This is a genomic window from Mycolicibacterium thermoresistibile (genome assembly GCF_900187065.1).
In the GTDB taxonomy this organism is placed as follows: Bacteria; Actinomycetota; Actinomycetes; order Mycobacteriales; family Mycobacteriaceae; genus Mycobacterium; species Mycobacterium thermoresistibile.
On record NZ_LT906483.1, the window covers coordinates 1,207,491 to 1,263,613 of the forward strand.

Here is a 56,123-nt window from a genome sequence, read left to right on the forward strand (position 1 = left end):
CCCGCCGGTGAACCCGGACGGGACGGTCCGGGCCGACGGCGGCGTGCCGGCCGGATCGGTCAGTGCGGTCGCATGCCGTGCCAGGTCGGTGTGCAGGTCGTCCACCACGCCGAGCGCCTCGGCCAGCGCCTGCCTGGCCTCGGCGATCAGTTCCGCGGCGACGCCCGGTTCGTCGAGGTGTGCTTCCAGGGCGCCGGCGCGGGCCTCGAACCGCTCGATGATCACCCGTAACCGGGCCGCGGCATCGGAGATCGCGACGGCGGCGGTGTCGGTGGTCGCGGCCAGCCGGGCGGCGGCGTCGGCCAGTGCGACCGCGATGCGGCCGGTGCCGGCCACGACGTCGGCCGCCTGCGCGGCGGCGGCGCCCTGCCAGTGCGGTTCGGTCTGCCGCCAGTCGGCCCGGACGGCGGCGGCCGTCTCGGTCAGCGCGTCCCGTGCGGCGGTGAGCACCGCAACCGGCGGCGAACCGGTTCCGCCCGGTCCGAGCAGCGTCTGCAGTTCCCGCAGCGGCGCCGTCAGCGCGGCGGTGAGCGGGCCCGGCATCCCGCTACCCCTCGAGGTCGGCCACCGGTGCGGTCAACCGGCGCCGGACGCGGATCTCGGCCCCGGTGTAGGCCCGGGCGGTGGTGTGCGCGGCGGCGGCGCCCGCGTCGACCCGCCGGGCGAGGACGGTCACGTCGGCCGCCTGCTGCGCCGCGGCGTCGGCCAGGGCCGCCAGAAACCTGGCGCCCACCGCGCCGAACACCGGTGCGGCGGCGGTCAGCGGCAGCATCGACACCGCCGCGGCGACGGCGTCGAGTTCGGCGGCCTGCCGGATACCGGCCCGGCCGAAGCGGTCGATGATCTGGGTGTCGGCGCGCATGCGAAGTACGACGGCGCGCCACGCGGATCGGTTCCCGGGAGGATCTGCGCCCGGCGGACGCCGCGGCTATAGGGTTTCGGCTCATGAAGGTGCGCATCGTCGATCACCCGCTCGCCGCGACCCGGTTGACCACCCTTCGCGACGCCCGGACCGACAACGCCACCTTCCGTGCCGCGTTGCGCGACCTCACCGTGATGCTGGTGTATGAAGCCACCCGCGACATCGCCACCGACACGATCCCGGTTCTCACCCCGCTCGCCGAGACGACCGGATGCCGATTGGCCAACCCGCCGCTGCTGGTCCCGGTGCTGCGCGCCGGGCTGGGCATGGTGGATCAGGCGCACGCCCTGATCCCGGAAGCCCAGGTCGGCTTCGTCGGGGTGGCGCGGGACGAGCAGACCCACCGGCCGGTGCCCTACCTGGAATCGCTTCCCGGGGATCTGAGCGACCGGCCGGTGTTGGTGCTCGACCCGATGCTGGCGACCGGCGGGTCCATGGTGCACACCCTCAAGCTGCTGCAGGAACGCAACGCCGTGGACATCACCGCGCTGTGCGTCGTCGCAGCGCCCGAGGGGTTGGCCGCGGTCGAGCAGGTCAGGCCGGATCTGCGGCTGTTCACCGCCGCCGTGGACGAGCGGCTCAACGAGATCGCGTTCATCGTGCCGGGTCTCGGCGACGCCGGTGATCGGCAGTTCGGGCCGCGTTAGGCGCCGAGACCGGCCCACCCGGCCCGGCTACCACTGATCGACGGTGGCGACCAGCTCGTCCTGCAACTCCCGGGCCCGGGCGCGGGCGATGTCGAGATCCTCGTCGTCATGGCAGGAGCGGCGAACCTCGAAGTAGAACTTCACCTTCGGCTCGGTGCCCGACGGCCGCACCACCACCCGCACCGCGGTGTCGGCGGTGCCGCCCTCGAAGATCAGCGCATCGGTGCGGCGGGCACCCTCGGCCCGTGCCAGATCGGTGACCGTCACCGGGAATCCGGTCAGTTCCGTCGGGGGCCGGCGGCGCAGCCGATCCAGCATCGCCGCGGCCTGATCCGGATCCTCGACCCGGCGGGACGACGCGGTCGTGGTGTGCACCCCGAACCGGCGGGCCAGGTCGTCGAGCGCATCGAGGACGGTGCGGCCCTGCGCGCGCAGCGCCGCCACCAGATCACAGCACAGCACCGCCGCGCTGATGCCGTCCTTGTCACGCACCGCCGACGGGTCCACACAGTGCCCGATCGCCTCCTCGTAGGCGTAGACCAGACTGCTGCCCGGCAGGTCGGCGTCGGCGCGGACCAGCCACTTGAACCCGGTCAGGGTCTCCACGTGCCGCGCTCCGTGCGCGTCGGCGATCGCGGCCAGCATCCGTGACGACACCACGGTGCTGGCCACCAAGGTCGATGTGGTCACCGGCCCGTCGTCGAGCTGCGCCAGGATGTAATCCCCGAGCAGCCAACCGGTTTCATCACCGGACAGCATCCGCCACCCGGTCGGGGTGGGAATGCCGACCGCGCACCGGTCGGCGTCCGGGTCCAGCGCGATGGCGATCTCGGCGTCCACCTCGGCGGCCAGTTTCAGCACCGCCTCGACGGCGGCCGGCTCCTCGGGGTTGGGGGACGGCACGGTCGGGAAGTCCGGGTCCGGGGCGAACTGGCTCTCCACCACGTGGACGTCGGTGCAGCCGGCCCGGACCAGCGCGTCCATCACGAACTCGCCACCCACCCCGTGCAGCGGTGTCAGCGCCACCCGCACCGGGTCGTGGGTGCGGCGCACGTGGGCCGCCCGCTCGACGTAGCGCTGAATCACGTCCACCCCCGACGGTTCGACCGGGCGGCGGGAGATCTCATCGGCATGCGGGGCGTCGGCCATCGCCTCCTCGATCTCCCGGTCGACCGGCGACACGATCGGCAGTCCGCCCTCGAAATAGACCTTGTAGCCGTTGTCGGTGGCCGGATTGTGCGAGGCGGTGATCTGGATGCCGGCCGCGGCGCGGTTGTGCCGCACCGCGAACGCCAACACCGGGGTGGGCACCGCGGTGAACATCAACGTCACCGAGAAACCTTCGGCAGCAAGCACTTCGGCTGCCGCCAGGGCGAACTCGTCGGAGTGGTGGCGGGCGTCGCGGCCGACGATCACCCCGGAGCCGGCGTGCCCGCGGGCCTTGAGCACCTGTGCCACCGCCCAGGTCGCCCGCAGCACCACCGCCAGGTTCATCCCGGCCGGGCCACCGCGCAGTGGGCCGCGCAACCCCGCGGTGCCGAACCGCAGCGGGCGGGCGAACCGCCGTTCGAGCTCCTCGGGGCTGCACGCCCGGAGCTCGGCGGCGGTCACGGGGTCGGGGTCGTGGGCGATCCAGTCCTGGACCGCCGATGACGTCCGCTGCGCAGTCATAGCGTCAGTGTGCCCGGTTTGACCCCGCCGTATGCCGATCCACCGGGTCACATCGCGGCGATCACCGTCGCCAGCAGGGCGCCCATCCGGGCGGCCGACTCGCGTCCGGCGGCGAGCACGTCGGCATGGCTCAGCGGCTCACCGGTCATCCCGGCGGCCAGGTTCGTCACCAGCGACAGGCCGAGCACCTGCGCCCCGGCGGCGCGCGCGGCGATGGTCTCGTGCACGGTCGACATGCCGACCAGGTCGGCGCCCAGCGTGCGCAGCATCCGGATCTCGGCGGGGGTCTCGTAGTGCGGTCCCGGCAGCCCGGCGTAGACCCCTTCGGCCAGCGACGGGTCGATGCCCAGCGCGATTCTGCGCAGCCGCGGCGAGTAGGCGTCGACCAGGTCGACGAACTGCGGGCCGACCAGCGGGGAGCGGGCGGTCAGGTTGAGGTGATCGCTGATCAGCACCGGTTGCCCGACGGTGAAGTCCTCCCGCAGTCCGCCGGCGGCGTTGGTGAGCACCACGGTGTGCACCCCGCTCGCGCAGGCGGCCCGCACCGGGTGCACGACATGGCTCAGGTCGTGCCCCTCGTAGGCATGGATCCGGCCGATCAGCACCAGCGCCCGGTGCTCGCCGATTCGCGTGCTCATCAGCTGTCCCCGGTGCCCGGCGGCGGTCGGTGGGGTGAAACCGGGCAGCTCGGCCATCGGCACCGTCGCGACCGGTTCGCCGAGCTCGGTGACGGCCGGCGCCCAGCCCGAGCCGAGCACCACCGCCACGTCGTGATGCGGCACCCCGGTGCGGTCCGCGATGGCGGCGGCGGCCTGTGTCGCCGCGGTGTCCGGATCGGTCACGGACGGCAGCCTAACCGGCAGTGAGATACTGCGGTAATGCCCACCGTCACCGCGTCCTCAGTTGTGGAAGACGCGGTCCGTCGGCGCCGGGGTGACCTGGTGGAACTGTCGCACGCCATCCATGCCGAACCGGAGCTGGCGTTCGCCGAACACCGCAGCTGCGCCAAGACGCAGGCGCTGGTCGCCGAGCGCGGGTTCGACATCACCGCCCGGGCCGGCGGGCTGGACACCGCATTCCGCGCCGATTACGGCAGCGGCGATCTGGTGGTGGGGATCTGCGCCGAATACGACGCCCTGCCCGGCATCGGGCACGCCTGCGGGCACAACATCATCGCCGCCTCCGCGGTCGGCGCCGCGTTGGCGTTGGCCGAGGTGGCCGAGGGTCTCGGGCTGACGGTGGCGCTGATCGGCACGCCGGCCGAGGAGGTCGGCGGCGGCAAGGCGCTGCTGCTGCGGGCCGGGGTGTTCGACGACGTCGCGGCCGCGGTGATGCTGCACCCCGGGCCGGTCGACATCGCCGCGGCCCGGTCGCTGGCGTTGTCGGAGGTCGCGGTCAGCTACACCGGCCGGGAGGCGCATGCCGCGGTCGCCCCGCACATGGGGGTGAACGCCGCGGACGCCGTCACCGTCGCGCAGGTCGCGATCGGCCTGCTGCGTCAGCACCTCGAGCCCGGACAGCAGGTGCACGGCATCGTCACCGACGGCGGGCAGGCGACCAATGTCATCCCCGCACATGCCGGAATGACCTACACGATGCGCGCCCCGCACGCGGCGGCACTGCGGGCTCTGGAACGGCGGATGGCCGACTGTTTCGCCGCCGGGGCGCTGGCCACCGGATGTTCGCACACGGTGACCGAGACGTCGCCGCCCTACGATGAGCTGGCGCCGGATCCGTGGCTGGCGGAGGTGTTCCGCACCGAGATGGTGCGGATGGGCCGGGCGCCGGTGCCCGCCGAGGTCGAGGCGACGATCCCGTTGGGCAGCACCGACATGGGCAATGTGACGCAGGTGATGCCCGGGATCCATCCGGTCGTCGGGATCGACTCCGGCGGCGCGGCCATCCATCAACCCGAATTCGCCGCGGCGGCGGTGAGCCCGAGCGCGGACCGGGCGGTGGTCGAGGGGGCGGTGATGCTGGCCCGCACGGTGGTGCGGTTGGCCGAGACCCCCGCCGAGCGGGACCGGGTGCTGCAGCGTCGGGAAGCGAGGCGGACGTCATGAGTGTGCTGCGGCATGCGGTGGCGCGCTGGCTGTCCCGGCATCAGGACGACCTGGTGGCGTGGCGCCGGCACATCCACGCCCACCCCGAGCTGGGCCGGCAGGAGTTCGCCACCACCCAGTTCGTCGCCGAACGGCTCGCCGACGCCGGGCTGAACCCCAAGGTGCTGCCCGGCGGCACCGGTCTGATCTGCGACCTCGGCCCCGACCACACCCCGCGGGTGGCGCTGCGCGCCGACATGGACGCGCTGCCGATGCCCGAACGCACCGGCGCACCGTATGCGTCGACGGTGCCCAACGTCGCCCACGCCTGCGGCCACGATGCGCACACCGCGATGCTGTTGGGCGCGGCGCTGGCGCTCAACACCGTGCCCGAACTCCCGATCGGGGTGCGGCTGATCTTCCAGGCCGCCGAGGAGCTCATGCCCGGCGGTGCGCTGGACGCGATCGCCGCCGGAGTGCTCAACGGGGTGTCGCGGATCTTCGCGCTGCACTGCGACCCCCGGCTGCAGGTCGGCCGGGTCGCCACCCGGCCCGGTCCGATCACCTCGGCCGCCGACCACGTCGAGGTCACGCTGCAGTCCAAGGGCGGCCACACCTCCCGCCCGCATCTGACCGGGGATCTGGTGTATGCGCTCGGCACGCTGATCACCGGTGTGCCCGGGGTGCTGTCGCGGCGGATCGATCCGCGCAACGGCACGGTGATGGTGTGGGGTGCGGTGAACGCGGGGGTGGCCGCCAACGCCATCCCGCAGACCGGCACCCTGGCCGGCACCATCCGCACCGCCAGCCGCAGCACCTGGTTGACGTTGGAAGCCATTGTCAGCGAGACGGTTTCGTCCCTGTTGGCGCCGTTGGGGGTGGAGCACAGCCTGCAGTACCGGCGTGGGGTCCCGCCGGTCGTCAACGAGGAACAGTCCACCCGGATTTTGACCCGCGCGATCGAGGCGGTCGGCCCGAACGTGCTCGCCGACACGCGGCAATCCGGTGGCGGGGAGGACTTCTCCTGGTACCTGGAGGAGGTCCCCGGCGCGATGGCCCGGCTCGGGGTGTGGAGTGGGCAGGGCCCGCAACTCGACCTGCATCAGCCGACGTTCGACCTCGACGAGCGGGCACTGCCGGTGGGGGTGCGGGTGTTCGTCAACCTCGTCGAACAGTGCGCCGCGTGACACCTGCGAGCGACCGTGTCTGCACTGCGACACGCCGCCATTGCCGGCATTTCGCGGTCGCTCGGCGAGGGGCACTGTCCCCAATCTGTGCTTCCTCCACAAAACGGCGTCCACCCGGTACCGGCCACCTGGGTCTGAACCGACGATGGCGGTCATGGCAGACGGCCTCGACGAGTTGTTCGACCGCCAGGGTGGAGTGGCCACCAGCGGGCAGATCCTCACCGTCATCACCAGGCGGGCCCTGGAATCCGCGGTCAACCGCGGTGCGCTGGAAAGGCTCTGGCACGGCATCTACTGCCGCGGCGAGGCCGACGACGGCTTGCGGCTGAGGGGGCTCGATCTGGCCTGCGGCCGGCCGGTGGCGGCCTGCCTGGGTACGGCCGCGGCGCTGCACGGGTTCGACACCGAGCAACCCGACGACCTGCACGTACTGAGTCCGCCCGGCAGTCGGCTGCGGTCGGCCGACGGGCTGGTGGTGCACCGCCGGGACGGGGCGCCGCTGACCATCGTGCGGGGCCGCCCGGCGACCACAGCGGCGTGGACGGCGGTGGAGGTGGCGCGCAGCCTGCGGCGCCCACGGGCGTTGGCGACCCTGGATGCCGCGTTGCGCAGCGGCACCTGCAGCCGTCCCGAGATCTGGCGGGCCGCGGTCGCGCAGGCCGGCCGACGCGGCATCGTCGCGGTCCGGGGTTTGATCGCGATCGCCGACGGGCGTGCCGAGTCGCCGATGGAGAGCGAGGCGCGGCTGGCCATGATCGACGGTGGCCTGCCGATCCCGGAGCTGCAGTACGAACTCCGCGACGGCGCCGGCCGGTTGCGGCGCGTGGACTTCGCCTGGCCGCGGCACCGGGTGGCCGTCGAGTACGACGGTGTGGACTGGCACAGCGGACCGGACGCGATGCGGCGGGACCGGGATCGCACCGCCGCGCTGATGGATGTCGGGTGGACCGTCATCGCCATCGTCCTCGAGGATGTGCGGTACCGCACGCGGGAGTTCGTCGGGCGTGTCGACGCGCAGTTGCGTCGCGCTCAAGCAGCGTGAGCGACCGCAAAATGCCGTAAGAGACGGCGTGTCGCCGTGCAGACACGGGCGCTCGCGGGGAGGAAACTAGGGACCGACGTTGCGGGACGGGCGGGTCCGCAGATCGTGGACGTATTCGGGTGGAGCACCGGCGATCTCGGCGGCGTCGGCCATCACCCCGAGATAGCGGGCCGACGGCAGCCCGCCCTCCCAGGCGTCGAGCACATACAGCCACGCCAGCACCGGACCGGTGTGGGTGTCCGACGAGATCGGGTGTATCCGGCATCGGATCTTCTTGTGGATCCCCAGTTCTGAACCCTCCCAGCGGTCCAGGTTCGCCTCGTCCTCCCTGGTGACGTCGTAGAGCACGACGAACACCCGCGAGGCGGGATCCTCCACCACGGTGGCGAGCGCGCCCTCCCAGCTGATGTCCTCGCCACCGAACGTCAACCGCCAGCCGTACAACCACCCGGTACCGGCCATCGGTGAATGTGGAGCACGTTGCAGCATCTGCTCCGGATGCATGTTCGACCCATAGGCGGCATAGAGCGGCACGGTTGAAAAGCCTAAGGCTTCGGGTGGTGGCTGGGCGGCCAACCTCCGCCTTGGATAGGTTTGAGGCGTGGCAACCCGCATCGTGATCATCGGCGGCGGGCCCGCCGGCTATGAGGCGGCGCTCGTCGCGGCCGCCAAAGGCACCGAGGTCGAGGTCACGATCGTCGACTCCGACGGCATCGGCGGGGCCTGTGTGCTGTGGGACTGTGTGCCGTCGAAGACGTTCATCGCCTCCACCGGGGTCCGCACCGAACTGCGCCGCGCCCCCAATCTCGGCTACCAGCTGGAGTTCGAGGACGCCAGGATCTCGCTGCGGCAGATCAACGAGCGGGTCAAGAGGCTCGCCAAGGCGCAGTCCGCCGACATCGCCGACCGGCTGCGCCGCGAAGGGGTGCGGCTGATCGCCGGTCGCGGGGAGCTGGTGGACGCGGCCAGGGGGATGGCCCAGCACCGGATCAAGGTCACCGGCAACGACGGTTCGGTCCGCGAACTGACCGCCGACGTGGTGCTCATCGCCACCGGCGGGACCCCGCGGGTGCTGCCCAACGCCGTCCCGGACGGCGAACGCATCCTGAACTGGCGCCAGCTTTACGACCTGGACACGCTGCCCGAACACCTGGTGGTGGTGGGGTCCGGGGTGACCGGCGCGGAGTTCGTCAACGCCTACACCGAACTCGGCGTCAAGGTCACGGTGGTGGCGAGCCGCGATCAGATCCTGCCCCACGAGGACTCCGACGCCGCCGCGGTGCTCGAGGACGTGTTCGCCGAGCGCGGCGTCACGCTGGTCAAGAACGCCCGGGCCGACTCGGTGAAACGGGAGAACGGTGGTGTCCGGGTCACCATGACCGACGGCCGGGAGGTCCAGGGCAGCCACGCCCTGATCACCGTCGGCTCGGTACCCAACACCGCCAACCTGGGATTGGAGCGGGTGGGCATCGAACTCGGGCCGGGCGGCTACCTGCCCGTCGACCGGGTGTCGCGCACCACCGTCCCCGGCATCTACGCGGCCGGTGACTGCACCGGCCTGCTGCCGCTGGCGTCGGTGGCGGCGATGCAGGGCCGCATCGCGATGTACCACGCGCTCGGTGAGGCGCTCAACCCGATCCGGCTGCGCACCGTCGCCGCCGCGGTGTTCACCCGCCCCGAGATCGCCGCGGTGGGGGTGCCGCAGGCCAAGATCGACGACGGCTCGGTCCCGGCGCGCACCATCATGTTGCCGCTGAACACCAACGCCCGGGCGAAGATGTCGAGCCTGCGGCGGGGCTTCGTCAAGATCTTCTGCCGCCCGATGACCGGGGTGGTCATCGGCGGTGTGGTGGTCGCCCCGATCGCCTCCGAGCTGATCCTGCCCATCGCGCTGGCGGTGCAGAACGGCAACACCGTCGCCGATCTGGCGCAGACGTTCTCGGTCTACCCGTCGCTGTCCGGGTCGATCACCGAGGCGGCCCGCCAACTGATCGCGCACGACGATCTGGACTAGCCCGGGTCCCGGCCAGCGCGGCGAGTCGGGAAATTTCACCGCACCGCACGTAGCCTGATAGCTGTGAGCCACCCGATCCTGAGGCCGGGCCACGGGCCGACGTTGTTGGGGCCGGAGCAGCGGCAGCGGGCGTGGGACCGTCTCGGCAGTGAGCAGTTCGACGTCGTCGTCATCGGCGGCGGGGTGGTCGGATCCGGCGCGGCCCTCGACGCCGCGACCCGCGGGCTGAAGGTCGCGCTGGTGGAGGCCCGTGATTTCGCCTCGGGAACCTCGAGCCGCAGTTCGAAGATGTTCCACGGCGGGTTGCGCTACCTCGAACAGCTGGAGTTCGGGCTGGTGCGCGAGGCGCTGCACGAGCGGGAGTTGTCGCTCACGACGCTGGCGCCCCACCTGGTCAAACCACTGCCGTTCCTGTATCCGCTGACCCGGCGGTGGTGGGAGCGGCCCTATGTGGCGCTCGGCATCTTCCTCTACGACCAGCTCGGCGGCGCCCGCTCGCTGCCGGCGCAGAAGCACCTGACCAAGGCCGGTGCGCTGCGGTTGGCGCCCGGGCTGCGGCGCGACTCGCTGATCGGCGGCATCCGCTACTACGACACCGTCGTCGACGACGCCCGCCACACCCTGACGGTGGCCCGCACCGCAGCCCACTACGGCGCGGTGATCAGATCGTCGACGCAGGTGGTGGCCCTGCTCCGGGAGGGGGACCGGGTCACCGGTGTGACGGTGCGGGATTCGGAGACCGGCGCCGTCACCGATGTGCACGGCCACGTGGTGGTCAACGCCACCGGGGTGTGGACCGACGAGATCCAGGCCCTGTCGAAACAGCGTGGCCGGTTCCGGGTGCGCGCCTCCAAGGGGGTGCACATCGTGGTGCCGCGGGACCGCATCGTCAGCGAGGTCGCGATCATCCTGCGCACCGAGAAGTCGGTGCTCTTCGTGATCCCGTGGGGCACGCACTGGATCATCGGCACCACCGACACCGACTGGAACCTGGATCTGGCGCATCCGGCGGCGACCAAGGCCGACATCGACTACATCCTGGGCCAGGTGAACCGGGCGCTGGCCACCCCGCTCACCCACGCCGACATCGACGGGGTGTACGCGGGGTTGCGGCCGCTGCTGGCCGGCGAGAGCGAGGAGACCTCCAAGCTGTCGCGCGAACACGCCGTCGCGGTGCCCGCCCCCGGATTGATCGCCATCGCGGGCGGCAAGTACACCACCTACCGGGTGATGGGCGAGGACGCCATCGACGCCGCCGCGGAGTTCATCCCGGCCCGGGTGGCGCCGTCGATCACCGAGAAGGTGCCGTTGCTCGGCGCCGACGGGTACTTCGCGCTGATCAACCAGACCGAAACGGTAGGCGCGCATTACGGGCTGCACCCGTACCGGGTGCGCCACCTGCTCGACCGGTACGGCTCGCTGATCGGTGAGGTCCTGCAGATGGCCGGTCGCGACGGCGCGGGCCGGCCGGATCTGCTCGAACCGATCACCGATGCGCCGGTCTACCTCAAGGTGGAGGCCTGGTACGCGGCCGCAGCCGAGGGCGCGCTGCATCTGGAGGACATCCTGGCGCGGCGGATGCGGATCTCGATCGAGTATCCGCACCGCGGGGTGGACTGCGCCCGGGAGGTGGCCGAGGTGGTGGCTCCGGTGCTGGGCTGGAGCGACGCCGACATCGAACGGGAGGTGGACACCTACTGCGCCCGGGTGGAGGCCGAGGTGCGCTCCCAGCAGCAACCCGATGACGAGTCCGCCGACGCGCTGCGCCAGGCCGCCCCGGAGGCGCGGGCGATGATCCTCGAACCCGTCCCGCTCGATTGACCACCCCTCCGCTGCCGGTTCGTGACGGTCTGGGTCCCGCGCGGGTACGCCTGCGCGGGGGCGCGGTGTTGGTCGAGTTCGCCGAGCGATTCGGCGAGGCGGCTGCGGCCAAGGTGCTGCGCGGTGAGGTGTTCTGCGCCGACGGCACCCCGGTCACCGCGGACACCGTACTGCCGCCGGGATCGGTTGTCTACCTGTATCGCGAACTGCCCGAAGAGGTTCCGGTACCGTTCGACATCCCGATCCTGTACCGCGACGAGAACATCGTGGTGGTCGACAAACCCCACTTCCTGGCCACCACGCCGCGCGGCCGGCACGTCGCCCAGACCGCGCTGGTGCGGCTGCGCCGGCAACTGGACCTGCCCGAACTCAGCCCGGCGCATCGGCTGGACCGGCTGACCGCGGGGGTGCTGCTGTTCACCACCCGCCGTGAGGTCCGCGGACGCTATCAGCGGCTGTTCGCCGACGAGGCGGTGCGCAAGATCTACCTGGCGGGCGCCCCGGTGCGCCCGGATCTCGAGTTCCCGCGGGTGGTGCGCAGCCGCATCATCAAGCGGCGCGGCAGTTTACAGGCCGTCGAGGAACCCGGCGAACCCAACGCCGAGACACTCGTCGAGTTGCTCGACGCGTCGGCCGGGCGGTACCGGCTCACCCCGCGCACCGGGCGCACCCATCAGCTACGGGTGCACATGGCCGTCCTCGGGGTGCCGATCGTCAACGATCCGCTCTACCCCGAGGTCGTCGACGTGGCACCCGACGACTTCAGCAGCCCGCTGCAATTGCTCGCGCACAGTGTGGAGTTCACCGATCCGCTGACCGGCCGGACGCACCGGTTCGTCAGCGCCCGAAGCATCGGAGGGCAATGAGGGTCGCGCGGTTGTGGCGGCATCCGGTGAAATCGATGCGCGGCGAGGAGGTCTCCGCGCTCGAGGTCCGGACCACCGGGGTGCGCGGCGACCGGGTCTACGCGTTCTTCGACACCCGCACGGGCGCGCGGATCAGCGCCAAGAACCATGGCGCACTGCTGGGGTGCGCTGCGCGGTTGCTCGCCGAACCGGATGACGGGCGCCGCGCCGCGCCGCCGCTGGAGGTGACCTTCCCGGACGGGACGGTGATCACCGACGATCCGGCTGAGCTGACCCGGCGGGTGAGTGACCTGCTCGGGCTCGACGTCGAGTTGCGGGCCGGCGCACCGGGCGCGTTCGTCGACGCCGCACCGCTGCACCTGATGGCCGCCGACACGCTGCAGGCGCTGCGGTCCGCGCATCCCGGCGGTGACTGGGATCCCCGACGGACCCGTCCCAACATCCTGATCGACCGCGCGCAGGCCGGGTCCGACGGTGAACAGCCCGACGCCGACGGTGACTGGTTGAGCCGCGACCTGCACATCGGCGCCGCCGCGGTCGCCCATGTCGTCATCCCCACGCCCCGCTGCGTGATGACCACCCTGGCGCAGGGCGACCTGCCCGCCGACCGGGAGGTGCTGCGCACCCTCAACCGGGTGCGGCGCCGCCGGCTCGGGGGCCGGGACCGCCCGTGTGCCGGGGTGTACGCCGACGTGGTGAGGCCGGGACGGGTCGAGGTGGGTGACACGGTCACGATCACCGATCGGCCCGTCACCGACCGGCGCTGACGCGCACGGCAAAATCCGCAAACCGACGTCACGGCGGACGTCGGTGCCGCACGATGATCACAGGGGTCGACATGCATTGCCCGGTCGGACCCCGGCATCAGAGGAGGACGACATGGCTGCACGCCGACGGTGCTCCGCGGCCTTCGCTGCCGCATTGATGGTCGTCGGTGGCCTGGTGGTGACGAGCGCCCGCCCCGCGGCGTGGGAGGCCTCGGTGTGCGGATCGGTCGGCGGTGCCCGCATCGACATCACCGGCTGCGCGGATCCGTTCTCCTACCTCAACGACGCGCTCAACCAGCCGCCACCACCCCCGCCGCCGGGGGAGCAACCGCCACCCCCGGGCGAGCCGCCCCCGCCGCCACCTCCACCGCCGCCGGCGTATGTGCCGCCGCCGGATCTCACCCCGAACGTGACGGCGTGCGTCAACGTGGGGCGGCGCATCAGCATCAGCGGATGCCGATGACCGGTCCCGCCGACGACCGGCCCGTGCAGCTGGACACGCTGGCCCAGCTGCCGCCCGGCGACCCGGTGGTGATGGTCAACCTGCTGAAGTTCCGTCCCGGCGGCGGGCGGGAACACTACCTGCGGTATGCGCGGGAGGCCGCGCCCCATCTGGCCCGGGTCGGCGCCCGGGTGCGCTACGGCGGCATGCTGCCGGTCAATGTCATCGGCAACGGTGAGAAACCTTGGTGGGACGCGATTCTCGTGGTGGAATACCCGACGCCGGCGGCGTTCCTGGAGATGGTCGGCGATCCGCAGTACCAACGGGTCCACGCACACCGGGCCGCGGCGTTGCAGCGCGGCGATCTGATCGCCACGACATCGTGGTCCCTGGCCGAGTGACGGGTGGCCGCTGACGCCTCGCCGCCGGCGGGGGTTCCGGGCCTGTTACGGTCCCGGGCGGACACGACGTGGTGAGGAGAGCGCATCATGACCGACCTGTCCGGATTGACGGCGATCGTCACCGGCGGCAACTCGGGTATCGGCCGCGCCATGGCCGTCGGCATCGCGAAAGCCGGTGCGGACGTAGCGATCTGGGCGCGTAACGCCGAACGCAACGCCGAGGTGGTCGAGGAGATCGCGGCCCTGGGGCGCCGCGCGATCGCGATCGCGTGCGATGTCACCGACGAGACGGCGGTCATCGACGCCATGGAGCAGACGGTCGCCGATCTGGGCCCGCTGGGCTGCTTCGTCGCCAATGCCGGCACCTCCGAATACGTCCCGATCGCCGAGATGTCCTTGGACACCTGGCATCGCATCCTGCGCACCAACCTGGACGGCACCTTCCTCTGCACCCGGGAGGCCGCGCGGCGGTTCATCGCCCAGGGCAGCGGCGGGTCGATCGTGGTGCTGTCATCGACGATCAGCCGGTACGGCGGTGCCGGGCTGGGCGCCTACGCCACCAGCAAGACCGGCCTGCTGGGCCTGTCGCGGACGCTGGCGGTCGAGCTGGCCCGGCACAAGGTGCGCTGCAACACCCTGATCCCCGGCTGGACCCGCACCGCCCTGACCGCCGCCCTGCAGGCCGATGAGCGGTTCATGGCGGCCACGACCGGACGCACCCCGGTGCGGCGGTGGGCTGACCCGCACGAATTCGAGGAGGTCGCGGCCTTCCTCGCCGACCCGACGTTGACCTTCCACACCGGCAACGAGGTCATCGTCGACGGCGGTTACACCATCTTCTGAGCCTTCCGGGCGGCATCCACGGTGGGCCGCTCGGCCGACATGGTGTACTGACCGTCGTGGACCGCCAGACGTTCGACAAACTCTTCGACATGACCGGACGCACCGTGGTCGTCACGGGTGGCACCCGGGGGATCGGTTTGGCGCTCGCCGAGGGCTACGTGCTCGCCGGGGCTCGCGTGGTCGTCGCCAGCCGCAAATCCGACGCCTGTGAACGCGCCGCCGCGCACCTGCGGGCGTTGGGCGGCGATGCGATCGGGGTACCGACCCACCTCGGCGACATCGACGCGTGTGAGGCCCTGGTCCGGCGCACCGTCGACGAGTTCGGCGGAATCGACGTGCTGGTGAACAATGCCGCCAACGCGCTGACCCAACCGCTGGGCGAGTTGACGGTGGACGCGTGGACGAAGTCCTTCGAGGTGAATCTGCGGGGCCCGGTGTTCCTGGTGCAGGCCGCCCTGCCGCATCTGAAGACGAGTCCGCATGCGGCGGTGCTGAACATGGTGTCGGTCGGGGCTTTTCTGTTCTCCCCGGGCACCGCGATGTACTCGGCGGGCAAGGCGGCGTTGATGTCGTTCACCCGGTCGATGGCAGCCCAGTTCGCGCCTCTGGGTATCCGGGTCAACGCGCTGGCGCCGGGGCCGGTCGACACCGACATGATGCGCAACAACCCGCAGGAGGTCGTCGACATGATGGCCGGCGCGACCTTGATGAAGCGGCTCGCCACACCCGACGAGATGGTCGGTGCGGCACTGCTGCTCACCTCCGACGCGGGCAGCTACATCACCGGCACGGTGCTGATCGCCGACGGTGGCGGCACCCCCCGCTAGCGCTTGCCCAGCACCTCGTCCGCGGACCGCATCCCGCTCTCGGTGGACGCCAGGATCTGACTGCGGTTCTCCAGGTGCAGCGCGGCGTCCAGACTGCCGGCGTCGAGATTGGCCCACAGCACCTGCTTGGTCGATTCGACACCGAATTTCCCGTAGCCGCACAGGGTTCTGGCGATCGACAGCGCCTCGTCGAGCAGCTCCGCATCGGAGGTCAGCCGGGACACCAGGCCCAGCCGCAACGCTTCGCGGGCGTCGATCGCGCGGGCGGTGAGGATCAGGTCGAACGCCGGGCCCGCTCCGATGATCCGCGGCAGCGTGTAGCTGACACCGATGTCCGCGCCACCGATGCCGAGCTTGATGAACTGGGTGCAGAACCGGGCCGACTCGCCGGCGATGCGGATGTCGCACGCCGCGGCGATCCCCAACCCGCCGCCGTAGGCCGGCCCGTTGACCGCGGCGATCACCGGCTGCCGCAGCCGCTGCAGCCGGGTGGTCAGCTCGGCGATGCGCTCCTGCCAGCGCATCCCGGCTCGCGGAAACTCGGTACCCCTGCCGGCCGCCTCCGGATTGGGGTCGGTGAGATCCAGCCCGGAGCAGAACCCGCGCCCGGCGCCGGTGAGGACCACAGCACGGCAGTCGTTGTTCGCGTGGATGTCGGCGAGGGTCTCGTGCAACTGCTCGACCAGTTCGTAGGACAACGCGTTGAGCTTCTCCGGGCGGTTGAGCGTGACGATGGCGATGTCGGGACTCGGATAACGCGACTCCAGCACAGGCATGGGGCTCAGCGTAAGCGCAACCGGTTGCGGTATCGCGACGGTTCCTGGTGAAGTGATCAGCGATGACCCGACTGCCGCCGGCACCGTTACGGGACCGGATCACCCGCGCCTTGCGCGCATTGCAGAAGGACGCGCCGGCCGCGCTCGCCGAACCGGACGCCTACGACGACGCCGAGGTGGCCGCGATGCTGCGCCAGATCGGCATCGCGCTGGTGGAGATTCAGCAGCCCACCCAGCTGGTCCGGGACCGGCTCCTGCACATCGCCCGCCGGTACACCACCAAGGAGGTGCGGGTCGTGGTGCTGCCGACCGTGCTGCTCATCCAGATCGGCGCCGAGACCCACGAGATCGAATCCTCCACCCGCGGCACCACCCAGCTCGACCTGGCCGGCCGCGTCGACGCGGTCGCCGAACTGGCTGGCGCCGGCGCGATCACCCCGCGCGACGCGATCGCCGCGCTGTCCGACGCGCGGTCGATGCGGCACCGGTTCGGCCCCGCGCGCACCATCCTCGGCTATGTGCTGACCACGCTCGGATTCGGCATCCTCATCAACCCGACCTGGGCGTCGTTGCCGTGGTACGTGCTGCTGGGCGCGCTGGTCGGGGTCATCCTCACCATCTCGTCGTCGCTGCCCGCGCTGACCCCGGTGGCGCCGGCGGTGGCGGCGATGGTGGTTACCGCCCTGTCCGCCGGTTTCATCGCCGAGGCCGCCAACGACAATCTGTTGCGGGTGATCAGCCCACCGCTGGTGGCGATTCTGCCCGGCATGTCGCTGACCATCGGTGCGATGGAACTGGCGAGCTCCGCGGTGATCGCCGGTGCGAGCCGGCTGATGTACGGCCTCACCCAGCTGGTCCTGCTCCTCTTCGGGGTCACGCTCGGGCTGAGCCTCATCGACCACCGGTCGGCACAGCAGATGTCGCCGCTGATGGGGGAGTGGACGTTCTATCCGGCGATCGTCGTCATCGGGATCGGCATCTACCTCTACCTGTCGGGTCCACCGGGGTCGCTGCTGTGGCTGACCGCGGCGGTCGGCGTGGCGCTCGTCGGGCAACAGGTCGGTGAACTGTTCACCTCCCCGGCGCACGCCGGGGCGCTCGGAGCGCTGCTGACCGTGCCGTTCGCGGTGATCGCGGCGCGGATCAGATCGTCACCGCCGGCGATCGTGATGCTGCTGGCCGCGTTCTGGTCGTTGGTTCCCGGCGCGCTCAGTTTCGAGTCGCTGGGGGAGGCCGCCACCGATGACGCCATCGACGTCCGCGCACTCGGATCGGCGGTCGCGGCGATCCTCTCGATCGCGCTGGGCACGCTGGTCGGGTGGAGCCTGTACACCACCTGGACGGCCCGGCTCCGGCGCGTCAACGCTGACAGTGCGGACACCAGTAACTGACCCGCTCACCGCCGGCGTCGCGCGCGATCAGGGTGCCGCACCGCCGGCAGGGTTTTCCGCCGCGGCCGTACACCCACAGATCCCGTCCCTGCCGGGTGTCGCCGGTCGTGGTGCGATTCCAGCGGGTGCGGTTGAGCCACAGCATGTCCCGTGCCCGCTGCATCATCCGCACCGGGTCGGTGACCGCACCCGCCGCGGTGGTGGGCAGATGCCCGGTGACGAAACACAGTTCGTTGCAGTACACGTTGCCCACCCCGGCCAGCACCCGCTGGTCCAGCAGCGCCTCGGCCAGCGGACGGTCCGGATCGGCGGTCAGGTTCGCCGCCGCCACCTCCGCATCCCAGTCGGGGCCGAGCAGATCCGGTCCGAGGTGGGCGACGACGTCCATGTCGTGACGACGGTCGAGGACCTGCAGCACCCCGAGATCGATGCCCACCGCCTGGACCGGTTCGATGTCCGATCCCGGCCCGCCGGCGGCTTCCAGCAGGATCCGGATGCGGTGGCCGGCGCGGCTCGGCCGGTTCAGCGGGTGCACCCGCCAACTGCCGTCCATCTTCAGATGCGAGTGGATGCTCGCGTCGGCGACCCGGATGAACAGGTGTTTGCCGCGGCTGAGCACCTCGTCGACGCGGAGCCCGGCGAGGTCGACGGTGGCGTACCGCGGCACCCGGATGTCGCAGCGGGTCAGGGTTTTCCCGGTCAGCCCGACCCGCAGCATCTCCGCCGTACGCCAGACGGTGTCACCTTCGGGCATACCGAAACGCTACCCGCGCCCCGGCGAGGGGTAGGTCTTGACGGGCCCCGTGCGAGATGGTCAGGTGTGCGGGTGCGAACCGTTCTTGTCACCTGCGCGGCCCTGCTGGCCGCAGTGTTCCTCGGCGCGGCCCCGGCCGCGGTGTTCCTCGGAGCCCCGCCCGCCGCCGCCCAGCCGACCCCGTCCGCCGACCAGTTGACCGCCCAGTTGCAGCGGGTGCTGGACACGTCGCTGCCCGACGAGACCCGGGCCGCCGAACTCGAGGGCGGCCTGGCCGCGGTGCCCACCGCGAACAACATCGCCGGCGTGATCAACCGCTACGACGCGGTGATGTCCTGGCGGGTACAGAACCCCGTCCACAACGGGGACCGGCTGGATGCCCAACTGGCCGTGTCGATCCCGCTGTTCGGCACCCGCACCCACGACATCTACTGGATCGAGCAGGGCGGCAGGTGGAAGCTCAGCAACGCGTCGGCCTGCGTCATCGCCCGCGACGCGGCCGGCACCGACTGCACCGTCTGATCGGCCACGCGGTCCGGCCGGCGCCGGCTCACCGCAGCCGTAGACCCCGCGGCGTCCGGGAGAATCCGGCCCCGGTCAGGGCGTCCACCACCGCCTGCCGGGCCGCATCGGCGCCCGGCTCGAGCACCGGCACCCCGTTGATCCGTTCCACCAGCAGCGACGGCACCCGTCCGGCGGTGACCAACCCGGCCAGCGCCGCGGCCGCCGCGGCGTGCGCCTCGGCGTCGGCGTGGTCGCCGAACGTCAGCAGCGAACGGCCACCGCGCTCGATGAACCACCGCAGCGCACCGTCGACCAGCACCACCAGCGCTCCGGCCTTGCGGCCCGGCCGATGCCCGACATCGGGGTCACCGGCCCCGCCGGCGGGCCAGGGCAGCGCCGCGCCGTACGGGTTGGCCGGATCCGCCGCGGCCAGCACCACCGCGTGATATCCGGGCCGCTGCGGGTCCACACTGTCCAGATAGGAACGCAGCCGGTCCACGGTCGACGCCACCGCGAACTGCGCGCCGCCCAGCGACTCGACGAAGTAGCCGCGCTGGCACCGGCCGGCCTCCTCGAAGGCGGTCAGCACCTTGTAGAGGGTGCCGAACCCGCCCGGCACCGCCTCGGCGACCACGGACCCCTTGGTGAGCACGCCGTACCGGTGCAGCAGCAGTTCGGCCTGGAAGTGCGCCCGCACCGTGGCGTCGGTCTCCGGTGCGGGCAGCGCGGACCACCGCCCCGCCACCGTCGGGTCGGCCGCGCGGGTCTGGGCCGCCACCACGCTGTAGCGGCTCAACCGGGGCGGCCGGCGGGACTGCTGGTGGGCGGGAGCACCGCCGCGCCGTCCGGTGCGGCCCGCGCCGGAGAGCATCGCGCGCACCGGTGCGAAGGTGTCGCCGGTGACCCAACCGGCCCACACCAGTTCCCACAGGGCCGTTCGCACCGCGGTGGTGTCGGTCCCGGCGCCGCCGGCCAGCTGCCGGAAGAAGTAGCCGCCGCCTCCGCCGAGGGTGTCCAGGATCGCGCGGTGCACATCGGTGAACTCGATCTCGGCGGGTTCGGCCAACGTCAGCGGCGCCGAATCACCGAGGTGGAACGCGATCCAGCCGTCGGCCCCGGTGGCGCCCCCGCCGATCGCACCGGCACCGGACCAGATCACCTCCCCGGACGCCAGGAGCTCATCGAGCATCGCCGGCTGGTAGTCGCGCACCCGCTGCGGCAGGATCAGCGACTCCACCGCCGAGGCCGGCATCGGCACACCGGCCAGCTGCTCGATCACCGCGGCCAGCCCGTCGATGCCGGAGTTCGCGGTGCCCACCTGCTGCCAGGCCGGCAGGAACCGGCCGAACGCGGCGGTGCTGACCGGCTCGACCTGGGCGCGCAGCGCGGCCAGGGAGCGCCGCCGCAGGATCCGGAGCACCTCGGCGTCGCACCATTGTTCGGTGGTGTCGACGGCGTCGGTGGTGAACTCGCCGCGCACCAGCCGCCCGTCGGCGGCCATCCGGTGCAGCACGTCGCCCGCCACCCGCAGACCCAGCCCGAACCGGGCCGCCGCCTGCGCGGTGGTGAACGGCCCCCGGGTGCGGGCGTAGCGGCCCAGGAGTTCGCCGAGCGGGTCGGCGACGGCGCCGGTGAAGGTGGTTGGCACCCCGACCGGCACCGCCACCCCCACGGCGTCGCGCAACAGGCCGATGTCCTCGACCGCCACCCACCACTGCCGCCCGGCGTAGGACACCCGCAGCGCCCGTCTGGCCGCGGCGAGCTCGTCCAGCCAGCCGCCGACATCGGCGGAGGTGGACCGGGCGGCGATCTCCTCGGCGGTCAGCGGCCCGAGCATCCGGAGCAGGTCGGCCACCCCTTCCACATCGCGCACGGCGCGGTCCGCGGTGAGATGCTGCAACTGGCGCCCGGTGGTGGCGACGACGTCCGGGTCGAGCAGCTCGCGCAGTTCGACCCGGCCCAGCAGTTCGGCCAGCAGCGTGGGGTCCAGCGACAGGGCCGCGGCGCGCCGTTCGGCCAACGGGCTGTCGCCCTCGTAGATGAACGCGCCGACATAGCCGAACAGCAGCGACGCCGCGAACGGTGACGGCGCCGCGGTCTCCACCTCGATGAGTCGTAGCCGCCGTTGCGCGATGCCGCGCATCAACTCGGTCAGCGTGGGGACGTCGTAGACGTCCTGCAGACATTCCCGCACCGTCTCCAGCACGATCGGGAAGTCGGGGTATTTCCGTGCCACGTCGAGCAGTTGCGCGGCGCGCTGGCGTTGATGCCACAGCGGCGAGCGTTTACCCGGGTGGCGGCGCGGCAGCAGCAGGGCGCGGGCCGCGCATTCCCGGAACCGCGACGCGAACAGCGCGGACCCGCCGACCTCGGCGGTGACCAGCGGTTCGATCTCGTCGGCGTCGAACACGAACAGTTCGGCGCCCGGCTGGGTGTCCCCGGTGTCGGGCAGCCGGACGATGATGCCGTCGTCGGATGCGGTGGGTTTCTCGTCGATCCCGTAGCGCTCGGCCAGCCGCCGGCCCACCGCCAGGGCCAGCGGGCCGTGCACCCGCAGACCGTACGGGGAGTGCAGGATCACCCGCCAGTCGCCGAGTTCGTCGCGGAACCGCTCGACCAGCAGCGTGGTGTCACTGGGCACCACGCCGGTGGACTGCCGTTGCTCGTCGAGCAGCTGCCACAGGTTGGTCGTCGCGAACTCGTCGAATCCCATTGCGTGGCAGCGGGTTTCGAAATCAGTGCTGTCGAGCCGGGACAGTTCGCCGGTGAACGCGCCGATCGCCGCGCCGAGTTCGGCGGGCCGGCCCACCCCGTCGCCGCGCCAGAACGGCAGCCGTGCCGGCTGACCGGGCGCGGGCACCACCAGCACCCGGTCGTGGGTGATCTCGGTGATCCGCCAGCTCGTCGCGCCCAGGGAGATCACGTCGCCGGGCCGCGACTCGTAGACCATCTCCTCATCGAGTTCGCCCACCCGGGACGGCTTTTCCGACTCGGTCGCCAGGTACACGGTGAACAGTCCGCGGTCGGGGATCGCGCCACCGGAGGTGACCGCCAGCCGCTGTGCCCCCGGCCGGCCGGTCAACGTTCCGGTGTCGCGGTCGTACACCAGGCGCGGGCGCAGTTCGGCGAACTCGGTGGACGGATACTTCCCGGACAGCAGGTCCAGCGTCGCCTCGAACGCGCTGCGCGGCAGGGTCGCGAACGGGGCGCTGCGCCGCACCGCCTGGAACCACAGGTCGGCGTCGATCGGTTCGAGCGCACAGGCTGCGACGGTGTGCTGGGCCAGCACGTCGAGCGGGTTGGCCGGCACCTGCAGTGTCTCGATCCGGCCGTCGAGCATGCGCTGCACGGTGACCGCGCAGCCGATCAGGTCGGTGCGGTGTTTGGGCAGCAGCACACCCTGGGAGATCTCGCCGACCTGGTGGCCGGCCCGGCCGATGCGTTGCAGCCCGCTGGCCACCGAGGGCGGCGTCTCGACCTGGATCACCAGATCCACCGCACCCATGTCGATGCCCAACTCCAGGCTCGAGGTCGCCACCACCGCCTTGAGCCGTCCGCTCTTGAGGTCCTCCTCGACCAGGGCGCGTTGTTCCTTGGAGACCGAGCCGTGGTGGGCGCGGGCCAGCACGGGTTCGGCGCCCGACGTCTGGCCGCTGGCCAGCAGCTGTGCCGGCGCCCCGCCGGCGACGCGTGGATTGGGTTCGGCCGGCGGCGGACACCCCTGGCGTTCGGCGTGGATCTCGTTGATCCGGGCGGTGAGTCGTTCGGCCAGCCGGCGGGAGTTGGCGAACACGATCGACGACCGGTGCGCCTCGATGAGGTCGACGATGCGTTCCTCCACCGCCGGCCAGATCGTGTTGTGCTCGAGGTTCGCCATGTCGGGCACCGGGACCTGCACCGACAGCTCGAAGGTCTTGGCCGCGGGCGGCGCGACGATCGTCGTCGGGGCCTGCCCGGACAGGAACCGCGCCACTTCCTCGGGTGGGCGGACGGTGGCCGACAACCCGATGCGTTGCGCCGGCCGCGGCAACAGTTGATCCAGCCGCTCCAGCGACAACGCCAGATGCGCCCCGCGTTTGGTGGCGGCGACGGCGTGGATCTCGTCGACGATCACCGTCTGCACCCCGGCCAGGGTGTCGCGGGCCGCCGAGGTCAACATCAAGAACAGCGACTCCGGGGTGGTGATCAGGATGTCCGGCGGCCGGGCGATCAGCTCCCGGCGCTGCGCCGGCGGGGTGTCGCCGGAACGCACCCCCACGCTGATGTCCGGGACACCCGTTCCGCGGCGTTCGGCGATGCGCCGGATCCCGGTCAGCGGGGCGCGCAGGTTGCGTTCGACGTCGACGGCCAGCGCCTTCAGCGGAGACACGTACAGCACCCGGGCGCCGGGATTTCCGGAGCGTTCGTCGGCCGGGGCCGCGACCAGCCGGTCGATGGCCCACAGGAACGCCGCCAGTGTCTTGCCCGAACCGGTGGGTGCGATGACCAGTGTGTTGTCGCCGTCGGCGATGGCCTGCCAGGCCTGCGCCTGGGCGGCCGTGGGGGCCTCGAACGTTCCGGTGAACCAGTCGCGCGTCAACTCCGTGAAGCGCCGCAGCGCCGCGCCGGGATCCGGCGCCGGTTCGGTGGTCACCTTCCCATGGTGCCAATCGGCGCCGACACCCTGCTGTGATCGGCGCGGCCGGCGGTCACCGCTCGGCGGCCAGCGACCGCTGATAACGGCGCATGCCGGCGATCCACCGGTCGTAGTCGGCACCCTTCTGCCGGTACATGTCGAGCACCTCGGGATGCGGCAGCACCAGGAATCGGCCCTCGCGCACCGCGGCGACCGTCAGGTCGGCGACCTCAGCGGCGTCGAGGACCGCACCGGCGGAGGTGATCGACCGGGCGGCCAGCTGCGCGGTGGTGTCCGTCGAATCGCGCACCGCACCCAACAACGGCGTCCGCACACCCATCGGGCACACACAGCTGACGCCGATGCCCCGGTCGCCGTAGGTGATCGCCAGCCACTCGGCGAATCCCACGGCGGCATGCTTGCTCACGGCGTAGGCCGCCGCGCCCAGCTGGGTCAGCAGACCGGCTGCCGACGCGACGCTGACGAAATAGCCGGTGCCGCGTGAGATCCACTGCGGTACCAAGGCATCGGCTGCACGGACATGAGCCCGCAGGTTCACGTCGAGCACCCGGTCCCAGCCGGTGTCCGTGCCCAGCCCGGGCGGACCGATCACACCGGCGTTGGCCACATAGCCGTCCACCGGACCGAATGTCTCCTGCGCCAACGAGATCATGGCGTCGATCCCCGCCGGCGTCGTGGCGTCGGCGCGGATCGGCACCGCGTGTCCGCCGCTGTCGCGGATGGTGGCCGCGGTGGTGTCGGCAGCCGATTCGTCGATGTCACCGGCGACCACCCGGGCGCCGGCATCGGCGAAGGACAGGGCCAACGCCCGGCCGATGCCCGAACCGGCGCCGGTGACCACGAACACGCTGTTGTCGATCCGCATGCGGGCATGATGCCCGGCCAACCCGGCCCATGGAAGACGCTGCCCGGCGTACGGTGGGCATATGCCGAGGTGAAGGGCGGTAACGCGATGGATGTGGTGGGTTCGGCGCTCCGCACGGTCCGGAAGGCGGCGGAGGTCACCACGTCGGCTGCCGGCGCGGTCGGCGGCGCCGCGGTCAACGGCGTCATCGGCGCCGCGCAGGGTGCGGTGTCCGGGGCGCGGGAGGGAGTGGAGAAAGGCAGCGATTCCACTCCGGCGGCGTTGCTCACGCTCGGGGCGATCGGGGCCACCGGACTGATCGAATGGCCGATCGTGCTGGCGGTCGGTGGATCCGCCCTGCTCATCAGACAGTTGAGCCGAAGCTCCGGAACCGACCGTGAGGCGGCGTCGGACGCCGCAGCCGGCGAGCCGAATCTGAAGGTGGTGGACGACACCACCGGATCGGGCGCGACCTCGCGTGGGGCGACACGGAAGGCGACGAAGCCCGGTTCGCGGAAGACGAGCCGGTCCCGAGCGACGTCCAAGTCGGCCCGGTAGGTCGGGCCGGTAGCGCGCCGGTGAGCGGCCCGATGCCGGCCGGTGGTCTCGGGCTAGCTCGTGCGCTTCTTCGCTGCGGTCTTCCTGGCCGCCGTTTTCTTGGCTGGTGTTTTCTTGGCTGGTGTTTTCTTGGCTGCCGTTTTCTTGGTTGGTGTCTTCTTGGCCGCCTTCTCGGACGGTGACTTCTCGGCGGCCGCCTTCTTCGCCGGCTGCGCCGAGGCCGTCGCGCCCGGGGGGAGTGCGTGCTGCGTGGAGGCGGCCTCAGGGTATCCGGATGGGTCCGCGGATCGCGTCTCGGTCAGTTGCCGGGCCACCATGACCTGACCGACGCCGATGGCCACCGCCACCGGCCACTCGAGCACGCCCACCGCGGCGAGCGCACCGAGCGCACCGAAGAACGCCAACTGCTCCGGCGGCGGAACCGTGACCCGCCCCACGATCGGCAGCCGCAGCGAGAACTTCTCCGCCCGCTTGACGGACTCCGAGGCCTCCCGGTGCGAGGAGAAGAAGGACCGGAAAGTATCAGACATTTCGCCTCCCGTTCACCTAGGTGACCCCGGATTCATCAGGATCATTCGATAACCTGCTGGTGTGACTGACAACTCCGGCATTGCCAGCACCGACACCCTGATCGCCGCCGGCGTTCGGCTGCTGACCCCGCCGCTGCGGACGCTCTACGCCGTCCTGGTCCAGGCCGGCATCGTCGTCATCGACGAGGACTGACCTGCCGGTACCGGCGATGCGCTGCAGCACCCCCGGCGCCAGCGCCGCAGCAGTCGCCGCCACCGCGGTCGCCAGAAACGCCTGACCCCACCCGACCGGCCCCACCGGTCTGCACCCGAAGACCTGGCTGACGCCCGGGGTGCTGACGACTCCGGCGAGCACCGCGAACGAACCCAGTGCCGTCAGCACCACCAGGCGGTCCCGGGAGTCGGAGAGGGTCTGCGCCAGCTGGGTCGACACCAGGCCGATCAGCGCGACGGTCGAGGCGCGGGCACCGGTGCCGGTCATCCGGGCCATCGTCCACGCCAGGCCCGCGCCCAGGGTGGTGGCCGCACCGCGGACCGCGATCGCCCGCCACATCGTCGACTCGTCCTGCGCCGCCCGGTCTCGGCGGATGGCGCCCGGGGCGGCCTGCGTGCTCACCGCGAGCGCGGCTGCCGGCATCGCATCGGTGAGCATGTTGACCAACAGCATCTGCCGGGCGTTGAGCACCGAACGCCCGGTCAGCAGGCTGGTGAGCAGCGCGAACGCGATCTCGCCGGAGTTGCCGCCGAGCAACATCGACACCGCCGACTGCACCCGGCGCCACAGATGGTGCCCCTCGTCCAGCGCGTCGATCAGCGCCTCGATCCGTCCGTCGAGCAACACGATGTCCGCCGCCGTGCGCGCCGGATCGCTGCTGCGGGTGGCCACCCCGACACCGACGCTGGCGGCACGGATCGCCGCGGCGTCGTTGGCGCCGTCGCCGACCATGGCGGTCACCACACCGTTGCGCTCCAGGGTCTGCACCACGTCGATCTTGTGCTCCGGTGACATCCGGGCGAACACCGACCGGGACCGCACCGCCGCGGCCCGTTCCTCCGCGGACAACGTCTCCCACTCCGCGCCGGTGATCACCTGCTCCCCGTCGACGTCGAGGCCCAGTTCGCGGGCGGTGACCGCGGCGGTGACCGGGTGGTCCCCGGTGATCAGGCGCACACCGATGCCGCGTTCGGTCAGGTCGGCGAGCACACCCCGGGCGCTGGGGCGGGGCGTGTCGGCCAGGCCGATCAGGCCGAACAGGGACAGGCCCGAACCGCACAACTCGGTGAACACCGCCGGATCGGCGACCGCGGCGGCGGCCTGCTCCGGCGACAGTTCGCGGCCGGCCACCGCCAGCACCCGCAGCCCCTGCGCCGCCATCGCCTCGACCCGGCGGGTGAGCGCACTGTCGCCGCGGGCCAGCGCCGACGCCAGCACCTCAGGTGCACCCTTGATGGTCAGCCGGGTTCCGCGCACCGCGGCGGCGTACGGTCGGCCGGCCTGGAAGGGCAGGAAGCCGTCCCGTTGGGCGGGTGCGGCGATCGCCGCACCGTTGACCGCCCGGATGATCGCCTCATCGGTGGCATGGTGGGCGCGATGGCCCGGTTCGGCGAACGTCGTGCTCAGGGCCGCCTCGAGCACCTCGGTCTCGGTCCGTCCGCGCATCGGATGCACCGCCTTGACCTGCAACCGGTTCTCGCTGAGCGTGCCCGTCTTGTCGAAACACACCACCTGCAGGCGCGCCAGCGCCTCGATCGAATTCGGGTTACGGATCAGGATCGACTCGCCGCTCAACCGGCGTGCCGACGCGAGTTGGGCCAAGGTGGCCACCAACGGCAGACCCTCCGGCACCGCGGCGACGATCAGCGAGACCGCGCTGCCGACCGCGGCACGGATCGGGGTGCCACGCAGCACGCTGAGCAGGCCGACCAGGGCGCCGCTGGACACGCTGAACGGCAGCGCCCGCTTGGTGATGTGGGCGAGTTGGCGTTGCAGGCCGATCTCACCCGGACGTTCGGCGGCCATCGCCAGTGCCCGGCGCACCTCGGTGCGGGGGCCGACCGCGGTGACCACCGCCACCGCGGTGCCCGCCACCATCGTCGTTCCCGCGTACAGCATCCCGGACCGCTCGGCCAACGGCGCGCCCGGCGTGGCCGCGGCGGTCTTCGGCACCGGTAACGATTCCCCGGTCAACGACGACTCGTCGACCTCGACATTCGAAGCCGCCATGATCCGGGCGTCGGCCGGGACCACATCGCCCACCCGCACCTCGATGACATCGCCCGGACGCAGCCGGTTCGCGGGCACCTCCTCGATCGGGCCGGCCTCGACCGGGGTCGCCTCGGTTCCGGTCGCCCCGGTTCCGGTCGCTGTGGCCATCCGCACCCGGCGCCGCGCCGACGGTTCCTGCACCGCCATCAACCGGCGCAGAATCCGCTCGGCATGCAGTTGTTGTTGCGCCGACAGCGCGGCGTTGAGCAACAGCACCCCACCGACCAGCGCGGCGTCCAACGGGGAGCCGAGCAGTGCGCTGGCCACCGCGCCGGTCGCCAGCAACGGGGTGATCGGGTCGGCCAGATTCGACCGCATCTCCGCGGTGAAGTCGCGGGTCAGTTGCCAGAACCATGTCATCGCCGCCGCGGCCGCCCGGACCGGGCGCATCAGGGCCGGATCCCGGCCCGCTGGGGGTTGCCGATCTCCGTCGCCGGGCCGCGGCAGCAGACGCCGCACCTCGTCGGCCGGCAGCGCATGCCAGTCGTGCGACGGTTCGGGTTCCGGCGGGGAATCGTCGAACACCTTCGTCGCGGTGCGGAACCCGCTCCACAGACCGGCGGCGACGCCGACGTTCACCGAGTCCGGACCATTGCCCGTGACTCCCGGAATGAGCATCAGCGCGCCGATCGCGGTGCTGGACGCCGACAACCGGACGCCCTTGGTGGTGGCCGACCGGGCGGCGGGCAGGGCGCGCAGTATCCGCCACATCGAAACCAGGTCGGGCACAAAGACATCGGCTCCCCACGGCGGTGGGTGCCCGTCGGGGCTCAACCCGATCGTGATGTCGGCGGCATGTGGCGCCGTCATGGCGGGTGAGGTGAACAGGGCCACGGTCGCGCCGTCGGCCTTCGCCTCCGCGACGGCGGCGGCCAGCGACTCGTCGACCGAGTCACCGAGCGGGTAGAGCTTGTCGAAACCCCTTGCCAGCGAACGCAGTCCGTCGTCATCCAAGGACAGCACCCGGCGTCCGCAGCGGTGCGCCTCGGTGACGACCGCGGCGGCGAACTGATCGCGTACCGGGCTGATCAGGATCCGCCCGGACGCCGGCGCCCCCGCGATCGAGGACAGCGGATGCCAGCCGGGGGTCAGGCCGCCCCGGTCGAGTGCCCGTTGAACCGCCCGCCAGGCCCGGTCCCGGTCCGAATTGGTGACTCCCACGATCCGGGTCACCGCGAGCTGATCGGTGTACAACACCCGCGGATCGATGACCACCGCGTCCACCCGGTCCAGTGCCCGCAGCGCACGCGGCCTCACCACCAGCGCATCATGGTGGGTGATCAACCCCCGGGTCATCGCGCAGCCGAACGCCTCCCGGGCCGCACGGGACGGTTTGGGGGCGGTCACCAGAGCGGCTGCGCCGCCGATGGTCGGATTTCGCGACACCGCACCCACCACCGCGGCCGCGGTCACCCCCATCCGGACGGCCCGGTCGGCGTAGCGCTCACCGGCACCGGCGCCGAACTCCAGGGTGCCGCGGTGGGGCCGCCGGGACGACGGCCGGTGCCGGACCAGTCGCGGCTCGTGCCGACGCCACGCCCGCCGGGTGTGCACCGCCTCCACCACCATCATGGTGCGGGTGGCCATCTCGGCCGCCGCCGAGGTCGGAGACACCGTCATCGCCGCCGATGCCGACGTCAGCAGGCTGAACAGCAGATCGGTGCCCTCCCGCCCGAGCCGGCGTTCGAACTGCCGGTGGATGCCCGGATTGTGGTCGGCCAGAGTCGGTATCGCGGAGAGGAAATCCGGCAACCCGCGGAACCGCAGCACGTTCCCGGTCACCGACAGCCCCAGCCCGACCGCCGCCGCGGCGGCGCCCACAGCCCGCGCCGCCAGCAGCGCATCATCCCAGGGCAGCGTGTGGGGGCGGTGCCGGCCGGCCTCGGTGGTCCGGGCGCGCCGCTCCGCCTCGGCGACCACCGCGGTCAGGTCCGCCGCCGGGACGCCGGTCTCGACCGTGACGACGGCCCGGGCCATCGAGTGGTTGATCGCCACATCGGTCACCCCGGGCACCGCCCGCAGCGCGGACACCACCTCCTCGGCGATGGCGTCGGCGTCCGGACCGCTCAGACCGCACACCTCGATCCAATGCCGGGAATCGTTGCGGCTGGTGCGGCGGGCCGGCGGACCGCCCAACGCCTCCACGACGAGGCCCAGCGTGGTGTGGGCGGTCGACTCGGCGCCGGTCGCCACGTCGGCCGCGAGGTCAGCGACGGTTCCGGCGACCGTCCGGCCGGCACCGATGACGGTGTCCCCGGCCAGCAGTGCGGTTCCGGCCGCGACCTGCAGCGTCCGCAGCGACGCCCCGATCAGGCCCCCGACCGTGCTCCGGAGAACGCCCATGGATCAACGCACTCCGTCGTGACGCGGTACATCGCGGGGTGCGTCGCGTCGTGCTGCCGGTCTGCCGTCCACCACCATCACACCTACCGATCTCCGGGCGAGCTGACTCGTCGGGTTACAGACCGTGTCGATCCTATGCCGATTCGGCGGATCCGGTGTGCCGGGTGCGCGACGTTTACCGGCCGTGGACCCGGGGAACCCTGCGGGCCCGGCAGGGCAGCCGAGCGAGGAGAATGAGGGGTCGATACATGACCAGTGGCGGCATACGTGACCGATCCGTCGCATCCATCGCAGACCACTGGCATGAGCCGCGCAGATCGCGGGATCCGCACGAGGAGATGCGGCGAGTCGACCGGCCGGACGGTCGGGGGCCGCTGCGCTTCGGTCTGGGCTGTGCCGCACTGGGTGGTGCGCTGCTGATGGGCGCGGCCGTCTGGGTGAGCACCTGCAGCGGCAACACGGTCGATGTGATGGCTTGCGGGAGACCGCAGTTGACCCTGCTGGCGTTGGCCGCGCCGATTGTTCTCGCCGGTGGCGGTCTGTGGGCGCTGGGGCGCTCCTACCAGTGCCGGCGGCGCGACGGGGGTTGGCGGGCGTGGCTGGCCGCGGGCTGGTTCCTGCTGACCCTCATGGTCGTGGTCGTGACGATGAGCCTGCCGACGTTCACCGATCCCGCGATCGGGCTGTGACGGCCGGCGCATCGATATGCGTAACGATCACACGCATCGATCGCACCGAATGCGCTGACGGACAAGAGAAGACGAGACGAGAAACGAGAGGGAACGCCATGGGAGACGACGCTCGAGATCCGGTGGACCACGCCCGAACCACCCGCCCGCACGCGGGGGAGTCGTTGAAGAACACCGCCAGCATGCCGGCGCTCATCGTGCTCGGTCTGGGTCTGGTGGCGTTCGTGTCCTGCCTGGCCACGTTGGCCGCCGGGGAGACCATGGCCGGAGTGGTGCTGGCCTGTCTGGCCGTCCTCGGCTTCGCGGTGGCCGGGGTGTGGCTGATGGTGGAACACCGGCGGGTCCGGCGGATCGAGGAACGCTGGCTGGACGAACATCCCGCCGCGGCGCGGCAACGGCCGCGCGGTGACACCAGCAGTTAGACCCGAACAACAGTGCGGAACAACAGTGCGGGCCCGGTCTGCTGACCGGGCCCGCACCGTCGACCGAATACTCCGCCGAGCACTGTTGACGTACTTACTGATTTTCCTTCTGACGCTCTTCAGCCGCTTTGGCGCCGCCGCGCGCGGATTCCGCTTCGGCTTCCTTTTTCGCGGCGTCCCGCTGGGCGTCCGCCTTGTCCTGCTGGGCTTTGCCCTCGTTGATCATGTCGTCGCGCCCCGTCACGGTGCCGACGGCTTCCTTGGTCTTGCCCTTCGCGTCTTCGACGACGCCCTTGATGCCTTCCTGAGGACCGGTATCGGCCATGATTCACCTCTCGATCGTGGTTTCTTCGGGCGCCCAACTTCTTGAGCTGCCGCGCGGGTCGGACGGCCCCGTTGTCGCCTTGTCGAATGGGGTGCCCCGCGTGTGGGGCAGGATGCCCGAGCGGGCCGGACGCTAAACGCCGACAGCACCGCCGCGTGAGGATCGTTGGGCTGTTTACTGCCGGTTCACCTCGGGTACGCGGCGGCTGTGGATCCGGCTGTCGCGTCGCTGACGCACGAAACGCGCGGTGTGCTCATCTGGCATGTGCACGGCAGTTGGATGGACTCCTTCGTCGCCGGTCGACACCGCTACGTCGTCCCGGCCAGCGCGACCCAACCCCAGCAGGCGCGCGGTCTGCTCGGTCGCCACTGGTCAAACGCGGTAGAGGTGCCGACAAGCTGGTTGCGCGACGAAGACATCGACCTGGTCGTGCTGCAGCGGCCCGAGGAGTTCGAGTTGGCCGAACGCTGGCTGGGCCGTCGACTCGGTCACGACGTTCCGGCCGTTTACGTCGAGCACAACGCCCCGCGCCCGTTTGCGGTAGACAGTGTGCACCCGGTGGCGGACCGTCGTGACATCCCGCTCATCCACGTCACCGAGTTCAACGAACTCATGTGGGACAACGGGACGGCGCCCACCATGGTGATCAACCACGGCATCGCCGATCCCGGTCGGCTGTACACCGGCGAGATTCCGGCCGCCGCGGCGATGATCAACGAACCGTTGCGGCGGTGGCGCACCGTCGGTGCGGATCTGCTCGGTGACCTGGCCGCCCACCGCCCGATCGACGTGTGGGGGATCGACACGCTGGCGCTCAATGACCGGCACCCCAACGGACTGGTGCGTGGCCGGGGGGACGTGCCGCCCCCGCAACTGTGGCGCGAGGTCGCCCGCCGCCGACTCTATCTACACACCGCCCGCTGGACATCGTTGGGGCTGTCGTTGGTGGTGCCCACCGAAGCCGGTGTGGTGAGCGCCAACCCGAAGACGCTGGCGTACGCACTGGAGCGGTTCGCCACCGACTTCGCCGAGGCCAGCGCCGCGGGCAAGGCTGCCCGCGACTTCGCGGTGGCCAACTTCTCCCTCGACCGCTTCCTCACTCAATGGGATGAGGTCATCCACGGGCACTGCCGATGACTGTCCGGTGCCCATTTGCGAAGGAGCCGCGATGAAAATAGCGATGGTTTCCGAGCACGCCAGTCCGTTGGCCGCACTCGGCGGCGTCGATGCCGGAGGGCAGAATGTGCACGTCGCCGAACTGTCCGCCGCCCTGACGCGGCGGGGGCATGAGGTGACCGTGTACACCCGTCGTGACGACCGCGGTCTTCCCGATCGGGTGGACACCCCACTCGGCTACACGGTGGTACACGTTCCGGCGGGTCCGGCCGAGCAGCTCCCCAAAGATGAATTGCTGCCGTACATGGGGCCGTTCGCCCAGTTCCTCGATGCCGAATGGAGCGCGCATCGGCCTGACGTCGTCCACGCCCACTTCTGGATGTCGGGGATCGCCACCCAGTTGGCCAGCCGCCACCTCGACCTGCCGGCCGTTCAGACCTTCCATGCGCTGGGCGTGGTCAAGAAGCGGCACCAGGGCGCCGAGGACACCAGCCCGCAGGAGCGGCTGCAGTTGGAGGCGATGGTGGCCCGGGGTGCCAACTGGGTCGCTGCCACCTGCACCGACGAAGTGTTCGAGCTGATGCGGATGGGGCGGTCGCGGTCGCGGATCTCGGTCGTGCCCTGCGGCGTGGACCTCGACCTGTTCACACCGGACGGGCCGCAGGCACCTCGGGGGGAGCGGCGCCGCATCGTCACGGTCGGGCGGTTTGTGCCACGTAAGGGTTTCGACACCCTGGTGCGGGCGTTGCCGGCCATCCCGAACGCCGAGCTGGTGGTGGTCGGCGGACCGCGGCGTTCGCAACTGCGGACGGAGCCGGAAGCTCGGCGGTTGTGTACGCTCGCCGAGGAGCTGGGGGTGGCCGATCGGGTGCAGCTCTACGGTTCGGTCGCGCGCGCCGACATGCCGGCGGTGTTGCGATCGGCCGATGTGGTGGCCTGCACGCCGTGGTACGAACCGTTCGGCATCGTGCCGTTGGAGGCGATGGCCTGCGGTGTTCCGGTGGTGGCCGCCGCGGTGGGCGGCATGCTCGATACGGTCGTGCACGATGTCACCGGCCGGCTGGTACCGCCCCGGAGGCCGGCCGAACTCGCCGACACGATCAATCAGCTGCTGCGCGACTCGTTTCTGCGCCAAAGCCTGGGCGCGGCGGGCCGCGACCGGGCCCGCGCCCGCTACAGCTGGGATCGGGTCGCGACCGACACCCAGCGCATCTATGACCGGCTGGTGCCGGCCGACTACCGGTCCGCGACGGCCTCACAGATGTCGTCGGGTTAGCGCCCGTTTCGCGCCTGGACCCGGGGCCTCTCACGGGCTTCGAGCAGCGCCAGCGACCGTTCCACCCGCGCCGGCAGCCGGCGGCGTTCGGCCGCCACAGCCGGTGCCCGGCCCAGCGCCTCCAGTGCGGCGCGGGCGTGGTCACGATCGCGTCCGGCCGCGCGCAGCAGTCGGCCGAACGCGCGGGCACACTGCGGAACCGGTCGGCGCAGCCAGGTGGTCAGCACGTCGTTGCGAAGCACCCGGGCGTCCTGGGCGGCGGTGGTCGCGCGCACCGACGACGGCTGGTGCACCGCGAGAAGCTCAGCCAGATAACATAATTCCCAACCCAGTGCCGCCATGTCGAGGGCCAGCAGTTGCTCCTCACCGCGGAAATGCAAGATGTCGCTGAAACCGCCGGCGGCCTGAAACGCCGCGGTGCGCACCATCGCCGCGCAGCTCATGAACCCCAGGATCGACGGGCCGGGTAGATCGGGCCGGTGCCCGAGCGGGCTGCGGGCCAACTCGATGCTGAACGGATCGATGCGTCCGCCCGGTAGCACCGTGGTGCGGGCGGCGAGCAGTCCGACGCGCGGGTAGCGGTCGAAGGTTTCCACACCGAGCGCCAGTGCGTCGGGCTCCCACCACGAATCGTCGTCGCAGAACGCCACGTAAGGTGTGCGGCTGGCGGCCACCCCGGCATTGCGGCCGACGGCGCCGCGGTTGCTGTCCAACTCGATGACCTGCACCCGGTTCGCCGACCGGGCTGCGATGCGGGTGATCACGTCGACCGAGTGATCATCGGATGCGTTGTCCACCACGATGACCGGGCATGGTGTCGTATCGAGCAGGCGGTTCACCACCGAGGCGAGTTCAGCGGCGCGGTTGCGGCTTGCGATGACAAACGACAGTCTGGTCGATGCGGTCAACTCTCGGTGCCCCCTGCGTCAAGGTCACGGCGGTCCGCCACTGGGCATACCCGTGCGGTCGCGTCGTAACCGGGGCGAGTTGTACCCGTCGCCCTAGCGGCTCAGGTGCCCTTGACGTTGACGACCTGACGCAGGCTGGTGACCACCTCGACGAGGTCGACCGAGTCCGCCATCACCTGATCGATCGACTTGTAGGCGTCCGGAATCTCGTCCACCCACGCGGCACCGTGGCGGTATTCGATGCCCTTCATCCGCTTGGCCAGATCGTCGGCGCTGAAGCGGCGCCGCGCCTCGGTGCGGGAGAACCGGCGACCCGCCCCGTGCGGGGCGCTGCAGAGGCTGTCGGGGTTGCCCTTGCCGCGGACGATGTAGGAGCGGGTGCCCATCGACCCGGGGATGATGCCCATCACGCCGGGATGCGCGTTGATCGCACCCTTGCGGGTCACCCACACCTGTTTGCCGGCGTGCTGTTCCTGCACCGTGTAGTTGTGGTGGGTGTTGATCCGCTGCACCTCGACATCGTCGGGGTCGACCCGCATCCAGCGGGCGAAGGACTGCCGGAACCGGTCCATCATTTCTTCCCGATTGGCCAGCGCGAACTGTTGGGCCCAGTTCAATTCGGTGATGTAGCGATCGAACTCGGGCGTTCCCTCGGTCAGGTACGCCAGATCGGGGTTCGGCAGATCGATGCCGTGCTGTTCGCACTGCCGCTTGGCGGCGGCGATGTGCCGGCGGGCGATTTTGTGACCGACACCGCGCGACCCGGAGTGCAGGAACAACCACACCACCTCGTCGTCGTCGATGCACAACTCGATGAAATGGTTGCCGCCGCCCAGTGAGCCGAGCTGTTCACGCCACTTCGGCGAGTGGGACAGGTCGACGCCGCTTTCGGTCGCAAGCCGCTCCAGGCGGTCCAACCGGGCCTGGGTGAAATCGAACCGGCGTAGCGACCGGTTGTAGTTGCCCGGGCTCAGCGGAATGGACGATTCGAGCGACTTGCGCAGCCAGGCGGGGTCCTTGTCGGCGATGTCATCGGCGGTGAACCGGGTCCGGGCCGCGATCATGCCGCAACCGATGTCGACACCGACGGCTGCCGGAATCACCGCGCCCAACGTCGGAATCACGGTGCCGACGGCCGCGCCCATGCCGACATGGGCATCGGGCATCAGGGCCACATGCGGATAGACGAAGGGCAGCGACGCCGTCTGCCGAGCCAGCTCGAAGGCCTCCTCGGCAATTTCACTGGCAAAGTTGACGACTTTGACGCCTTGAATAGTTGTCATACCAACCTCCCCCTCGACCGCTTCACATCAAAAGTCCCAAGCGATTACCAGTCTATCAGATTTGTCGAACGAGAAGTTTGACGAAAAAATTGAAATATGCGTTTTCAGCCCGCTGACCAGCGGAATCATCCAGGTTCACGCTGGTATCCGCGGACTCGGGAATCTGATTTTCAATGTGTGTCAGAAATGGCGAATATGCGACCGAAATACGGATATCGGCGAGGATCAATTCCGTGGCATCGTCCGAAATGGTCCGAATTCCGTCGACCGTCGCGCCAGACCGTCAAACACCAAGTTTTCTCGATCACTTCGTGGGTACCCGGACCAAATGCGTGACGTGAACCGGGTGGTGGTGTTCGGCGGGGCCGGCTTCGTCGGTGGGCACCTGTGTGAGCGCCTGCTCTCCCGCGGCGCGCAGGTGGTGTGTGTGGCTCTTCCGAGTTAGCAGGGGCGTACCTGCTTGGTGCTGGGTGGCGTCCGCCGGGATTGGCGGGTGCAGGCCCACCGTACTCGGCGGCGTTGGTTTTCTGGGTTGCGGAATCCGAAGGCGATGCGGCCGACGTGTTTGATGATGCGGTTGTAGCCTTCGCTGCGGGCGTTGGACAGTCCGGTCTGGATGGCCAGGATCATCGGCTCCTGCCATGCTGAGATGGTGCGGGCAAGCTTGCTGATCTCGGGCACCGAGCAGGCGGCGCAGAACGTGTAGAACCGGTACAGCGCATCGCGGATCTCGTAGGTCAATCCGCCACGGGCGGTGCAGGCCAACACATCTCGTAGGAGCTCTTTGGCGATCCAGGCGGCGGCGATGTCGCCATTGGGGTCCGCTGAGGTCAGTTTCACGAACAGCTTGTGGCGTTGCTCATCGGTCAATCGCTCAGCGGCGCGCAGCAGCCGGCGCCGGTTGATCCATTCGGGGTCGCTTTTGCGTCCGCGGCGCAAACGGTGGGCTTGGGTAGTGCGGCGCCGGACCTCATCGACCATTTCGTTGGCCCGCTTGACCAGATGAAACCGATCGACGATCAGCTTCGCGTGCGGCAACGCTTGGCGCGCAGCGTTGGCGTAGGTGACCGACATGTCGATCGCGACGAACTCGATGGTGGCCTTCCAGCCGGGATCACGCTGATCCAGCCAGTCGGTCACCGGTTTGGCCGCACGGCCGTTGACCTGCACCAACAACCCGCCCGTGCCGGTGATATCGACCAGCCCGGTGTCGAAGCGGTCCACCCAGGATCGGGTACCGGTCTGCGAGCAGGTCTCCCATTTGGCCTTGCCGCGACGGGTCTCGTCGATTCCCAGCACGCTCACGGCTTCGGGTTCGCCGGCCAGCACCGGGTCCGCCGTGGCGATGACCGCGTCGTGACAGGTGTTCCAGGTGCAGCCGTACGCGGCGGCGACCGCCTTGACCGAGCGGTCATCGTCAAGCACCGCCGAGGCCATCTCGCGCTTGGCCCGCACCGTCACCCGTGCTCGCGGCGGGATCGACGGCACCGACTCTGTGAATGACTTGCGGTCACAACACATGTTGGCGCACACCCACTTTCGTTTCCGCCACACGATCCGGGGAATGTCCGGCCCGATCTTGATATCGCGGGGCCGAGTGCTCACCCAGCCCTTCGAGCGAGCTGACCGGACCATGCATCCAGGACACACGCCGACCCACTGCTCGGCGGTGCGGACATAGATGGTGCGGGTTCGGTCGAGGTCGACATGCACAGACTCCACGACGACACCGTCGAGTCCAAGCAGCAGGGAACCACTAGTCTGGGGCAAGCTCGCGCCTTTGCTTCTGGATGCGTCAAGAACACCCAGTTGACAAGGGCGCGAGCCCTCAATCAGTCACCGACACGATCCGAATCGGTCACACCAGACCCCTACCAACTCGGAAGAGCCTGACCCCTACCTGGCCGCCAAAGACGCCGACGCGATTCTGGTACTCACCGAATGGCCCGAATTCCGGGATCTGGACTGGGCTTTCGTCGCCGAGCAGGCGCCCGGGGCGGTGTTGGTCGACACCCGCAACCTGCTCGACCGCGCCGCGGTGACCGAGGCCGGGCTGACCTATCTGGGCAACGGGACGGCACCCGGGTACTGACGGCGTCAGTTGCCGAAGTTCTGACCGGACGACGGCGTCGGCAGCGGTTTGTCGGACGCCACCCCGAGCCGGTCAGCCGCGAACGCCGCACCCTGATCCACCATGGCCGCGTTGGTGGCGTAGGTGTTGTGGGCGGCGAAGTTCATGCCGTTCGAACAGACCGGATCGTCGACCGCGCACAGCTTGACGGTCTTGTCCTCATACAGTGGGCCGATCACCACCGGTGGGGTGCCGAGGAAGTTCATCGCCCGCGCGTTCGGCATGCCGAACAGCACCACGGCGGCGACGTGCTCGGCGATGTCGGGATCCAACGGTTTGGGCACGGTGGCCGGATCGACGCCGGCGGGCACCTCCGCGGAGGTGACGAACCCCATCACGGCCGCGCCCTGGGAGAAGCCGCCGAGCACCAGGCGGGTGTCGGGGCACTGCTCGGCCATCCGGACGACATGCGCCCCGGCGTCCCGGATTCCGTCGATCCCGGTGTTCCACACGTCGATCGCCGGGTAGTTCACCGCGTACACGTCCAATGACCGGTCACCGACCCGGGGCCGCAGCGCGTCGATGAACGCCTGTCCGGTCGGGCCCACGCCGGGCGGTTCGCCGGTGCCGCGGGCAAACACCACCTGCACATCGGGGCAGGGTTGGGCCGCGGCTGCCGGGACCGCGGTACCGGCGACGACGGTACTGGTGATGACGGTGCCGGTGATGAGGGAGGCGGTGGTCAGCGCAGCCCCGACCGCCGATCCGATTCTGGACAATCGACGCAGGTGACGGCGAATCATGCGGCGAATCATGCGGTGCAGGTGCCCATCGACGTAGGTTCTCAAACACCCATTCTGGGGGTGAGACCCTTGCGTCGGCAAGGAGTTTTGGGGAATCGGCGGATCAGAGTCCGCGGGCGACCTTCCGCAGCATCCGTGCCGTTCCGGCCTCGAGGATCTCCCGCCGCTCCCGCGGATCGCGGGTGCGCTCGGCGCGGCGGGTCGTCGCCGCGATGGTGACCCCGTGTTCGTAGGCCTGCACCACGCGGGGATCGACGTAGGACGACCGGGCCACCGCGGGTGTGTTTCCGAGTGCCTCGGCCACCTCGTTGAACACGGCCGACTCGACTCGTTTGACGACTTTCGGGTCGACCGGTGGATCGGCGTCGGCGAAGGCCACCGCCGCGAGCACGGTGCCGTGCCAGGTCCGCAGATCCTTCACCGTGTAGTCGGCACCGACCAGCTCCCTGAATCGTTCGTTGAGGTCATCGGCCTGCACCTCCACCCACCGGTCGGTGATCCGGCAGACCAGGAACCGGTCCCCGCGATCCGGCCGTCGCAGCAGGGCCCGCACCGCGCGCATCACGTCCGGGTCGGCGACCGACCACGTCCGACGGACACCGCTCTTGGCCGGATAGTCGAACTCGACCGCGCTGCGCTGCAACGAGACATGCTCACACCGCAGCGTCGCGATGCCGAACGACTCGTTCTCCTCGGCGTACTGCTCGCCGCCCGCCCGGAAGTACCCGAGGTCGAGCAGGTGCAGGGCCAACGCCAGCACCCGGTCACGGGACAGTCCGCGGCCACGGAGATCGGCGAGGAGCTGCCGCCGCATCGCGGGCAGTTGTGCCGACATCTCCAGCGTCCGGTCGAACTTCTCCTCGCTGCGTTCCTCCTGCCACTGTGCGTGGTAGAGGTACTGTCTCCGGCCGGCCGCGTCGCGCCCGACCGCCTGGATGTGCCCGTCGGGGTGCGGGCTGATCCACACCTCCCGCCACGCCGGCGGAATGGTCAGATCGTGTATCCGTCGCAGCGTCGCCGGATCGGTGATCGCCGCACCGCTCTCGTCCTGATACGAGAATCCTCTGCCGCGGCGCACCCTGCGCAATCCGGGTCGGTTCGGATCGCTGCGGCGCAGCGTCACCGGGAGCTCCCACCGGGGCTGCGGGTCACACCAGGTTTGACACCGGGGTGGGGTTGGGTACTGCACCGGAACAATGACGACGAGATCGAATCGTGGGGCATCGCGGGCTTCACTGCATCATCGGTGCCAACATGAGGAACGCCGCGGCGTATATCGCCACCGCCACCAGAATCAGCACCACCAGTCCGATACCGACGGCTACGGCGATGCGCCGCAGCAGACGATGTTCGCCGTCCCCGGGACGTTCGCGATCTCGGGGACCGGACCGCCCGGCGGGGCCGGCGTTCTCACCCGCCGTGTGCCGGGTCGCAGCATGTTCCATGGTGCGGTCATACCCGGTGTGCCCCGCGGTCACACGTGGCGGCTCCGAGCGCCCCGGCAGCACGCCCGGCCGGCGGCCCGACGGACGACCTCAGGCGATCGGTGCTGCGGTGGCTGAACAGGGATCGTCGGGTAGATTGCCTCAGAACTCGTCGGGAGGTCACATGGCCGTCGGAAGCAATGACAGCGCGGACGGTAGCGCTCGATCTGTTGAGCTGCGGGTAGCGGCGACGCTGGAGAACCTCGCGGTGCTCCGCACGCTGGTGGCCGCCGTCGGCACGTTCGAGGACCTCGATTTCGACGCGGTCGCCGATCTGCGGCTGGCCGTCGACGAGGCGTGCACGCGGCTTGTCCGGTCCGCTGTCCCGGGCGCCACCCTGGTGGTGCGGGTGCATCCCTACGACGACGTGGTGGTCGTGGAGGCGTCGACCACGGTCACCGAGACCGACATCCTGTCACCCGGCAGCTTCAGCTGGCACGTCCTGAACTCGCTCACCGACGAGGTGCGCACCTTCCAGGACGGGCAGCAGGCGTCGGGGGCACAGGTGTGCGGGATCGCGATGACCACGAGGCGAGCGAGTTCCCTCAGGTGACTCCGCAGTCTTCCCGTGCTTCGTCGAAGCGGCAGAACCCGAAGCGGCAGTCGGAGTACGCGGACGTCGCGGACATGTTCCGCGAGCTCCGGAAACTGCCCGCGGAGTCCAAGGAGTTCCAGCGTCAGCGTGACCGGATCGTGGAGCGCTGCCTTCCGTTGGCCGACCACATCGCCCGCCGTTTCGACGGTCGCGGGGAAGCCCGCGACGACCTCGTCCAGGTGGCGCGGGTCGGCCTGGTCAACGCGGTGATCCGGTTCGATGTCGAGACCGGTTCGGATTTTGTGTCGTTCGCGGTGCCGACGATCATGGGGGAGGTCCGCCGCCACTTCCGCGACAACAGCTGGTCGGTGAAGGTGCCTCGCCGGCTCAAGGAGCTGCACCTGCGGCTCGGCGCGGCCACCGCCGAACTGTCCCAACGCCTGGGCCGGGCGCCCACCGCATCCGAACTGGCCGAGGAGCTGGAGATGGATCGCGACGAGGTCATCGAAGGCCTGGTCGCCGGCAGCTCGTACAACACCCTGTCGATCGACAGCGGGGGGAGCGGCAGCGGAACCGAGGACGCCCCGGCCATCGCCGACACGCTCGGCGACGTCGACACCGGACTCGATCAGATCGAGAACCGGGAGGCGCTGCGTCCGCTGCTCGCGGCCCTTCCGGAACGGGAGCGCACGGTGTTGGTGCTCAGGTTCTTCGAATCGCTGACGCAGACTCAGATCGCCGAACGGGTGGGGATATCGCAGATGCACGTGTCCCGACTGCTGGCGAAGTCGTTAGCCCGCCTCCGGGATCAACTGGAATAGCCCGCCGGAACCGCCGTTGTCCCAGACGGAATCGGGAACGGTGGTGTTCAGCGGCAGCGTACCGTCCGGGTCGCAGATCTGCAGCAACCGCACCACGGCGGGGCTCGGCACCAGCGTCCAGGTGAGTTTCGCGTGCGCGCACCGTCCGTTGATGTCGTGTGCGGCGGAAAATCCTGCGATACCGAAGAATTCGACGCCGGTGAGATCCGCGACCAGATACTTGATGCGGCCGGCGTGGCGTAGCGCGTAGTCGACCAACTGCGGCGAGTTCGCCGCGTCGAGCTCCCCGTCGACTCGGATCACCACCGTCGCGGAGTTGACCCATCGGGTGGCGAAATCGGCGGCGTGGCAGGTGACGGCTTCGCCTCCACCGGGGGAGGGGCGTGGGACGGGCAAGATCATGTGAGACTCCATCAGTCGGAATACGGGACCCGTATTGCTTGACTCACGTCAAAATTCAGGCCCTGCATCCTCAAAGCCCGTCTCTGAACGCGGGAACTCTGTCCGCCCGACGCTTCATTGACGCTTCGGTTGGGTTGTCGACTCAACCTGCACTGAACACTACGCGGGGGAGTGGGCACTCACAACCGAGTTGATCGGACTCTCAGCATTCTCAGGCGCTGGGTGTCCGGGCGCGTGGGCCGGGCTCGACGAGTCCGGGCTCATGGACCGGGCGCCGCGCACCGGTCACACTGATGGGCGTGACGACCACGTCGACGGCCGCCGGGGTGGTGCTGGCCGCGGGTGCCGGCACCCGCTTCGGTATGCCGAAAATACTTGCCGCAGAGGGACTCTGGTTGAAGATCGCGGTGTCGGCCCTGTCCGGGGGCGGCTGCGGTGACGTGGTGGTGGTGCTCGGCGCCGCGATCGTCGACGTACCGGCCCCGGCACGCGCGGTGGTGGCGCAGGACTGGTCGCGCGGGTTGAGCGCCTCACTGCGGGCGGGTATCACCGCGCTCGGCGACGACGCCGATCTGGCGGTCATCCACACCGTCGACACCCCCGACATCGGCGCCGATGTGGTGCGCCGGGTGCTGACCGCGGCCCGGTCCACCCCGTCCGGCCTGGCCCGTGCCTGGTTCGGCGACCGTCCCGGTCATCCGGTCGTGGTGGGCCGACAGCATTGGCCGGCGCTGCTGCGCAGTCTGCACGGCGACGAGGGTGCCAAACGGTTCCTGCGGGGCCGATCGGATGTCGTGCGGGTGGACTGCTCCGATCTCGCGGGGGGCCGCGACATCGACACCCCTAACTCGGGTGCTGACGCACGGTGAGCCCCAGCACCGCGGCGGCGAAGCGGCGCACCGACCCGGCGGCGGTCTCCGCGGCATCGGCGTGCCCGTCGCGTGCCCGGCTGGTCAGGGTCGCGGTGGCCGGGTCGAGGCTGACCTCGGCGAGCATCTCGCCGGTGGTCGGTTCACACACCGCCCAGGTGAAGCCGGAGTCAGAAGCCCAGCGGGCGGCGCAGCGGGTGACGTAGCCCGGATCGGTCTCGCCCAGCTCGGCCAGCGCCGGCCGGTCGTCGATCTGATCGTCGGCGCGCAGCGCCCGCAGGTACCACGCCCCGGCGTTGATCTCGACTGGTTCCACGGGTCAGCGGGCGTCGAACGTGAGCTCGTCACCACAAGCTCACGTTCGACGCCGAACGACTACTTGATCTCGGCGAGCACGGTGCCCTGGGTGATGGCGGCGCCCGCCTCCACCGCGAGGCCGGTGATCTTGCCGTCCTTGTGGGCGGTGACCGGGTTCTCCATCTTCATCGCCTCCAGGACGACGATCAGGTCGCCGGCGGACACTTCCTGTCCCTCCTCGACGGCCACCTTGACCACCGTGCCCTGCATCGGCGCGGTCACCGCGTCACCGGACACCGCTGCGCCGCCGTGGGCCCCGCGCTTGCGCGGCTTCGGCTTCTTGCGCACCGCGCCCGGCGCCCCGCCGGTGCCGTTGCCCAGCGCCAGGTTGCCGGGCAGCGAGACCTCCAGGCGGCGGCCGTCGACCTCGACCACGACCTTCTGCCGCGGTTCGGGCTCCTCGGCGTCGACCTCACCGCCCCCGGTGAACGGCTCGACGGTGTTGTTCCACTCGGTCTCGATCCAGCGGGTGTGCACCGAGAACCCGTTCTCGTCCCCGATGAACGCCGGATCGTCGACCACCGCGCGGTGGAACGGCAGGACCGTGGCCAGGCCCTCGATCTCGAACTCGTTCAGCGCACGCCGCGCCCGGGCCAGCGCCTCCTCGCGGGTGGCGCCGGTGACGATCAGCTTGGCCAGCATGGAGTCGAACTGTCCGCCGATCACCGAGCCGGTCTCCACGCCGGAGTCCAGGCGGACCCCCGGACCGCTCGGCGGAGCGAACTTGGTGACCGGACCGGGTGCGGGCAGGAAACCGCGGCCGGCGTCCTCACCGTTGATCCGGAACTCGAAGCTGTGGCCCCGGGGCTCCGGATCCTCGGTGATGTCCAGTTTCTCGCCGTTGGCGATCTTGAACTGCTGCAGTACCAGGTCGATGCCGGCGGTCTCCTCGGTGACCGGGTGCTCGACCTGCAGGCGGGTGTTCACCTCCAGGAAGGAGATCATCCCGTCCTGGCCGACCAGGTACTCCACGGTGCCGGCGCCGTAGTAGCCGGCCTCCTTGCAGATCCGCTTGGCCGACTCGTGGATCTCCTTGCGCTGGGCGTCGGTGAGGAACGGGGCGGGCGCCTCCTCGACCAGCTTCTGGAACCGCCGCTGCAGCGAGCAGTCGCGGGTGCCGGCGACGACGACGTTGCCGTGCTGGTCGGCGAGCACCTGCGCCTCGACGTGACGCGGCTTGTCCAGGTAGCGCTCCACGAAGCACTCACCGCGGCCGAACGCCGCGACGGCCTCGCGGACCGCCGACTCGTACAGGTCGGGAATCTCCTCGATGGTGCGGGCGACCTTCATACCGCGCCCGCCACCGCCGAAGGCGGCCTTGATGGCGATCGGAACCCCGTGCTCCTTGGCGAACGCGACGACCTCGTCGGCGTCCTTCACCGGATCGGCGGTGCCGGGCACCAGCGGGGCCTTGGCCCGCGCCGCGATGTGGCGGGCGGTCACCTTGTCGCCGAGATCGCGGATCGACTGCGGGCTGGGCCCGATCCAGATCAGCCCGGCGTCGATCACGGCCTGCGCGAAGTCGGCGTTCTCGCTCAAGAAGCCGTAGCCCGGGTGGATGGCGTTGGCCCCGGACTTCGCCGCGGCGTCGAGGATCTTCTCGAACACCAGGTACGACTCCGCGGAGGTCTGACCGCCCAGGGCGAACGCCTCGTCGGCGAGCCGTACATGAGGCGCGTCGGCGTCCGGCTCGGCATAGACCGCCACGCTCTCGATTCCGGCATCCCTGGCCGCCCGGATCACCCGGACCGCGATCTCCCCACGGTTGGCTACTAGCACCTTGGAGATCTTCGAGCTGGCGTGACTGGCCACAGTGCCTCCTGATGGCAGGTTCTCTAAGAAACGTCTTTAAGAAGTTTTCCCCGGCAGTTTAAGGGTCGGCTTCGGGCAACCATGCATCCGGTTCCCTTACCCGCGGGTAGGATCGACTGTCTGCCCTGGAGCGCGGCGGCCGCACCGGCTCACTCGCCGCGCAGCCGTCGTTTGATCCGGGCCAGCATCGCCGACATCCCGCGCAACCGCAGCGGACTGATCAGCTCGGCCAATCCCAGCGCGGAGTAGAAGTCGTCGGGGACCGCCAGGATGACCTCGGCGGGCTGCTCATCGAGCCCGACGGCCAGGATCGCGGCGAACCCCCGGGTGGTCGGGGCTTGGGCGGGAGCACTGAAGTACAACCGCACCCGGTCCCGGTCGGTGGCATCGACGTGCAGGAACAGCGGTGACTGACATTCCGGCACCGGTTCCATGGCCGCCTGTTCCAACTCCGGCGGCAGCGGCGGCAGCTCGTCGGCCAACTCCAACAGCAGTTGCAGCTTGTCCTGCCCCTGCACATCCTGGAAGTCCGCCACCACCTCGGCCAACGGGCGCGGAAGCGCGGTCGACGTGCTCACGATGTCCCGGGAGCCTCGCCGGGTTCCGGACCGACGACGATCGGCACCCGCACCGCGTTGCCCCATTCGGTCCACGACCCGTCGTAGTTACGGACGTTCGGATGGCCGAGCAGGTAGGTCAACACGAACCAGGTGTGGCTGGAGCGCTCGCCGATTCGGCAGTAGACGATGGGCTTGTCGTCCGGCTTGACGAAGCCGTAGATCTCCTCGAGTTCGGCGCGGGCGCGGAACCGCCCGTCGTCGTAGGCCGCTTTCGACCACGGGACCGACACGGCGGTCGGGATGTGCCCGCCGCGCAGCGCGCCCTCCTCCGGATAGTCGGGCATGTGGGTGCGTTCGCCGGTGTACTCCTGCGGTGAGCGCACGTCGATCAGCGGTTCCTTGCCGAGCACCCGCAGAACGTCGTCCTTGAAGGCGCGGATGGGCGCGTCGTTGCGCTCCACGACCGGGTAGCCGGAGGTCTGCCGGGTGGGCACCTCGAGGGTGGTGTCACGTCCGGTGGACACCCACAGATCGCGTCCACCGTCGAGCAGACGCACATCGGGGTGGCCGAACAGGTGGAACACCCACATCGCGTAGGCGGCCCACCAGTTGCTCTTGTCGCCGTAGATCACCACGGTGTCGTCCCGGGTGACGCCTTTCCGGTCCATCAGCGCGGCGAACTGCTCGCCGTTGATGTAGTCGCGCACCGCCGGGTCGTTGAGGTCGGTGTGCCAGTCGATCTTGACGGCACCGGGGATGTGGCCGGTGTCGTAGAGCAGCACATCCTCATCGGACTCGACGATGACCAGGCCCGGGCGACCGAGGTTGCTGGCCAGCCAGTCGGCGGTGACCAGACGCTCGGGGTGGGCGTATTGCTTCAGTTCAGGGCTGGGATCTGGGGGCAACGGCACATCGGCGAGCCTACAGTGGAGGGCCGATTCCGTGCACGGTCGTTCGCGCCGCGCACCGGCGAAGCGGTGTCGCACCGCCGCGCGGCGGGCCTATCCGGCGGGCTCCCACAACTCGGTCACCGACAAGCCCACCTCGGCGAGCAGCTCGCGGGTCAGCGGCAGACTCAGCCCGATGACGTTGGAGGGGTCCCCGTCGATGCGGTCGATGAACCAACCGCCGCGGCCGTCGAGGGTGAACCCGCCCGCGACGTGCAGCGGTTCACCGCTGGCCACGTAGGCCGCCAGATCGTCGTCCGACGGCGAGCCGAAGTGCACGGTGGTGCACCGCGAGGCCGATGCCCGGCGGGTGGCCTCACCGTCCTGCAGCCGGATCACCGCATGACCGGTGTGCAATCGGCCGGCGGTGCCGCGCATCGCCCGCCACCGGGTGAGCGCCTCCGGCGCGGACCCCGGCTTCCCGCACAACCGGCCGTCGACGGCCAGCATCGAATCGCAGCCGATCACCACACAGTCCGCGCGGACCTCCGCCGGCAACTCCCGGGCCACCTCGGTGGCCTTGGCGGTGGCCAGGGCGAGGACCACGTCGTCGGGGCCGGCACCGGGACCGAGTGCGGCGATCACCGCGTCCTCGTCGATCCCCGACACCGCGACCAGCGGATCGATACCGGCCTGACGGAGCACGCTGAGCCGGCCCGCCGACGCCGAACCCAGGACCACCCGGGTCATGAGCCGAACGTCGGGTCGATCAAGCCCCGGCCACTCACCGCCGCATGTGGGTCCGCTCCAGCAGCGTGACCCGCTGCCAGCTGGCGATGTGGTAGCGCAGTTTGTCCACCGGGTGCCCCCACATGTTGAGTTCCTGCGGCCCGGGATCCGGGGTGTGGCCGGCGGCGGCGCTGATCACCGCCACCAGCGCCGCCAACTCGTCGTCGGTCGGCTGCCCCTTCAGCACCTGGATCTCCGGCGTGGAGGTGTCCGGAGGGTTGTCGATGGTCAGCTGACGGGGATCGCTGACCTCGGTGATGTCGGTGTCCTGGCTCATAGGGGGATGTTCCCGTGCTTCTTCGGCGGCACCTGGGCGATCTTGCGTTCCAGCAGGCGCAGCGACGTGGCGATGTATCCGCGGGTGTGCGACGGCGGGATGACCGCGTCGACATACCCCCGCTCGGCGGCGATGTACGGGTTGACCAGCGTGTCCTCGTACTCCTGCTGCAACCGCAGGCGCAGCGCGTCGACGTCCTCGCCCTTCTTGGCGGCCTCGGCCAGCTGCGGGCGGTACACGAACCCGACCGCGCCGGAGGCGCCCATCACCGCGATCTGGGCCGTCGGCCACGCCACGCACACGTCGGCGCCCATGTCCTTCGAACCCATCACGCAGTACGCGCCGCCGTACGCCTTGCGGGTGATCACCGTGATCTTGGCCACGGTGGCCTCGCCGTAGGCGTAGAGCAGCTTGGCGCCGCGCCGGATGATGCCGTTGTACTCCTGATCGGTGCCCGGCAGGAAGCCCGGCACGTCGACCAGCATCACGATCGGGATGTTGAAGCAGTCGCAGGTCCGGACGAAGCGGGCCGCCTTCTCCGAGGCGTTGATGTCCAGGCATCCGGCGAACTGGGTGGGCTGATTCGCCACGATGCCCACCGGGCGGCCGTCCACCCGGCCGAAGCCGACGATGATGTTCTGCGCGTACCCGGCCTGCACCTCGAGGAACTCGTCGTCGTCGAGGATCCGGGTGATGACCTCGTGCATGTCGTACGGCTGGTTCGGCGAGTCCGGGATCAGCGTGTCCAGCTCGAGGTCGGTGTCGGTGAGGTTGTCCTCGATCGCACCGTGCTGCACCGGCGCCGGGTACCGCGGCGGATCGGCGTAGTTGTTCGGCGGCAGGTAGCTCAGCAGGTCGCGGACGTAGTCGAACGCGTCCTGCTCACCGGAGGCGACGTAGTGGGCGGTACCCGACTTGGCCATGTGGGTGTGGGCGCCGCCGAGTTCCTCCATGGTGACGTCCTCACCGGTGACGGTCTTGATGACGTCCGGTCCGGTGATGAACATCTGGCTGGTCTGGTCGACCATGATCACGAAGTCGGTCAGCGCGGGGGAGTAGACGTGCCCGCCGGCCGCCGCGCCCATGATCAGCGAGATCTGCGGGATCACGCCGGAGGCCCGGATGTTGTTGTGGAAGATCCGGCTGTAGAGGCTCAGCGAGACCACACCCTCCTGGATGCGGGCGCCGGCGCCGTCGTTGATGCCGATCAGCGGGCGGCCGGTCTTGATGGCCAGCTCCTGGACCTTGACGATCTTCTCGCCGTACACCTCGCCCAGGCTGCCGCCGAACACGGTCGCGTCCTGGCTGAAGATGCACACCTCGCGGCCGTCGATGGTGCCGTAACCGGTCACCACGCCGTCGCCCAGCGGGCGCTTGTCGGCCAACCCGAAGTTGGTGCTCCGATGCCGGGCCAGCTGGTCCAGTTCCACGAAGGAGCCCTCGTCGAGCAGCGCCAACACCCGCTCCCGGGCGGTCAGCTTGCCCTTGGCGTGAACCTTCTCGACCGCGGCTTCACCGACGGGGAACTGGGCTTCGGCCTTCCGCCGTCGCAAATCGGCCAGCTTGCCTGCGGTGGTGCGAAGGTCCACCACGTGGTCGGCGGAGGCTTCTGCGCCCGCACCGGGTTCGGTAACGCTCGTCATGGAAGTCGATGCTATCGGCAGCCGACCGGAGCCCTCACGCGGTGGCCACCTCAACGCCGTGCGTTCGTAGTCTGGGGGCGTGCTGACGTCGCGTGAACCGGTCGATCCCGCCGCCCTGCGCCGCGAGGTGGTGCACTCCACCGGGCCGGGGCCGACGGGGGGATGGCGGCGGCTGGACCTGGTGGAGGAGACCGGGTCCACCAACGCCGACCTGCTGGCCCGCGCGGCCGCCGGCGAGGACATCGACGGCGCGGTGCTGATCGCGGAGTACCAGACCGCCGGGCGGGGCCGGCACGGGCGGCAGTGGATCGCCCCGCCGCGGTCGCTGCTGGCGGTGTCGGTCGGCGTGCCCACCACCGGGGTGCGCCCGGACCGGTGGGGCTGGCTGCCGCTGGCCGCCGGGGTGGCGGTGGTCGACGCGCTGGCCGAGGTGGCCGGGGTGAGCGCGGGGCTCAAGTGGCCGAACGATGTCCTGGTCGACGGCCGCAAGATCGCCGGGATCCTCGCCGAGGTCGCCGCACCCGCCCCGGCGGTGGTGGTCGGCATCGGCGTCAACGTCAGCCTGACCGAGGCGGAACTGCCCGAACCGACCGCGACGTCGCTGACGCTGCTCGGAGCCCGGGAGACCGACCGCACCCGGTTACTGGCCGCGGTGCTGCACCGGCTGGCCGAACGCCTCGCCGAATGGCGCACCGCGACCGGGGTGGACTCCCCGCTGGGCCGGGCCTACCGGCGGCACAGCCGCACGCTGGGCACCCGGGTGCGGGCCAGCCTGCCCGATGAGCGGACGCTGATCGGCACGGCCACCGGCATCGACGACGCCGGCCGGTTGCGGATCGACACCGGCGTCGAGTCGGTCGTCGTCTCCGCCGGCGACATCACCCACCTGCGGCCCGTCTCCGGCCGCGACGGGTCGGAATCCGGGTAGCGGACGGATAGAGTTCTGCTCGTGGGCTATCCGGACAATGTGCTGGCCAGCGACGAGCAGGTGGTGTTGCACCGCCACCCGCACTGGAAGGCGTTGGTGGCTCCGGTGCTGACCCTGCTGGTCGCCAGCGCCGTGGCCGCGTTCGCCGCCGGCTGGGTCAACACCACCGACTGGGACGGCACCGCCAAGAACGTGCTCTACATCGTGATCGGGGCGATCTGGCTGGTGGTGATCGGCTGGCTCACGTTGTGGCCGTTCTTGAATTGGCTCACAACACATTTCGTCATCACCGACCGCAGGGTGATGTTCCGGTACGGGGTGCTGACCCGGGCCGGCATCGATATCCCGTTGGCCCGCATCAACAGTGTGGAGTTCCGGCACAACCTGATGGACCGGATCCTGCGCACCGGCACCCTGATCATCGAGTCAGCGGCGCAGGACCCGTTGTCGTTCGAGGACATCCCCCGCGTGGAGCAGGTGCACGCCCTGCTGTATCACGAGGTTTTCGACACCCTCGGATCCGAGGAGTCACCCAGCTGACGGCTGTGTCGGCCGCTGCGCAGCCGGGCGCGTCCGTGTAACGGGGTGACGTTGCTGGAACGCTCCGAGTGCGCTTCGAGATGGTCCTCGAGGGCCTCGGCCAGCCCGCCGGCGGTGAACGTCGACTCCAGCGCCTTGTCCGGGGCGCGGCCGAACTCGTCGGGGAACACCCAGCGCCGGAACGCCCAGAACCGGAACGCCATCTGCAGCAGGTTGCCGATGATGTAGGCCGAGATGAAGTCGGCGACGTTCTCGACGGTCAGCGACACCATCGGCGCGCGCAGCATCAGCACGTAACTGGAGATCCACAGCGGCGCCATGCTGAGCACCACGCCGACGCCGCTCACCCCGAAGAACAGCAACGCCTCATGGTGGCGTTCACGCCCACCGCGGTCGCGGAAGCTCCATTCCCGGTTGAGGATGTAGGACGCGATCACCGCGACGATCCCGGCGATGATCTTGGCCGTCACCGGCTTGGGTTCGAGGACCGTCAGTTTGAGGGTGTAGAAGATGGCTGAGTCGATGATGAACGTCGTCGCGCCGACGATGGCGAACTTGATCAGCTCGTGATGCCGCTCGGCGTACGGGCGGATCGGACGCGGCAGCCGCGCGATCGTGGCATCAGCGAAGGACACAGGAAGGAAGTGTACGGAAACGCGGGGTGGCGCGTGGAGGCGCACCTGACCCTGCCGCCTGCTCATGACTCGCCCGGAGGTGGGGAGCGGCGCCGACCATGCCACCATAGGTGATGTGCCGCCCACCCCAGCTCAACCGCCTGTCGTGGCGATGGTCGGAGGCGGTCAGCTGGCCCGAATGACCCATCAGGCGGCCATCGCCCTGGGTCAGACGCTGCGGGTGCTGGCCGTCGACAGCGACGAGTCAGCAGCCCAGGTGACCCCCGATGTGGTGCTCGGCTCCCACACCGACATCGACGCACTGCGCCGGGCCGCCGCCGGCGCGCAGGTGCTGACCTTCGACCACGAACACGTCCCCACCGAACTCCTCGAGAAACTGCAGGCCGAAGGCGTCAACGTGGCGCCGCCACCGCAGGCGCTGATCCATGCCCAGGACAAACTGGTGATGCGGCGGCGCCTCGAGGCGCTCGGCGCGCCGGTCCCGCGGTTCGCCGCGGTCGACGACGTGGACGACCTCGACGACTTCGCCCGCCGGGTGGACGCCCCGCTGGTGCTCAAGACCATCCGGGGCGGCTACGACGGCCGCGGCGTGATATTGACCACAGACCTGCCCGAGGCCCGCGAGGCCGCCCGGCGGTACCTGGCCGACGGCGTTCCGGTGCTGGTCGAGGAACGGGTTGCGATGCGGCGCGAACTCACCGCGCTGGTGGCCCGGTCCCCGTTCGGCCAGGGAGCGGCGTGGCCGGTCGTGGAAACCGTGCAGCGCGACGGCATCTGCGTGGAGGTGCTCGCCCCGGCGCCCGGGCTGCCCGATGAGGTGGGCGCCGCCGCGCAGGAGCTCGCGTTACGGCTGGCCGGCGAACTCGGGGTGGTGGGGCTGCTCGCGGTCGAGCTGTTCGAGACCGCCGAGGGCGGGCTGATGGTCAACGAATTGGCCATGCGTCCGCACAACTCCGGCCACTGGACCATGAACGGCGCGGTGACCAGCCAGTTCGAGCAGCATCTACGGGCGGTGCTGGACTATCCGCTCGGTGACACCTCGGCGATCGCGCCGGTGACGGTGATGGCCAATGTGCTCGGTGCGCCGCAGACCCCGGCGATGTCGATGGACGAGCGGTTGCACCACCTGTTCGGCCGGATCCCGGACGCCCGGGTGCACCTGTACGGGAAACAGGAGCGACCCGGCCGCAAGCTCGGCCACGTCAACGTCGTCGGGTCCGATCTGGCCGTGGTGCGGGAGCGCGCCGGCCGGGCGGCACACTGGTTGGCACACGCGCAATGGACTGATGGATGGGATGGGCATGCCGACTGAGGAGCGCCTGCGCGAAGAGCAACGGATGCGGCCACGCGTCGGGCTGATCATGGGCAGCGACAGCGACTGGCCGGTGATGTCGGAGGCGGCCGAGGCGCTGGCCGAGTTCGATGTGCCGTTCGAGGTCGGTGTGGTGTCGGCGCACCGCACGCCGGGACGGATGCTCGACTACGCCCGCGGCGCCGCGGGCCGCGGTATCGAGGTGATCATCGCCGGAGCCGGCGGGGCGGCACATCTGCCCGGCATGGTGGCCTCGGCGACACCGTTGCCGGTGATCGGTGTGCCGGTGCCGCTGGCCCGCCTCGACGGGCTGGACTCGTTGCTGTCGATCGTGCAGATGCCGGCCGGTGTCCCGGTCGCCACGGTGTCGATCGGCGGGGCCCGCAACGCCGGTCTGCTCGCGGTCCGGATTCTCGCGGCGGCGGATTCCGCACTGCGCGACCGGATGACAAAGTTTCAGGCCGACCTGGAACGCATGGTGCTGGCCAAGGACGAAGCGCTGCGTGACCGCCTGCTCGGCGGGGACCGGAAAGAGTAAAGTTACCGACGAGTAGCGAGGAGGCCAAGATGGCAGCGTGGAGCGGTAACCCGTCATTCGAGTTGTTCCAATTGCCCGAGGAGCACATCGCCCTGCGGGAGGCGATCCGGGCGCTCGCCGAGAAGGAGATCGCCCCGTACGCGGCCGAGGTCGACGAGAAGGCCCGGTTCCCCGAGGAGGCGTTGGCGGCGTTGAACTCGTCGGGGTTCAGCGCGATCCACGTGCCCGAGGAGTACGGCGGACAGGGTGCGGACTCGGTGGCGACCTGCATCGTGATCGAAGAGGTGGCCCGGGTGGACTGTTCGGCGTCGCTGATCCCGGCGGTCAACAAACTGGGCACGATGGGGCTGATCCTGCGCGGCTCCGAGGAACTCAAGAAGCAGGTGCTGCCGGCGGTGGCCTCCGGGGAGGCGATGGCGTCATACGCGTTGTCGGAGCGGGAGGCCGGCAGCGACGCGGCGTCGATGCGGACCCGCGCCGTCGCCGACGGCGACGACTGGATTCTCAACGGGTCCAAATGCTGGATCACCAACGGCGGCAAGTCGACCTGGTACACCGTGATGGCGGTGACCGATCCGGACAAGGGCGCCAACGGGATCTCGGCGTTCATGGTGCACAAGGACGATGAGGGCTTCACCGTCGGCCCCAAGGAACGCAAGCTCGGCATCAAGGGGTCGCCGACCACCGAGTTGTACTTCGAGAACTGTCGCATCCCGGGCGACCGGATCATCGGTGAGCCCGGAACCGGGTTCAAGACCGCCCTGGCCACCCTCGACCACACCCGGCCCACCATCGGCGCCCAGGCAGTCGGGATCGCCCAGGGCGCGCTCGACGCGGCGATCGCCTACACCAAGGAGCGCAAGCAGTTCGGCCGCCCGGTCAGCGACAACCAGGGTGTGCAGTTCATGCTCGCCGACATGGCGATGAAGATCGAGGCGGCCCGGTTGATGGTGTACTCGGCGGCCGCGCGCGCCGAACGCGGTGAGGGCGACCTCGGGTTCATCTCGGCGGCGTCGAAGTGTTTCGCCTCCGACGTGGCCATGGAGGTCACCACCGACGCGGTCCAGTTGTTCGGCGGTTACGGCTACACCCAGGACTTCCCGGTCGAGCGGATGATGCGCGACGCCAAGATCACCCAGATCTACGAGGGCACCAACCAGATTCAGCGGGTGGTCATGTCCCGGGCGCTGCTCAGGTAATCCCGCGCGTGCTCTCCCGCCGCGAGCGGGCGTGTCTGTATGTAGCCGAGTGTGCGGCGGCCGTACTCACTGTGCGGTAGCCGTATTCGTTGTGCGGTGACGGCGGTCATCGTGCGGCAGGTGCGCGAAAACGCCGAAATCCGCACCGTGCACGCACGTTGACCTCCGTGTGCTCACGCTCATGTCTCTGCGTGCACGCTGAACCCCGTGCATACACGCTCGGCACGCACCCGGCGTGTCGTCCGGGTCCGTCGGCCCGCGATGACGGGGAGACGCGTGCTCACTAACCGCGGGTGACTTTCTCGGTGGCGCGGCGGCGGTCCATCAGCCCGGGATCGGGATTGGCCACCTGCACCAGCGACGCCCCGGCCACGAACACCGCCAGCAGCCGCTCCACCAGGTCGTCGGCGGTGTCCCAGCCGAGCGTCGACAGCACCCGGTCGGCATCGTTGAGCCCTTGTGCCGCAGCGGATTCCCGGGCAGCGGCCAGTACGTCGGCGGCGGAGCGACCGTTCAGGGCGTCCCCCGGATCCGGTTCGGCGACGATCTGGTCGCCGTGCACCCGCACCGCGGTCGCATAGTCGGTCACCCCGACCGGCAGATCCGGAACCGGCCTGCCGAACGGGTCCAGCGACAGCACCGCGATCTCGCCGAGACCCACCGCCGCATCGGCCTGGTCGAGCCGGTCGACGGTGCACAGCGCGGCGTCGGCCGCACCGTCGGGAACATCCGGGCCCCACAGCGCTTCCGCACCGATCCACCACACCCCGAACAGCACCGCGGCGGTCTGCCAGTGCGCGGGCAGCAGGACCGCCACCCGCCCGCCGGCGGCGACGCCCATCTCGTCGCGCAGCAGATTGCCGGTCTTGGCGGCCCAGTTGGCCAGGGTGGCGGTGGACAACTCGATGCGCTCACCGGTGGCGTCGTCGTAGTAGGTGATGCGCGGGCCGGCCGGGTCGGTGGCCAGCAGCGGATCCAGAACAGCAGTCGAGATATTCACGGGTTCAGTTGACACACTTCGGATCATCGGCGCCGGCAGTGATGATCTGCGGCGGCGGTGGGGCGGCCTCGACGGTCTGGCCGACCGTCGCGGAACTCTGCTGCAACGTCGTCACCGTCGGATCGGTGCCGTCCAAACCCGAACCCGGGCCGGTGTAGTCGTCGGCGAGCACCACCCGTACGAATCCGGGTGCGACCGTTCGATCCTCGACGATCGGCAGATCGCCCAGCTGATCGGCGACCTCCCGGGCGCCGCGGTCGTCCTGCTTCGCCACCCGCACCTCGGTGCGGTCCGCCGGACCGTCCTCGGCGTTCCCGACCGGCCCGGGGCTGAACCCGTTGCTGGTTAACACATGTGACACCGCAGCGGCCAGACCGTTGATATCGGTGCCGTTGAGCACCTCGACGGTGGTCTTGTCGCGGCTGTAGGCGATCTCCTCGGTCTTGCCCTCGTCCTGCTCCTCCAACAGGCTCGACACCCAGTCCCTGACCTGTTGCGGATCCACCCGGACCACGCTCTGCATACCGTCGTCGCTCCAGCCGTCCTCC

General features: G+C 70.3%; 57 protein-coding genes and 1 pseudogene (2 of these 58 cut by a window edge). 29 read left to right on the top strand and 29 right to left on the bottom strand.

What is annotated here, in order from left to right; genetic code table 11:
- Nucleotides 1-543, bottom strand: the start of a protein-coding gene (locus CKW28_RS05570) for a C40 family peptidase (protein ID WP_061252283.1). The gene continues 573 nt to the left of window position 1, outside the view; 543 of the gene's 1,116 nt are visible here — the first part of the coding sequence; its start codon is at nt 541-543; the stop codon falls past the left edge of the window.
- Nucleotides 544-547: 4 nt separating this feature from the next.
- A complete protein-coding gene (locus tag CKW28_RS05575) occupies nt 548-862 on the bottom strand; it encodes a hypothetical protein (protein ID WP_061252284.1) in 315 nt (104 codons plus the stop codon).
- Between the two features lie 83 nt (nt 863-945).
- Between CKW28_RS05575 and upp the strand changes: the two genes are divergently transcribed.
- Nucleotides 946-1,569, top strand: a complete 624-nt coding sequence (gene upp, locus CKW28_RS05580) for a uracil phosphoribosyltransferase (protein WP_003923603.1) — start codon at nt 946-948, stop codon at nt 1,567-1,569.
- Nucleotides 1,570-1,596: 27 nt separating this feature from the next.
- Here the strand turns inward: upp and CKW28_RS05585 are convergent, their stop codons facing one another.
- Both CKW28_RS05585 and CKW28_RS05590 read right to left on the bottom strand, forming a co-directional pair.
- The gene (locus CKW28_RS05585) at nt 1,597-3,240 is read right to left on the bottom strand and encodes a phospho-sugar mutase (protein WP_003923604.1); all 1,644 of its coding nucleotides are present in this window, start codon (nt 3,238-3,240) and stop codon (nt 1,597-1,599) included.
- 47 nt (nt 3,241-3,287) lie between these two features.
- Nucleotides 3,288-4,082, bottom strand: coding sequence for a purine-nucleoside phosphorylase (locus CKW28_RS05590; protein ID WP_003923605.1), 795 nt, complete (start codon nt 4,080-4,082; stop codon nt 3,288-3,290).
- A gap of 36 nt (nt 4,083-4,118) precedes the next feature.
- Here CKW28_RS05590 and CKW28_RS05595 point away from each other — a divergent pair, with 36 nt between their 5' ends.
- From CKW28_RS05595 to CKW28_RS05605, 3 genes are all read left to right on the top strand, one after another.
- Complete coding sequence (locus CKW28_RS05595) at nt 4,119-5,303, top strand: M20 family metallopeptidase (protein WP_003923606.1); 1,185 nt, start codon at nt 4,119-4,121, stop codon at nt 5,301-5,303.
- Complete coding sequence (locus tag CKW28_RS05600) at nt 5,300-6,469, top strand: M20 family metallopeptidase (RefSeq protein WP_003923607.1); 1,170 nt, start codon at nt 5,300-5,302, stop codon at nt 6,467-6,469. The genes CKW28_RS05595 and CKW28_RS05600 overlap by 4 nt, the downstream gene beginning before the upstream one ends.
- Before the next feature lie 154 nt (nt 6,470-6,623).
- A complete protein-coding gene (locus tag CKW28_RS05605) occupies nt 6,624-7,511 on the top strand; it encodes a type IV toxin-antitoxin system AbiEi family antitoxin domain-containing protein (RefSeq protein WP_003923608.1) in 888 nt (295 codons plus the stop codon).
- Between the two features lie 66 nt (nt 7,512-7,577).
- On the opposite strand, the gene CKW28_RS05610 is transcribed toward CKW28_RS05605, so the two are convergent.
- Nucleotides 7,578-8,045 carry a gamma-glutamylcyclotransferase family protein gene (locus CKW28_RS05610; RefSeq protein WP_003923609.1) on the bottom strand — a complete coding sequence of 156 codons (468 nt, stop codon included), beginning with the start codon at nt 8,043-8,045 and terminating at the stop codon, nt 7,578-7,580.
- A 67-nt stretch (nt 8,046-8,112) separates the two neighbouring features.
- Here CKW28_RS05610 and CKW28_RS05615 point away from each other — a divergent pair, with 67 nt between their 5' ends.
- From CKW28_RS05615 to CKW28_RS05650, 8 genes are all read left to right on the top strand, one after another.
- Nucleotides 8,113-9,525 carry an NAD(P)H-quinone dehydrogenase gene (locus CKW28_RS05615; protein WP_003923610.1) on the top strand — a complete coding sequence of 471 codons (1,413 nt, stop codon included), beginning with the start codon at nt 8,113-8,115 and terminating at the stop codon, nt 9,523-9,525.
- Between the two features lie 63 nt (nt 9,526-9,588).
- On the top strand, nt 9,589-11,346 hold the full coding sequence (locus CKW28_RS05620) for a glycerol-3-phosphate dehydrogenase/oxidase (RefSeq protein WP_003923611.1): 1,758 nt from the start codon (nt 9,589-9,591) through the stop codon (nt 11,344-11,346).
- Nucleotides 11,343-12,212, top strand: coding sequence for a pseudouridine synthase (locus CKW28_RS05625; RefSeq protein ID WP_003923612.1), 870 nt, complete (start codon nt 11,343-11,345; stop codon nt 12,210-12,212). The genes CKW28_RS05620 and CKW28_RS05625 overlap by 4 nt, the downstream gene beginning before the upstream one ends.
- A complete protein-coding gene (locus CKW28_RS05630; protein ID WP_003923613.1) occupies nt 12,209-12,979 on the top strand; it encodes an MOSC domain-containing protein in 771 nt (256 codons plus the stop codon). The genes CKW28_RS05625 and CKW28_RS05630 overlap by 4 nt, the downstream gene beginning before the upstream one ends.
- Nucleotides 12,980-13,091: 112 nt before the next feature.
- Nucleotides 13,092-13,442, top strand: a complete 351-nt coding sequence (locus tag CKW28_RS05635) for a hypothetical protein (RefSeq protein WP_050811860.1) — start codon at nt 13,092-13,094, stop codon at nt 13,440-13,442.
- Nucleotides 13,433-13,822: a DUF1330 domain-containing protein gene (locus CKW28_RS05640; RefSeq protein ID WP_308210504.1), complete on the top strand. Its 390-nt coding sequence runs from the start codon at nt 13,433-13,435 to the stop codon at nt 13,820-13,822. The genes CKW28_RS05635 and CKW28_RS05640 overlap by 10 nt, the downstream gene beginning before the upstream one ends.
- Before the next feature lie 87 nt (nt 13,823-13,909).
- A complete protein-coding gene (locus CKW28_RS05645; RefSeq protein WP_003923616.1) occupies nt 13,910-14,665 on the top strand; it encodes an SDR family NAD(P)-dependent oxidoreductase in 756 nt (251 codons plus the stop codon).
- A gap of 56 nt (nt 14,666-14,721) precedes the next feature.
- Complete coding sequence (locus CKW28_RS05650) at nt 14,722-15,492, top strand: SDR family NAD(P)-dependent oxidoreductase (RefSeq protein ID WP_003923617.1); 771 nt, start codon at nt 14,722-14,724, stop codon at nt 15,490-15,492.
- Here CKW28_RS05650 and CKW28_RS05655 read toward each other — a convergent pair.
- Complete coding sequence (locus tag CKW28_RS05655; RefSeq protein ID WP_040545917.1) at nt 15,489-16,268, bottom strand: enoyl-CoA hydratase/isomerase family protein; 780 nt, start codon at nt 16,266-16,268, stop codon at nt 15,489-15,491. The genes CKW28_RS05650 and CKW28_RS05655 overlap by 4 nt on opposite strands.
- A 62-nt stretch (nt 16,269-16,330) precedes the next feature.
- On the opposite strand from CKW28_RS05655, the gene CKW28_RS05660 reads away from it, so the two are divergent.
- Nucleotides 16,331-17,659, top strand: coding sequence for a threonine/serine exporter family protein (locus CKW28_RS05660; RefSeq protein ID WP_003923619.1), 1,329 nt, complete (start codon nt 16,331-16,333; stop codon nt 17,657-17,659).
- On the opposite strand, the gene nei2 is transcribed toward CKW28_RS05660, so the two are convergent.
- Nucleotides 17,628-18,413, bottom strand: coding sequence for an endonuclease VIII Nei2 (gene nei2 / locus CKW28_RS05665; protein ID WP_003923620.1), 786 nt, complete (start codon nt 18,411-18,413; stop codon nt 17,628-17,630). The genes CKW28_RS05660 and nei2 overlap by 32 nt on opposite strands.
- Before the next feature lie 66 nt (nt 18,414-18,479).
- Between nei2 and CKW28_RS05670 the strand changes: the two genes are divergently transcribed.
- A complete protein-coding gene (locus tag CKW28_RS05670; protein WP_003923621.1) occupies nt 18,480-18,935 on the top strand; it encodes an MTB12 C-terminal domain-containing protein in 456 nt (151 codons plus the stop codon).
- 28 nt (nt 18,936-18,963) lie between these two features.
- Here the strand turns inward: CKW28_RS05670 and CKW28_RS05675 are convergent, their stop codons facing one another.
- Both CKW28_RS05675 and CKW28_RS05680 read right to left on the bottom strand, forming a co-directional pair.
- Nucleotides 18,964-23,550, bottom strand: a complete 4,587-nt coding sequence (locus CKW28_RS05675; protein WP_003923622.1) for an ATP-dependent helicase — start codon at nt 23,548-23,550, stop codon at nt 18,964-18,966.
- Nucleotides 23,551-23,605: 55 nt separating this feature from the next.
- Nucleotides 23,606-24,418, bottom strand: a complete 813-nt coding sequence (locus CKW28_RS05680; protein WP_003923623.1) for an SDR family NAD(P)-dependent oxidoreductase — start codon at nt 24,416-24,418, stop codon at nt 23,606-23,608.
- Nucleotides 24,419-24,427: 9 nt separating this feature from the next.
- Here CKW28_RS05680 and CKW28_RS05685 point away from each other — a divergent pair, with 9 nt between their 5' ends.
- Nucleotides 24,428-24,955, top strand: a complete 528-nt coding sequence (locus CKW28_RS05685; RefSeq protein ID WP_435406117.1) for a hypothetical protein — start codon at nt 24,428-24,430, stop codon at nt 24,953-24,955.
- A 53-nt stretch (nt 24,956-25,008) separates the two neighbouring features.
- Here the strand turns inward: CKW28_RS05685 and CKW28_RS05690 are convergent, their stop codons facing one another.
- Complete coding sequence (locus CKW28_RS05690) at nt 25,009-25,485, bottom strand: hypothetical protein (RefSeq protein WP_003923625.1); 477 nt, start codon at nt 25,483-25,485, stop codon at nt 25,009-25,011.
- A gap of 16 nt (nt 25,486-25,501) precedes the next feature.
- Nucleotides 25,502-30,094, bottom strand: coding sequence for a cation-translocating P-type ATPase (locus CKW28_RS05695; RefSeq protein ID WP_003923626.1), 4,593 nt, complete (start codon nt 30,092-30,094; stop codon nt 25,502-25,504).
- Nucleotides 30,095-30,432: 338 nt separating this feature from the next.
- Here CKW28_RS05695 and CKW28_RS05700 point away from each other — a divergent pair, with 338 nt between their 5' ends.
- Nucleotides 30,433-30,783: a hypothetical protein gene (locus tag CKW28_RS05700; RefSeq protein WP_003923627.1), complete on the top strand. Its 351-nt coding sequence runs from the start codon at nt 30,433-30,435 to the stop codon at nt 30,781-30,783.
- 98 nt (nt 30,784-30,881) lie between these two features.
- Complete coding sequence (usfY, locus tag CKW28_RS05705; protein ID WP_040545918.1) at nt 30,882-31,205, top strand: protein UsfY; 324 nt, start codon at nt 30,882-30,884, stop codon at nt 31,203-31,205.
- A 94-nt stretch (nt 31,206-31,299) separates the two neighbouring features.
- On the opposite strand, the gene mbp1 is transcribed toward usfY, so the two are convergent.
- Nucleotides 31,300-31,530: a microaggregate-binding protein 1 gene (mbp1, locus tag CKW28_RS05710; RefSeq protein WP_003923629.1), complete on the bottom strand. Its 231-nt coding sequence runs from the start codon at nt 31,528-31,530 to the stop codon at nt 31,300-31,302.
- A gap of 279 nt (nt 31,531-31,809) precedes the next feature.
- Between mbp1 and CKW28_RS05715 the strand changes: the two genes are divergently transcribed.
- Nucleotides 31,810-32,667 carry a glycosyltransferase family 1 protein gene (locus CKW28_RS05715; RefSeq protein ID WP_197700631.1) on the top strand — a complete coding sequence of 286 codons (858 nt, stop codon included), beginning with the start codon at nt 31,810-31,812 and terminating at the stop codon, nt 32,665-32,667.
- A gap of 31 nt (nt 32,668-32,698) precedes the next feature.
- Entirely contained in the window at nt 32,699-33,922 is a 1,224-nt protein-coding gene (locus CKW28_RS05720) for a glycosyltransferase (RefSeq protein WP_040545919.1), read from the top strand.
- On the opposite strand, the gene CKW28_RS05725 is transcribed toward CKW28_RS05720, so the two are convergent.
- Complete coding sequence (locus CKW28_RS05725) at nt 33,919-34,830, bottom strand: glycosyltransferase family 2 protein (RefSeq protein WP_003923632.1); 912 nt, start codon at nt 34,828-34,830, stop codon at nt 33,919-33,921. The genes CKW28_RS05720 and CKW28_RS05725 overlap by 4 nt on opposite strands.
- 101 nt (nt 34,831-34,931) lie before the next feature.
- On the bottom strand, nt 34,932-36,113 hold the full coding sequence (locus CKW28_RS05730; RefSeq protein WP_040545920.1) for an RtcB family protein: 1,182 nt from the start codon (nt 36,111-36,113) through the stop codon (nt 34,932-34,934).
- Between the two features lie 61 nt (nt 36,114-36,174).
- Here CKW28_RS05730 and CKW28_RS24035 point away from each other — a divergent pair, with 61 nt between their 5' ends.
- On the top strand, nt 36,175-36,558 hold the full coding sequence (locus CKW28_RS24035; RefSeq protein ID WP_234785034.1) for an NAD-dependent epimerase/dehydratase family protein: 384 nt from the start codon (nt 36,175-36,177) through the stop codon (nt 36,556-36,558).
- On the opposite strand, the pseudogene CKW28_RS05735 reads toward CKW28_RS24035, so the two are convergent.
- A pseudogene (locus CKW28_RS05735) lies at nt 36,555-37,945 on the bottom strand (ISL3 family transposase). The gene CKW28_RS24035 and the pseudogene CKW28_RS05735 overlap by 4 nt on opposite strands.
- Here CKW28_RS05735 and CKW28_RS24290 point away from each other — a divergent pair.
- Nucleotides 37,945-38,205 carry a UDP binding domain-containing protein gene (locus CKW28_RS24290; RefSeq protein WP_082764986.1) on the top strand — a complete coding sequence of 87 codons (261 nt, stop codon included), beginning with the start codon at nt 37,945-37,947 and terminating at the stop codon, nt 38,203-38,205. The pseudogene CKW28_RS05735 and the gene CKW28_RS24290 overlap by 1 nt on opposite strands.
- 5 nt (nt 38,206-38,210) lie before the next feature.
- Here the strand turns inward: CKW28_RS24290 and CKW28_RS05745 are convergent, their stop codons facing one another.
- The 3 genes from CKW28_RS05745 to CKW28_RS05755 form a co-directional block, all read right to left on the bottom strand.
- Complete coding sequence (locus tag CKW28_RS05745) at nt 38,211-38,987, bottom strand: cutinase family protein (protein ID WP_081475619.1); 777 nt, start codon at nt 38,985-38,987, stop codon at nt 38,211-38,213.
- A gap of 103 nt (nt 38,988-39,090) precedes the next feature.
- Nucleotides 39,091-40,110 carry a DNA topoisomerase IB gene (locus CKW28_RS05750; protein WP_003928021.1) on the bottom strand — a complete coding sequence of 340 codons (1,020 nt, stop codon included), beginning with the start codon at nt 40,108-40,110 and terminating at the stop codon, nt 39,091-39,093.
- 109 nt (nt 40,111-40,219) lie between these two features.
- The gene (locus CKW28_RS05755) at nt 40,220-40,432 is read right to left on the bottom strand and encodes a hypothetical protein (protein ID WP_131588082.1); all 213 of its coding nucleotides are present in this window, start codon (nt 40,430-40,432) and stop codon (nt 40,220-40,222) included.
- Nucleotides 40,433-40,595: 163 nt separating this feature from the next.
- On the opposite strand from CKW28_RS05755, the gene CKW28_RS05760 reads away from it, so the two are divergent.
- Nucleotides 40,596-41,024, top strand: coding sequence for an ATP-binding protein (locus CKW28_RS05760; protein ID WP_040548640.1), 429 nt, complete (start codon nt 40,596-40,598; stop codon nt 41,022-41,024).
- Nucleotides 41,021-41,827: an RNA polymerase sigma factor SigF gene (locus CKW28_RS05765; RefSeq protein ID WP_003928018.1), complete on the top strand. Its 807-nt coding sequence runs from the start codon at nt 41,021-41,023 to the stop codon at nt 41,825-41,827. Before CKW28_RS05760 ends, CKW28_RS05765 begins: the two co-directional genes overlap by 4 nt.
- Here the strand turns inward: CKW28_RS05765 and CKW28_RS05770 are convergent.
- A complete protein-coding gene (locus tag CKW28_RS05770) occupies nt 41,798-42,229 on the bottom strand; it encodes an STAS domain-containing protein (RefSeq protein WP_003928017.1) in 432 nt (143 codons plus the stop codon). The genes CKW28_RS05765 and CKW28_RS05770 overlap by 30 nt on opposite strands.
- Before the next feature lie 293 nt (nt 42,230-42,522).
- On the opposite strand from CKW28_RS05770, the gene CKW28_RS05775 reads away from it, so the two are divergent.
- Complete coding sequence (locus CKW28_RS05775; RefSeq protein WP_040548637.1) at nt 42,523-43,098, top strand: nucleotidyltransferase family protein; 576 nt, start codon at nt 42,523-42,525, stop codon at nt 43,096-43,098.
- Here CKW28_RS05775 and CKW28_RS05780 read toward each other — a convergent pair.
- The 7 genes from CKW28_RS05780 to CKW28_RS05810 all read right to left on the bottom strand — a co-directional run bounded on the left by CKW28_RS05780 (nt 43,073) and on the right by CKW28_RS05810 (nt 49,423).
- Nucleotides 43,073-43,414 (bottom strand): hypothetical protein, encoded by a 342-nt coding sequence (locus CKW28_RS05780; RefSeq protein WP_003928015.1) that lies wholly within the window; start codon nt 43,412-43,414, stop codon nt 43,073-43,075. The two genes, CKW28_RS05775 and CKW28_RS05780, sit on opposite strands and share 26 nt — an antisense overlap.
- A 59-nt stretch (nt 43,415-43,473) precedes the next feature.
- A complete protein-coding gene (locus CKW28_RS05785) occupies nt 43,474-45,267 on the bottom strand; it encodes an acetyl/propionyl/methylcrotonyl-CoA carboxylase subunit alpha (protein ID WP_003928014.1) in 1,794 nt (597 codons plus the stop codon).
- A 149-nt stretch (nt 45,268-45,416) separates the two neighbouring features.
- Nucleotides 45,417-45,845 (bottom strand): SufE family protein, encoded by a 429-nt coding sequence (locus tag CKW28_RS05790; protein ID WP_003928013.1) that lies wholly within the window; start codon nt 45,843-45,845, stop codon nt 45,417-45,419.
- Nucleotides 45,842-46,738 carry a sulfurtransferase gene (locus tag CKW28_RS05795; RefSeq protein WP_003928012.1) on the bottom strand — a complete coding sequence of 299 codons (897 nt, stop codon included), beginning with the start codon at nt 46,736-46,738 and terminating at the stop codon, nt 45,842-45,844. Before CKW28_RS05795 ends, CKW28_RS05790 begins: the two co-directional genes overlap by 4 nt.
- A gap of 90 nt (nt 46,739-46,828) precedes the next feature.
- Nucleotides 46,829-47,464 carry a Maf family protein gene (locus tag CKW28_RS05800; protein ID WP_003928011.1) on the bottom strand — a complete coding sequence of 212 codons (636 nt, stop codon included), beginning with the start codon at nt 47,462-47,464 and terminating at the stop codon, nt 46,829-46,831.
- A 34-nt stretch (nt 47,465-47,498) separates the two neighbouring features.
- A complete protein-coding gene (locus CKW28_RS05805) occupies nt 47,499-47,780 on the bottom strand; it encodes an acyl-CoA carboxylase subunit epsilon (RefSeq protein WP_003928010.1) in 282 nt (93 codons plus the stop codon).
- A complete protein-coding gene (locus tag CKW28_RS05810; protein ID WP_040548634.1) occupies nt 47,777-49,423 on the bottom strand; it encodes an acyl-CoA carboxylase subunit beta in 1,647 nt (548 codons plus the stop codon). Before CKW28_RS05810 ends, CKW28_RS05805 begins: the two co-directional genes overlap by 4 nt.
- A gap of 127 nt (nt 49,424-49,550) precedes the next feature.
- Here CKW28_RS05810 and CKW28_RS05815 point away from each other — a divergent pair, with 127 nt between their 5' ends.
- Both CKW28_RS05815 and CKW28_RS05820 read left to right on the top strand, forming a co-directional pair.
- Nucleotides 49,551-50,351, top strand: a complete 801-nt coding sequence (locus CKW28_RS05815) for a biotin--[acetyl-CoA-carboxylase] ligase (protein WP_110844502.1) — start codon at nt 49,551-49,553, stop codon at nt 50,349-50,351.
- Between the two features lie 21 nt (nt 50,352-50,372).
- Nucleotides 50,373-50,891, top strand: a complete 519-nt coding sequence (locus CKW28_RS05820; RefSeq protein WP_003928007.1) for a PH domain-containing protein — start codon at nt 50,373-50,375, stop codon at nt 50,889-50,891.
- On the opposite strand, the gene CKW28_RS05825 is transcribed toward CKW28_RS05820, so the two are convergent.
- Entirely contained in the window at nt 50,846-51,526 is a 681-nt protein-coding gene (locus tag CKW28_RS05825; RefSeq protein WP_003928006.1) for a GtrA family protein, read from the bottom strand. The genes CKW28_RS05820 and CKW28_RS05825 overlap by 46 nt on opposite strands.
- A gap of 151 nt (nt 51,527-51,677) precedes the next feature.
- Here CKW28_RS05825 and CKW28_RS05830 point away from each other — a divergent pair, with 151 nt between their 5' ends.
- The 3 genes from CKW28_RS05830 to CKW28_RS05840 are packed head-to-tail and all read left to right on the top strand — an operon-like array spanning nt 51,678 to nt 54,575.
- Complete coding sequence (locus CKW28_RS05830) at nt 51,678-52,838, top strand: 5-(carboxyamino)imidazole ribonucleotide synthase (RefSeq protein ID WP_040548715.1); 1,161 nt, start codon at nt 51,678-51,680, stop codon at nt 52,836-52,838.
- Complete coding sequence (gene purE / locus CKW28_RS05835) at nt 52,822-53,376, top strand: 5-(carboxyamino)imidazole ribonucleotide mutase (RefSeq protein WP_003928004.1); 555 nt, start codon at nt 52,822-52,824, stop codon at nt 53,374-53,376. The genes CKW28_RS05830 and purE overlap by 17 nt, the downstream gene beginning before the upstream one ends.
- A 29-nt stretch (nt 53,377-53,405) precedes the next feature.
- Nucleotides 53,406-54,575, top strand: coding sequence for an acyl-CoA dehydrogenase (locus CKW28_RS05840; RefSeq protein WP_003928003.1), 1,170 nt, complete (start codon nt 53,406-53,408; stop codon nt 54,573-54,575).
- Between the two features lie 283 nt (nt 54,576-54,858).
- Here the strand turns inward: CKW28_RS05840 and CKW28_RS05845 are convergent, their stop codons facing one another.
- Nucleotides 54,859-55,602, bottom strand: coding sequence for a TIGR03089 family protein (locus CKW28_RS05845; RefSeq protein WP_050812112.1), 744 nt, complete (start codon nt 55,600-55,602; stop codon nt 54,859-54,861).
- On the bottom strand, nt 55,580-56,123 hold the final stretch of the coding sequence (locus CKW28_RS05850) for an LCP family protein (RefSeq protein WP_003928001.1). 932 nt of this gene lie beyond the right edge of the window; the window shows 544 of its 1,476 coding nt (coding positions 933-1,476); the start codon falls outside the window, past its right edge; the stop codon is at nt 55,580-55,582. Before CKW28_RS05850 ends, CKW28_RS05845 begins: the two co-directional genes overlap by 23 nt.

Excerpts from the sequence above, each read along its gene's own strand:
- CKW28_RS05575 (WP_061252284.1), bottom strand. The coding sequence starts at position 862 with ATGCGCGCCGACACCCAGATCATCGACCGCTTCGGCCGGGCCGGTATC.
- upp (WP_003923603.1), top strand. The coding sequence starts at position 946 with ATGAAGGTGCGCATCGTCGATCACCCGCTCGCCGCGACCCGGTTGACC.
- CKW28_RS05585 (WP_003923604.1), bottom strand. The coding sequence starts at position 3,240 with ATGACTGCGCAGCGGACGTCATCGGCGGTCCAGGACTGGATCGCCCAC.
- CKW28_RS05595 (WP_003923606.1), top strand. The coding sequence starts at position 4,119 with ATGCCCACCGTCACCGCGTCCTCAGTTGTGGAAGACGCGGTCCGTCGG.
- CKW28_RS05600 (WP_003923607.1), top strand. The coding sequence starts at position 5,300 with ATGAGTGTGCTGCGGCATGCGGTGGCGCGCTGGCTGTCCCGGCATCAG.
- CKW28_RS05605 (WP_003923608.1), top strand. The coding sequence starts at position 6,624 with ATGGCAGACGGCCTCGACGAGTTGTTCGACCGCCAGGGTGGAGTGGCC.
- CKW28_RS05630 (WP_003923613.1), top strand. The coding sequence starts at position 12,209 with ATGAGGGTCGCGCGGTTGTGGCGGCATCCGGTGAAATCGATGCGCGGC.
- CKW28_RS05635 (WP_050811860.1), top strand. The coding sequence starts at position 13,092 with ATGGCTGCACGCCGACGGTGCTCCGCGGCCTTCGCTGCCGCATTGATG.
- CKW28_RS05640 (WP_308210504.1), top strand. The coding sequence starts at position 13,433 with ATGCCGATGACCGGTCCCGCCGACGACCGGCCCGTGCAGCTGGACACG.
- CKW28_RS05645 (WP_003923616.1), top strand. The coding sequence starts at position 13,910 with ATGACCGACCTGTCCGGATTGACGGCGATCGTCACCGGCGGCAACTCG.
- CKW28_RS05655 (WP_040545917.1), bottom strand. The coding sequence starts at position 16,268 with ATGCCTGTGCTGGAGTCGCGTTATCCGAGTCCCGACATCGCCATCGTC.
- CKW28_RS05660 (WP_003923619.1), top strand. The coding sequence starts at position 16,331 with ATGACCCGACTGCCGCCGGCACCGTTACGGGACCGGATCACCCGCGCC.
- nei2 (WP_003923620.1), bottom strand. The coding sequence starts at position 18,413 with ATGCCCGAAGGTGACACCGTCTGGCGTACGGCGGAGATGCTGCGGGTC.
- CKW28_RS05680 (WP_003923623.1), bottom strand. The coding sequence starts at position 24,418 with ATGCGGATCGACAACAGCGTGTTCGTGGTCACCGGCGCCGGTTCGGGC.
- CKW28_RS05685 (WP_435406117.1), top strand. The coding sequence starts at position 24,428 with ATGCCCGGCCAACCCGGCCCATGGAAGACGCTGCCCGGCGTACGGTGG.
- CKW28_RS05690 (WP_003923625.1), bottom strand. The coding sequence starts at position 25,485 with ATGTCTGATACTTTCCGGTCCTTCTTCTCCTCGCACCGGGAGGCCTCG.
- CKW28_RS05695 (WP_003923626.1), bottom strand. The coding sequence starts at position 30,094 with ATGGGCGTTCTCCGGAGCACGGTCGGGGGCCTGATCGGGGCGTCGCTG.
- CKW28_RS05700 (WP_003923627.1), top strand. The coding sequence starts at position 30,433 with ATGCGGCGAGTCGACCGGCCGGACGGTCGGGGGCCGCTGCGCTTCGGT.
- usfY (WP_040545918.1), top strand. The coding sequence starts at position 30,882 with ATGGGAGACGACGCTCGAGATCCGGTGGACCACGCCCGAACCACCCGC.
- mbp1 (WP_003923629.1), bottom strand. The coding sequence starts at position 31,530 with ATGGCCGATACCGGTCCTCAGGAAGGCATCAAGGGCGTCGTCGAAGAC.
- CKW28_RS05715 (WP_197700631.1), top strand. The coding sequence starts at position 31,810 with ATGGACTCCTTCGTCGCCGGTCGACACCGCTACGTCGTCCCGGCCAGC.
- CKW28_RS05720 (WP_040545919.1), top strand. The coding sequence starts at position 32,699 with ATGAAAATAGCGATGGTTTCCGAGCACGCCAGTCCGTTGGCCGCACTC.
- CKW28_RS05730 (WP_040545920.1), bottom strand. The coding sequence starts at position 36,113 with ATGACAACTATTCAAGGCGTCAAAGTCGTCAACTTTGCCAGTGAAATT.
- CKW28_RS05745 (WP_081475619.1), bottom strand. The coding sequence starts at position 38,987 with ATGATTCGCCGTCACCTGCGTCGATTGTCCAGAATCGGATCGGCGGTC.
- CKW28_RS05755 (WP_131588082.1), bottom strand. The coding sequence starts at position 40,432 with ATGGAACATGCTGCGACCCGGCACACGGCGGGTGAGAACGCCGGCCCC.
- CKW28_RS05760 (WP_040548640.1), top strand. The coding sequence starts at position 40,596 with ATGGCCGTCGGAAGCAATGACAGCGCGGACGGTAGCGCTCGATCTGTT.
- CKW28_RS05770 (WP_003928017.1), bottom strand. The coding sequence starts at position 42,229 with ATGATCTTGCCCGTCCCACGCCCCTCCCCCGGTGGAGGCGAAGCCGTC.
- CKW28_RS05775 (WP_040548637.1), top strand. The coding sequence starts at position 42,523 with ATGGGCGTGACGACCACGTCGACGGCCGCCGGGGTGGTGCTGGCCGCG.
- CKW28_RS05800 (WP_003928011.1), bottom strand. The coding sequence starts at position 47,464 with ATGACCCGGGTGGTCCTGGGTTCGGCGTCGGCGGGCCGGCTCAGCGTG.
- CKW28_RS05805 (WP_003928010.1), bottom strand. The coding sequence starts at position 47,780 with ATGAGCCAGGACACCGACATCACCGAGGTCAGCGATCCCCGTCAGCTG.
- CKW28_RS05810 (WP_040548634.1), bottom strand. The coding sequence starts at position 49,423 with ATGACGAGCGTTACCGAACCCGGTGCGGGCGCAGAAGCCTCCGCCGAC.
- CKW28_RS05830 (WP_040548715.1), top strand. The coding sequence starts at position 51,678 with ATGGTCGGAGGCGGTCAGCTGGCCCGAATGACCCATCAGGCGGCCATC.
- purE (WP_003928004.1), top strand. The coding sequence starts at position 52,822 with ATGGGCATGCCGACTGAGGAGCGCCTGCGCGAAGAGCAACGGATGCGG.
- CKW28_RS05840 (WP_003928003.1), top strand. The coding sequence starts at position 53,406 with ATGGCAGCGTGGAGCGGTAACCCGTCATTCGAGTTGTTCCAATTGCCC.
- CKW28_RS05845 (WP_050812112.1), bottom strand. The coding sequence starts at position 55,602 with ATGATCCGAAGTGTGTCAACTGAACCCGTGAATATCTCGACTGCTGTT.